At 64.1% G+C, this 54,733-nt stretch carries 57 protein-coding genes, 2 tRNA genes and 1 riboswitch (1 of these 60 cut by a window edge); of the genes, 34 read left to right on the plus strand and 25 right to left on the minus strand.

Going from position 1 to position 54,733, the window contains the following annotated elements; translation table 11 throughout:
• Both AC2FME_RS15140 and yaaA read left to right on the plus strand, forming a co-directional pair.
• The coding region (locus AC2FME_RS15140) for an HRDC domain-containing protein (protein WP_496800879.1) at window positions 1-354 on the plus strand (354 nt) is incomplete at its 5' end.
• Window positions 355-388: 34 nt separating this feature from the next.
• Window positions 389-1,159, plus strand: a complete 771-nt coding sequence (gene yaaA, locus AC2FME_RS15145; RefSeq protein ID WP_496800880.1) for a peroxide stress protein YaaA — start codon at window positions 389-391, stop codon at window positions 1,157-1,159.
• On the opposite strand, the gene AC2FME_RS15150 is transcribed toward yaaA, so the two are convergent.
• Window positions 1,150-1,293, minus strand: a complete 144-nt coding sequence (locus AC2FME_RS15150; protein ID WP_496689511.1) for a hypothetical protein — start codon at window positions 1,291-1,293, stop codon at window positions 1,150-1,152. The genes yaaA and AC2FME_RS15150 overlap by 10 nt on opposite strands.
• Before the next feature lie 117 nt (window positions 1,294-1,410).
• On the opposite strand from AC2FME_RS15150, the gene AC2FME_RS15155 reads away from it, so the two are divergent.
• A complete protein-coding gene (locus AC2FME_RS15155; protein ID WP_496800881.1) occupies window positions 1,411-1,608 on the plus strand; it encodes a hypothetical protein in 198 nt (65 codons plus the stop codon).
• 12 nt (window positions 1,609-1,620) lie between these two features.
• On the opposite strand, the gene AC2FME_RS15160 is transcribed toward AC2FME_RS15155, so the two are convergent.
• The 5 genes from AC2FME_RS15160 to AC2FME_RS15180 all read right to left on the minus strand — a co-directional run bounded on the left by AC2FME_RS15160 (window position 1,621) and on the right by AC2FME_RS15180 (window position 10,574).
• Window positions 1,621-3,831: a response regulator gene (locus AC2FME_RS15160; protein ID WP_496800882.1), complete on the minus strand. Its 2,211-nt coding sequence runs from the start codon at window positions 3,829-3,831 to the stop codon at window positions 1,621-1,623.
• A 65-nt stretch (window positions 3,832-3,896) separates the two neighbouring features.
• Entirely contained in the window at window positions 3,897-5,939 is a 2,043-nt protein-coding gene (locus tag AC2FME_RS15165; RefSeq protein ID WP_496800883.1) for a hypothetical protein, read from the minus strand.
• Entirely contained in the window at window positions 5,936-8,698 is a 2,763-nt protein-coding gene (locus AC2FME_RS15170) for a DUF4159 domain-containing protein (protein ID WP_496712398.1), read from the minus strand. Before AC2FME_RS15170 ends, AC2FME_RS15165 begins: the two co-directional genes overlap by 4 nt.
• Window positions 8,695-9,570, minus strand: coding sequence for a DUF58 domain-containing protein (locus AC2FME_RS15175; RefSeq protein ID WP_496800884.1), 876 nt, complete (start codon window positions 9,568-9,570; stop codon window positions 8,695-8,697). The genes AC2FME_RS15170 and AC2FME_RS15175 overlap by 4 nt, the downstream gene beginning before the upstream one ends.
• Complete coding sequence (locus AC2FME_RS15180; RefSeq protein ID WP_496742499.1) at window positions 9,567-10,574, minus strand: AAA family ATPase; 1,008 nt, start codon at window positions 10,572-10,574, stop codon at window positions 9,567-9,569. The genes AC2FME_RS15175 and AC2FME_RS15180 overlap by 4 nt, the downstream gene beginning before the upstream one ends.
• Before the next feature lie 65 nt (window positions 10,575-10,639).
• Here AC2FME_RS15180 and AC2FME_RS15185 point away from each other — a divergent pair, with 65 nt between their 5' ends.
• Window positions 10,640-11,221: a DUF1285 domain-containing protein gene (locus AC2FME_RS15185; protein ID WP_496800885.1), complete on the plus strand. Its 582-nt coding sequence runs from the start codon at window positions 10,640-10,642 to the stop codon at window positions 11,219-11,221.
• On the opposite strand, the gene AC2FME_RS15190 is transcribed toward AC2FME_RS15185, so the two are convergent.
• Window positions 11,218-12,156 carry a DMT family transporter gene (locus AC2FME_RS15190; RefSeq protein WP_496742497.1) on the minus strand — a complete coding sequence of 313 codons (939 nt, stop codon included), beginning with the start codon at window positions 12,154-12,156 and terminating at the stop codon, window positions 11,218-11,220. The genes AC2FME_RS15185 and AC2FME_RS15190 overlap by 4 nt on opposite strands.
• Before the next feature lie 180 nt (window positions 12,157-12,336).
• On the opposite strand from AC2FME_RS15190, the gene AC2FME_RS15195 reads away from it, so the two are divergent.
• Together AC2FME_RS15195 and AC2FME_RS15200 are read left to right on the plus strand one after the other, a co-directional pair.
• Window positions 12,337-13,089, plus strand: coding sequence for a hydroxypyruvate isomerase family protein (locus tag AC2FME_RS15195; protein WP_496800886.1), 753 nt, complete (start codon window positions 12,337-12,339; stop codon window positions 13,087-13,089).
• A 76-nt stretch (window positions 13,090-13,165) separates the two neighbouring features.
• Window positions 13,166-13,396, plus strand: a complete 231-nt coding sequence (locus AC2FME_RS15200) for a DUF2798 domain-containing protein (RefSeq protein ID WP_490362085.1) — start codon at window positions 13,166-13,168, stop codon at window positions 13,394-13,396.
• A gap of 49 nt (window positions 13,397-13,445) precedes the next feature.
• Here AC2FME_RS15200 and polA read toward each other — a convergent pair whose 3' ends face one another.
• The 3 genes from polA to AC2FME_RS15215 all read right to left on the minus strand — a co-directional run bounded on the left by polA (window position 13,446) and on the right by AC2FME_RS15215 (window position 17,046).
• Window positions 13,446-16,247 (minus strand): DNA polymerase I, encoded by a 2,802-nt coding sequence (gene polA / locus AC2FME_RS15205; protein ID WP_496800887.1) that lies wholly within the window; start codon window positions 16,245-16,247, stop codon window positions 13,446-13,448.
• 70 nt (window positions 16,248-16,317) lie between these two features.
• Window positions 16,318-16,788 (minus strand): hypothetical protein, encoded by a 471-nt coding sequence (locus tag AC2FME_RS15210; RefSeq protein ID WP_496800888.1) that lies wholly within the window; start codon window positions 16,786-16,788, stop codon window positions 16,318-16,320.
• Window positions 16,789-16,869: 81 nt separating this feature from the next.
• On the minus strand, window positions 16,870-17,046 hold the full coding sequence (locus AC2FME_RS15215) for a zinc-finger domain-containing protein (RefSeq protein WP_496800889.1): 177 nt from the start codon (window positions 17,044-17,046) through the stop codon (window positions 16,870-16,872).
• Between the two features lie 89 nt (window positions 17,047-17,135).
• On the opposite strand from AC2FME_RS15215, the gene AC2FME_RS15220 reads away from it, so the two are divergent.
• From AC2FME_RS15220 to AC2FME_RS15245, 6 genes are all read left to right on the plus strand, one after another.
• Entirely contained in the window at window positions 17,136-18,128 is a 993-nt protein-coding gene (locus AC2FME_RS15220) for an ABC transporter ATP-binding protein (RefSeq protein ID WP_496800890.1), read from the plus strand.
• Window positions 18,129-18,432: 304 nt separating this feature from the next.
• Window positions 18,433-18,999: a hypothetical protein gene (locus AC2FME_RS15225; RefSeq protein ID WP_496800891.1), complete on the plus strand. Its 567-nt coding sequence runs from the start codon at window positions 18,433-18,435 to the stop codon at window positions 18,997-18,999.
• Between the two features lie 19 nt (window positions 19,000-19,018).
• Window positions 19,019-19,477 carry a hypothetical protein gene (locus AC2FME_RS15230; RefSeq protein WP_496800892.1) on the plus strand — a complete coding sequence of 153 codons (459 nt, stop codon included), beginning with the start codon at window positions 19,019-19,021 and terminating at the stop codon, window positions 19,475-19,477.
• A gap of 283 nt (window positions 19,478-19,760) precedes the next feature.
• On the plus strand, window positions 19,761-22,715 hold the full coding sequence (locus tag AC2FME_RS15235; RefSeq protein ID WP_496800893.1) for an error-prone DNA polymerase: 2,955 nt from the start codon (window positions 19,761-19,763) through the stop codon (window positions 22,713-22,715).
• A 28-nt stretch (window positions 22,716-22,743) separates the two neighbouring features.
• Window positions 22,744-23,145, plus strand: a complete 402-nt coding sequence (locus tag AC2FME_RS15240; protein WP_496800894.1) for a group III truncated hemoglobin — start codon at window positions 22,744-22,746, stop codon at window positions 23,143-23,145.
• Window positions 23,146-23,260: 115 nt separating this feature from the next.
• Complete coding sequence (locus AC2FME_RS15245) at window positions 23,261-24,199, plus strand: DMT family transporter (RefSeq protein WP_496680082.1); 939 nt, start codon at window positions 23,261-23,263, stop codon at window positions 24,197-24,199.
• A gap of 26 nt (window positions 24,200-24,225) precedes the next feature.
• Here the strand turns inward: AC2FME_RS15245 and AC2FME_RS15250 are convergent, their stop codons facing one another.
• A complete protein-coding gene (locus tag AC2FME_RS15250; protein ID WP_496689477.1) occupies window positions 24,226-24,942 on the minus strand; it encodes an NYN domain-containing protein in 717 nt (238 codons plus the stop codon).
• 89 nt (window positions 24,943-25,031) lie between these two features.
• The gene (locus AC2FME_RS15255; protein WP_496680086.1) at window positions 25,032-26,144 is read right to left on the minus strand and encodes an S-(hydroxymethyl)glutathione dehydrogenase/class III alcohol dehydrogenase; all 1,113 of its coding nucleotides are present in this window, start codon (window positions 26,142-26,144) and stop codon (window positions 25,032-25,034) included.
• Window positions 26,145-26,274: 130 nt separating this feature from the next.
• Here AC2FME_RS15255 and AC2FME_RS15260 point away from each other — a divergent pair, with 130 nt between their 5' ends.
• Together AC2FME_RS15260 and AC2FME_RS15265 are read left to right on the plus strand one after the other, a co-directional pair.
• Entirely contained in the window at window positions 26,275-26,562 is a 288-nt protein-coding gene (locus tag AC2FME_RS15260) for an I78 family peptidase inhibitor (protein WP_496689475.1), read from the plus strand.
• A 67-nt stretch (window positions 26,563-26,629) separates the two neighbouring features.
• Entirely contained in the window at window positions 26,630-28,282 is a 1,653-nt protein-coding gene (locus AC2FME_RS15265) for a DUF6504 family protein (RefSeq protein WP_496800895.1), read from the plus strand.
• 3 nt (window positions 28,283-28,285) lie between these two features.
• Here the strand turns inward: AC2FME_RS15265 and AC2FME_RS15270 are convergent, their stop codons facing one another.
• Window positions 28,286-29,011, minus strand: coding sequence for an SDR family NAD(P)-dependent oxidoreductase (locus AC2FME_RS15270; RefSeq protein ID WP_496800896.1), 726 nt, complete (start codon window positions 29,009-29,011; stop codon window positions 28,286-28,288).
• A gap of 239 nt (window positions 29,012-29,250) precedes the next feature.
• Here AC2FME_RS15270 and AC2FME_RS15275 point away from each other — a divergent pair, with 239 nt between their 5' ends.
• The 5 genes from AC2FME_RS15275 to AC2FME_RS15295 are packed head-to-tail and all read left to right on the plus strand — an operon-like array spanning window position 29,251 to window position 33,439.
• Window positions 29,251-30,585 carry an NAD(P)/FAD-dependent oxidoreductase gene (locus AC2FME_RS15275; RefSeq protein WP_496800897.1) on the plus strand — a complete coding sequence of 445 codons (1,335 nt, stop codon included), beginning with the start codon at window positions 29,251-29,253 and terminating at the stop codon, window positions 30,583-30,585.
• Window positions 30,536-31,072: a hypothetical protein gene (locus tag AC2FME_RS15280; protein WP_490361072.1), complete on the plus strand. Its 537-nt coding sequence runs from the start codon at window positions 30,536-30,538 to the stop codon at window positions 31,070-31,072. Before AC2FME_RS15275 ends, AC2FME_RS15280 begins: the two co-directional genes overlap by 50 nt.
• Window positions 31,072-32,295, plus strand: a complete 1,224-nt coding sequence (locus tag AC2FME_RS15285) for an MFS transporter (protein WP_496800898.1) — start codon at window positions 31,072-31,074, stop codon at window positions 32,293-32,295. Before AC2FME_RS15280 ends, AC2FME_RS15285 begins: the two co-directional genes overlap by 1 nt.
• Entirely contained in the window at window positions 32,292-32,909 is a 618-nt protein-coding gene (locus AC2FME_RS15290) for a DUF3833 domain-containing protein (protein ID WP_496796282.1), read from the plus strand. Before AC2FME_RS15285 ends, AC2FME_RS15290 begins: the two co-directional genes overlap by 4 nt.
• An 8-nt stretch (window positions 32,910-32,917) precedes the next feature.
• Window positions 32,918-33,439 (plus strand): DUF3833 family protein, encoded by a 522-nt coding sequence (locus AC2FME_RS15295; RefSeq protein WP_496800919.1) that lies wholly within the window; start codon window positions 32,918-32,920, stop codon window positions 33,437-33,439.
• A gap of 38 nt (window positions 33,440-33,477) precedes the next feature.
• Here the strand turns inward: AC2FME_RS15295 and AC2FME_RS15300 are convergent.
• A tRNA-Lys gene (locus AC2FME_RS15300) sits at window positions 33,478-33,553 on the minus strand.
• A 211-nt stretch (window positions 33,554-33,764) separates the two neighbouring features.
• Here AC2FME_RS15300 and dapF point away from each other — a divergent pair.
• Both dapF and mtaB read left to right on the plus strand, forming a co-directional pair.
• A complete protein-coding gene (dapF, locus tag AC2FME_RS15305) occupies window positions 33,765-34,607 on the plus strand; it encodes a diaminopimelate epimerase (RefSeq protein WP_496800899.1) in 843 nt (280 codons plus the stop codon).
• The gene (mtaB, locus tag AC2FME_RS15310; protein ID WP_496689463.1) at window positions 34,604-35,860 is read left to right on the plus strand and encodes a tRNA (N(6)-L-threonylcarbamoyladenosine(37)-C(2))-methylthiotransferase MtaB; all 1,257 of its coding nucleotides are present in this window, start codon (window positions 34,604-34,606) and stop codon (window positions 35,858-35,860) included. The genes dapF and mtaB overlap by 4 nt, the downstream gene beginning before the upstream one ends.
• On the opposite strand, the gene AC2FME_RS15315 is transcribed toward mtaB, so the two are convergent.
• From AC2FME_RS15315 to petA, 6 genes are all read right to left on the minus strand, one after another.
• On the minus strand, window positions 35,842-36,390 hold the full coding sequence (locus tag AC2FME_RS15315; protein ID WP_496800900.1) for a helix-turn-helix transcriptional regulator: 549 nt from the start codon (window positions 36,388-36,390) through the stop codon (window positions 35,842-35,844). The two genes, mtaB and AC2FME_RS15315, sit on opposite strands and share 19 nt — an antisense overlap.
• Window positions 36,387-36,962, minus strand: a complete 576-nt coding sequence (locus AC2FME_RS15320; protein WP_496680108.1) for a cytochrome b/b6 domain-containing protein — start codon at window positions 36,960-36,962, stop codon at window positions 36,387-36,389. The genes AC2FME_RS15315 and AC2FME_RS15320 overlap by 4 nt, the downstream gene beginning before the upstream one ends.
• Window positions 36,963-36,970: 8 nt before the next feature.
• Complete coding sequence (locus AC2FME_RS15325) at window positions 36,971-37,219, minus strand: PepSY domain-containing protein (protein ID WP_496689457.1); 249 nt, start codon at window positions 37,217-37,219, stop codon at window positions 36,971-36,973.
• Between the two features lie 210 nt (window positions 37,220-37,429).
• Complete coding sequence (locus tag AC2FME_RS15330) at window positions 37,430-38,215, minus strand: cytochrome c1 (RefSeq protein WP_496680110.1); 786 nt, start codon at window positions 38,213-38,215, stop codon at window positions 37,430-37,432.
• A gap of 18 nt (window positions 38,216-38,233) precedes the next feature.
• Window positions 38,234-39,565, minus strand: a complete 1,332-nt coding sequence (gene petB, locus AC2FME_RS15335; RefSeq protein WP_496689455.1) for a cytochrome b — start codon at window positions 39,563-39,565, stop codon at window positions 38,234-38,236.
• Window positions 39,566-39,577: 12 nt separating this feature from the next.
• Window positions 39,578-40,138 (minus strand): ubiquinol-cytochrome c reductase iron-sulfur subunit, encoded by a 561-nt coding sequence (gene petA / locus AC2FME_RS15340; protein ID WP_496680112.1) that lies wholly within the window; start codon window positions 40,136-40,138, stop codon window positions 39,578-39,580.
• Window positions 40,139-40,611: 473 nt separating this feature from the next.
• Here petA and AC2FME_RS15345 point away from each other — a divergent pair, with 473 nt between their 5' ends.
• Complete coding sequence (locus AC2FME_RS15345) at window positions 40,612-41,055, plus strand: c-type cytochrome (protein WP_496800901.1); 444 nt, start codon at window positions 40,612-40,614, stop codon at window positions 41,053-41,055.
• Window positions 41,056-41,067: 12 nt separating this feature from the next.
• Here AC2FME_RS15345 and AC2FME_RS15350 read toward each other — a convergent pair whose 3' ends face one another.
• Entirely contained in the window at window positions 41,068-41,682 is a 615-nt protein-coding gene (locus AC2FME_RS15350) for an FMN-binding negative transcriptional regulator (RefSeq protein WP_496800902.1), read from the minus strand.
• Window positions 41,683-41,736: 54 nt separating this feature from the next.
• A riboswitch (FMN riboswitch) is annotated at window positions 41,737-41,891 on the plus strand.
• 117 nt (window positions 41,892-42,008) lie between these two features.
• On the opposite strand from AC2FME_RS15350, the gene AC2FME_RS15355 reads away from it, so the two are divergent.
• The 5 genes from AC2FME_RS15355 to cobO all read left to right on the plus strand — a co-directional run bounded on the left by AC2FME_RS15355 (window position 42,009) and on the right by cobO (window position 45,926).
• Window positions 42,009-42,449, plus strand: a complete 441-nt coding sequence (locus tag AC2FME_RS15355) for a 6,7-dimethyl-8-ribityllumazine synthase (RefSeq protein WP_496800903.1) — start codon at window positions 42,009-42,011, stop codon at window positions 42,447-42,449.
• A 94-nt stretch (window positions 42,450-42,543) separates the two neighbouring features.
• On the plus strand, window positions 42,544-43,644 hold the full coding sequence (gene aroC / locus AC2FME_RS15360; RefSeq protein ID WP_496800904.1) for a chorismate synthase: 1,101 nt from the start codon (window positions 42,544-42,546) through the stop codon (window positions 43,642-43,644).
• Complete coding sequence (locus tag AC2FME_RS15365) at window positions 43,628-44,302, plus strand: HD domain-containing protein (RefSeq protein ID WP_496800905.1); 675 nt, start codon at window positions 43,628-43,630, stop codon at window positions 44,300-44,302. Before aroC ends, AC2FME_RS15365 begins: the two co-directional genes overlap by 17 nt.
• A gap of 32 nt (window positions 44,303-44,334) precedes the next feature.
• Window positions 44,335-45,270: a DMT family transporter gene (locus tag AC2FME_RS15370; RefSeq protein WP_496800906.1), complete on the plus strand. Its 936-nt coding sequence runs from the start codon at window positions 44,335-44,337 to the stop codon at window positions 45,268-45,270.
• Window positions 45,271-45,326: 56 nt separating this feature from the next.
• A complete protein-coding gene (gene cobO / locus AC2FME_RS15375; protein ID WP_496800907.1) occupies window positions 45,327-45,926 on the plus strand; it encodes a cob(I)yrinic acid a,c-diamide adenosyltransferase in 600 nt (199 codons plus the stop codon).
• 59 nt (window positions 45,927-45,985) lie between these two features.
• Here the strand turns inward: cobO and AC2FME_RS15380 are convergent, their stop codons facing one another.
• Window positions 45,986-46,852 (minus strand): branched-chain amino acid aminotransferase, encoded by an 867-nt coding sequence (locus tag AC2FME_RS15380; protein ID WP_170340845.1) that lies wholly within the window; start codon window positions 46,850-46,852, stop codon window positions 45,986-45,988.
• A gap of 158 nt (window positions 46,853-47,010) precedes the next feature.
• Between AC2FME_RS15380 and AC2FME_RS15385 the strand changes: the two genes are divergently transcribed.
• The 7 genes from AC2FME_RS15385 to AC2FME_RS15415 all read left to right on the plus strand — a co-directional run bounded on the left by AC2FME_RS15385 (window position 47,011) and on the right by AC2FME_RS15415 (window position 52,552).
• Window positions 47,011-47,523 (plus strand): MarR family winged helix-turn-helix transcriptional regulator, encoded by a 513-nt coding sequence (locus AC2FME_RS15385; RefSeq protein ID WP_496800908.1) that lies wholly within the window; start codon window positions 47,011-47,013, stop codon window positions 47,521-47,523.
• Complete coding sequence (locus AC2FME_RS15390) at window positions 47,520-48,221, plus strand: response regulator (protein ID WP_496689442.1); 702 nt, start codon at window positions 47,520-47,522, stop codon at window positions 48,219-48,221. The genes AC2FME_RS15385 and AC2FME_RS15390 overlap by 4 nt, the downstream gene beginning before the upstream one ends.
• Before the next feature lie 70 nt (window positions 48,222-48,291).
• Window positions 48,292-49,218, plus strand: coding sequence for a histone deacetylase family protein (locus AC2FME_RS15395; protein ID WP_496800909.1), 927 nt, complete (start codon window positions 48,292-48,294; stop codon window positions 49,216-49,218).
• Window positions 49,215-49,457, plus strand: coding sequence for an exodeoxyribonuclease VII small subunit (locus AC2FME_RS15400; protein ID WP_496680127.1), 243 nt, complete (start codon window positions 49,215-49,217; stop codon window positions 49,455-49,457). Before AC2FME_RS15395 ends, AC2FME_RS15400 begins: the two co-directional genes overlap by 4 nt.
• Window positions 49,457-50,323: a polyprenyl synthetase family protein gene (locus AC2FME_RS15405; protein ID WP_496800910.1), complete on the plus strand. Its 867-nt coding sequence runs from the start codon at window positions 49,457-49,459 to the stop codon at window positions 50,321-50,323. The genes AC2FME_RS15400 and AC2FME_RS15405 overlap by 1 nt, the downstream gene beginning before the upstream one ends.
• 15 nt (window positions 50,324-50,338) lie before the next feature.
• Window positions 50,339-52,267, plus strand: a complete 1,929-nt coding sequence (gene dxs / locus AC2FME_RS15410) for a 1-deoxy-D-xylulose-5-phosphate synthase (protein WP_496800911.1) — start codon at window positions 50,339-50,341, stop codon at window positions 52,265-52,267.
• A gap of 209 nt (window positions 52,268-52,476) precedes the next feature.
• Window positions 52,477-52,552, plus strand: a tRNA-Thr gene (locus tag AC2FME_RS15415).
• Between the two features lie 91 nt (window positions 52,553-52,643).
• Here AC2FME_RS15415 and AC2FME_RS15420 read toward each other — a convergent pair.
• The 3 genes from AC2FME_RS15420 to AC2FME_RS15430 form a co-directional block, all read right to left on the minus strand.
• Window positions 52,644-52,808: a hypothetical protein gene (locus AC2FME_RS15420; RefSeq protein ID WP_496800912.1), complete on the minus strand. Its 165-nt coding sequence runs from the start codon at window positions 52,806-52,808 to the stop codon at window positions 52,644-52,646.
• Window positions 52,809-53,102, minus strand: coding sequence for an ABC transporter permease (locus AC2FME_RS15425; RefSeq protein WP_496800913.1), 294 nt, complete (start codon window positions 53,100-53,102; stop codon window positions 52,809-52,811).
• 359 nt (window positions 53,103-53,461) lie between these two features.
• A protein-coding gene (locus AC2FME_RS15430; RefSeq protein WP_496680135.1) for a tripartite tricarboxylate transporter permease crosses the window boundary here: on the minus strand, window positions 53,462-54,733 show its 3' portion. 267 nt of this gene lie beyond the right edge of the window; 1,272 of the gene's 1,539 nt are visible here — the last part of the coding sequence; the start codon falls outside the window, past its right edge; the stop codon is at window positions 53,462-53,464.

The following is a 54,733-nucleotide window of genomic DNA, read 5'->3' on the forward strand; positions in this document are numbered from 1 at the left end:
ATGACGCTGGACGAGATGGCCCGGATCGGCGGTGTTGGCGCGAAAAAGCTTGATCGCTATGGCGATACCTTCCTTGAGGTGATCGCGGGCGAGGCGCAGGCGCTGCATCCGGCGCGCCGCAAGCTGGCAGGGCGCGAACAGGGCGATATCTACGACCGACTGCTCGAGGTGCAGGCGCAGCTGGCCCGAGGCCCGGACGGGATCGACAAGCCGCTGAGCTGCTCTGCCGCGCAACTGGCCAAGGTGGCACAGATGCGCCCTTGCGACGAACGCGCGCTGGAGCAGATTCTGGGCGACCGCCGCGCCGAACGTTTCGCCGCCGCATTTCTGGACGTGCTGCGCGCGGCGGGCTAGGTATCGATGGGCAGGCACGAACAAGGGGGCAGACATGCTGGTGGTGATCTCTCCGGCCAAACGGCTGGACTGGGCAGAACGGGACGTGACACCGACCCAGCCCGATTTTCAGGACGACGCGGTCCGGCTGGCGAAGACCGCGCGCAACCTGACGCTGGGGGATCTGAAAAAGCTGATGAGCCTCAGCGACGATCTGGCCCGGCTGAACCGCGACCGGTTCCGCGCCTTTTCCGACGCGCCGCCGCCCGAGGCCACCCGGCCGGCCGCACTGGCCTTTGCCGGCGACACCTATCAGGGGCTCGAGGCGGCATCGCTGGACGCCGAGGAGCTGGCCTGGGCGCAGGACCATCTGCGCATCCTGTCGGGGCTTTACGGCCTGCTGCGCCCGCTGGACGCCATTCAGCCCTATCGGCTGGAAATGGGCAGCCGGCTGAAAACCCGACGCGGCAAGAACCTGTATGACTACTGGCGCGACCAGCTAAGCAAGGCGTTGAACGCGCAGGCCGAGGCACTGGGCACCGATACGCTGGTGAACTGCGTCAGCCAGGAATATTTCGGCGCAGTCGATCCCACGGCCCTGAAACTGCGGGTCATCACCCCGGTCTTCATGGAGGACAAGGGCGGCGTGCCCAAGATCGTCAGCTTTTTCGCCAAGAAGGCTCGCGGCTCAATGGCGCGGTACATCATTCAACACCGACTGACCGATCCGGAGAGCCTGCAGGATTTCGACACCGGCGGCTATGTGTATCGGTCTGATTTCTCGGAACCGGACAAACCGGTATTCGTGCGCCCCTATCAGGCCTGATACAGCAACGAGGCGTCATACGCCACCAGCTCGACCGTGTTGCCCTCGGGGTCCGTGGTAAACACGCCGCGCCAACCGATCCAGCCGAACCGTTCGACGCGATAGGGCTGGCCGATTTGATCATACCAGCGCATGACGGCCTCCTGTTCCGCAAACGGAAGAGACAAGGCGATATGGTGCAGCGACGATTGCGCCCCAGTCATGGGTTTGTCGGCAGCAGTGGGGTGTAAACCCGGCCGCGGCGCTGCCCCATGGTGAAAAAGCGCCAGAACCTGTGTGTGCCCGTCGAACCCTTCCGCAATCCGAAAGAATGCGATCGCCCTATCATGACCGCCATGCAGGCGGGTCAGCCCGATGACGTTTTCCTAGAAGTCAACCATCGCCGCCATGTTGGCGCAGCGTATTGCAATTTCGCCCAAGGCGCGGGGGCGAAAACCTCGTTCCTGTGACATGGCGCCCGCCTAAACCGCACCGGCTGGCTCGACAATGACGGGTTGAGCACCCGTCGGGCAATGCGCCTGGATCATTTCGCAGATCAGCTTCTTCTGCAGGGGCTTGGTCAGAAAATGATCCAAACCCGCCGCAAGGATATTTTCTCTGTCGCCCATCATCGCATGGGCCGTCAGGGCCACGATCGGGACGTGCCGGCCCGTTCCGATCTCTTTGCGCCGTATTTCCTCGGTCGTCTGCTTGCCGTCCATCTTCGGCATCGAAATATCCATGAAAATCAGGTCGGGTTCGAATTCGTCATAGGCCGCGATCGCCTCGAGCCCGTTGGCCGCCAGCCGTAGCTCGATGTTCAGGCCCTTGGTCATTTTCGTCAGGATCAGCTGGTTTGTCCGGTTGTCCTCGGCGGCCAGAACCCGCATGAGACGTCGTTTCCCGCTCGCCATGCGCACCGGGGCAGTGGCAGAGTCCGCCGCTCTGGGTCGCGGCAATACCCCACCCCCCAAATCCATCAGGCGCGAGAACAGTTCAGCCCGCGGGATCGGCTTCTTCAGAACGCCCTGGATCAGGTGGTGGTTGGGGTCGGCATGAATGATGCTCGGATTCGCCGAAATCAGCACGATCGGCACCTTGTCCCAGCCCCGGCTGCGCAACGTCGCCGCCAGTTCCAACCCATCCATGTCGGGCAGATCATGGTTGCACAGCACAAGATCCACCGACCCTTGCATCGCCGACAAGGCCTGGGTGCCGGTGGCGCAGTCCGTCACCTCGGCCCCGAGCCGTCGCAGCTGCTTGCCCAGAATCGCCCGGTTGACGGCAAGATCCTCGACCAGGACGACATGTTTCAGCCGGTCCGCAAGATCCGGCGGCGGAACGGGCTGCGCGCCCTCGACGGTGGGCAGCGTCAGGCGGAACCCGAAACAGGACCCTTTGCCCGGATCGCTTTCAACCCAGATGGCGCCGCCCATCATCGTGATCAGCCGCTTGCTGATGGCCAGCCCAAGCCCAGTGCCGTCGAACTCGCGGGATTTGGCGTCCTCGATCTGGTTGAACTCGCCGAAGATGTGGTCGATCTTGTCAGGCGGAATCCCAATGCCCGTATCCTCGATCGCGACGTGGATGTCGCAAGTCTTCCGTTCGGCATTCGGCACCCCGGTGACCCGGATCAGCACATGCCCCTGGGGCGTGAACTTGACCGCGTTTCCGACCAGGTTGGTCAGGACCTGCCGCACGCGGCCCGGATCGCCCACGAACAGCGTGGGTAGAAACAGGTCGTAGTCGACCAGAAGGGTCAGACCCTTGTCGCGCACCGTGGGTTGCAGCAACGTCGCGACCTCGAGGATGCAACGTTCCAGGTCGAATTTCTCGGGATGCAGTTCAAGCTTGTCGGCCTCGATCTTGGAATAGTCCAGAACGTCGTTGATGATGACCAGCAACGCCTCGCCCGAGGCGCGGATCGTATCGACATAGAGCCGCTGTTCGTCGTTCATCGGGGTTTCCGACAACAGGTCGGTCATCCCGACGATGCCGTTCATCGGGGTTCGAATTTCGTGGCTCATGTTGGCCAGAAAGGCCGACTTGGCCCGGTTGGCTGCCTCGGCCTTGTCGCGCGCGGCCTGCAACTGCGTCTCGTGCTGGACCGAGGCGGTGATGTTCAGCGCCAGGCTGACCACGTCGCCCCCTTGCCCACGCTGGTCGATCAGCTTGATGTACTGCCCGTTCCACAGCTGGATCACCTCGGGCGGAGGGGCCATCCGGGCCCAGCGCCGCCGCATCCGGGCTTTCCACGTCTCGGCCTCTTCGTCGGCGATGATGATGATCCCCTCGTCGGTCAGCAGATCGAGTATGCGTTGATACGAGACGCCTGGCGCGACCTCATCCAGCCCTTCAAATACGCTCAGATAGGCGGTATTGGCGCTGATCAGGCGATCATTGCCGTCAAAGAATGCGAACCCGTCCTGAATGGTCTGGATCGAATGCCACAGGCGGCGCTCGGCCACTTCGATCTTGGCATGTGCGATGGTCAGGTCGGATTTGACCCTTTCATTCTCGTCCCGAACGGTTGCAACCTCGGCCTGGGTTTCGCCGATCCGCTTGGTCAGCGCCAGGGCGTATTCACCCAGCTTTTGATTGGCCGACGACAATTCGGCCTGTTTCAATGCCAACATGCGTTCGGCCGCCAACCGCGCGCGCCGTTCCTGTGCCAGTTTTTCAGCAAGGCTCATTGTTGTTTTCCCGGTCCGTTCGGACACAGGATTCCGGCAGAGCGTGAAAATCTGTTTAAAACGCCTCAGCCACGCCCCTCACGCAGCCAGCCGGCCAACAGAAAGCCCCCCGCCAGCAGCAGAACCAGCCAGGGCGGGAGCAGGCCCGCCTGAGTCACGTCGCGGGTTTCATACGCCTCGCGCGGGGTCAGCCCGATCCAGCCGCGTCCGGCCGCCGGGCGTCCCGCGCGCACGTTGCGGATGGCCGGCAGCCCGTCCTCGACACGGATCGCACCGCCGCGCATGGCCGCCATGACCGGCGCAAGAATCTCGGGGGTGGCGATTGTGCGCTCGAATTCCCGCGGCGCGGCCGGGCCCAGGCCGATCACGGCAGTCAGGTCCCCTTCCTGCAAGCGGTAGAGGCCGATCTCTGGGCCGAAATACTGCGCCTCGAACCGGCCGGGCGACATCTCGCGCAGCGGCACCTCGAGCGTTTCGCCATTGGGGCGGGTGACGGTGACGGGGCCGACCTCTTCGTTCAGGGTCTGGCGGATGATGCGCATCGACTGGCCGTTGGCCTCGGCCCACAGCGCCTCTTCCTCGAGCTCGGGTTCCTTCATCATCCAGTGAGCCAGACGGCGCAGCAGTTCCAGTTGCGGGCCACCGCCCTCGTATCCGCGGCTCCACAGCCAGGCGTGATCCGAGGCCAGCAGCGCCACGCGCCCTTCACCCACCCGGTCCAGCACCAGCAGCGGCCGGTCGTCGACCCCGGTCATCAACACCTCGCCCGCGCGTTGTTGGACGTCGATTTGCCGCAGCCATGCGCCCCATTCACCGTCCTCGCCCAGATCGGAGGTCACAGGGTGCCTCTGACCCAGGTCGGTCACCGTGGGCAAATAGCGGTCCTCGATCACGCGGGCCGTTGGCTGTGCGGGCAGGATCGCGGACAGGGGCGAGCGGAAAATGCTGTCGGCGGTCGCGAAATCCGGCCCGGCCGCGATCAGCACCGCCCCGCCGTCATTGATATAGTTGGTCACGTTGTCCAGGTAGATCGCCGGCAGGATGCCGCGCCGCTTGTAGCGGTCAAAGATGATCAGGTCGAAATCGTTGATCTTCTCCAGAAACAGCTCACGCGTGGGGAATGCGATCAGCGACAGTTCGTCCACCGGAACCCCGTCCTGTTTCTCGGGCGGGCGAAGGATAGTGAAATGCACCAGGTCGACCGAGCTGTCGGATTTCAGCAGATTGCGCCAGGTGCGCCCGCCCGGATGCGGCGAGCCCGAGACCAGCAGAACGCGCAGCCGATCGCGCACCCCGTTCATCTGGATCAAGGCAGTGTTGTTGCGGTCGGTCAGTTCGCCATCAGCCTGCGGAACGGTGAACTGGATGACGTTGCGCCCGCCATGGGGCAGGGTCACCGGCAGCTCGACATCCACGCCGATCGGGATGCTGAATTGCTGCGGCTCGCCACCGTCCACGGCAATTTCCAACGGGGCCGAGACTGCACCGGCGGGCGCGGCGCCGCTGTCTTCGACCCGCAGGGTCAGCGTGACCGGCTCGCCGATGATGGCAAAGGCGGGAGCGTTGCGCACGATCAGGCGGCGGTCCCAATCCTGCGCGCGACCGGTCTGCAACAGGTGCATTGGCGCGGGCAGATCCGGGGCCTGATCGACGTCATGCACGATGCCGTCCGACAGGATCAGAATACCGGCGATGCGGGCGCGGGGTTCCTCGGCCAGCGCCGCATTCAGCGCCGCCATGACCTGAGTGCCTTCGTCCCCGTCGCCGTCGCCCACGGTGATGCGGCGCAGTTCGGTGTTGTCGCGGGCCTCGATCTCGGCAGCCAGGGCCTCAGCGGTCTGCGTGGTCTGTTCGGCGCGGTCAGATAGGGTTTGGCTGGCGCTTTCATCCTCAATCATCAGCACGATGTCGGTCAGCGGAGCGCGGTCCTCGATCTGGTAGACCGGGCCGGACAAGGCCGCCAAAAGTACCAGCGCCGCCAGACCGCGCAACGCCCAGCCCGACAGCCCGCGCCACAGCGCCAGGACCGTCGCGGCCAAAGCGATCGAACCAATGGCGACCAGAGCGGGCCACGGGATCAGCGGGTCAAAGATGACGGAACCGGTCATTGGCCCAACCTGTCAAGCAGAGCAGGCACGTGCACCTGATCGGATTTGTAATTCCCGGTCAGCACGTGCATGACCAGATTGACGCCGAACCGGTTGGCCAGCTCGCGCTGGCGTTCTCCGGCATAGCCGCGCCCGACCGGCAGCAACGCCTGCCCGTTCCGGTCGACTGCCCAAGCCCCGGCCCAGTCGTTGCCACCAATCACCACCGGAGTGACGTTATCATTGAGGTTGCGGAAGGGCATGCCTTCGATCTGTTCAGCGTCTGGGGGCGCGGCCTCGACCCAGATCTCGGTTCCGGCATAGCGCCCTGGGAAATCCTGCAACAGATAGAAGGTTCGGGTCAGGACGTGATCGCGCGGAACAGGCTCTAACGCAGGGATATTCAGCGGAGTCGCCAGCTGCTGCAGCTTGCGCCCATTGGGACTGGCGGCGCCGAATCCGGCAATGTCGGCATCGCGCGTGTCGAACAGGATCATCCCGCCCGATCGCAGATAGGCGTTCAGCCTGGCATAAGCCTCAGCCGAGGGCTGGGGCTGATCCGGTGTGATCGGCCAGTAGAGCAGCGGGAAGAAGGCCAGTTCGTCACGTTCGAGGTCCACACCCATGGGCTCGGCCGGTTCGACGGATGTGCGATAGGTCAGGGTCTGCGACAGGCCGCGCAACCCGGCATGGGCGACATCATCGACCTGGGCATTGCCGGTCAGGACATGGGCCAGCACCAATTCCTTGGTCGCCCGCAGGGCGAATTCGGTCTCTTCCGGCGTCTGCGCCTTCGCCTGCGGTACGATCAGAACCGCGCCCAGCGCCACCGCCGCCGCCCGCGCCAGCCCCAGACGCCCCGACAGCGCCAGCGAGGCCACAACGTCAACCGCCAGCAGGATCAGGGCGAGGCTCAGCAGCAGACCCCCGATCGGGGTCTCGGCACTGACCTCCTGCCCCTTGATGGGCACATCCGCAGGCCAGCTTATCGGGCGCAGCGTGCTGTCCTCGGTCAGCACGTTCAGGGCCAGCTTCTGCTTGCCGCTTTCATACAGACCCGGGCGCAGGTCGGGCCCCAATGCGCCGGACACCAGCGCGGGGCCATCGACACCGGCCAGATTGCCCGCGTCGGACAGGGTTCCGAACCCGTCCATCACCTGAATCGGCTCCCACGTGGTGCCTTGCAGCTGTTCGACCTGCCGCGTCTTGGCGGCCGAGGCCACGGCCAGCCGGTCGAGCATTTCGACGAACAGGCCCGACAGCGGCAGGGTCGACCATTCGGCATCGGCGGTGACATGGAACAGCACCACCTGACCCAGGCCCAGCGGCTTGCGCGTCACCAGCGGCGTGCCATCCGACAGCGCGGCGATCACCCGGTCGGCCAGGTTCGGGTCGGGCTGCGCCATCACCTGGGTGCTGACGGTCACATCGTCGGGGATGCGCAACCCGTAAAAGGGCGAGCCTTCCTGGAAAGGCGCCAACCCCTTGGCTTCGCCCCAGCTCATCGCGCCGCCGACCGAGCGGCCACCGCTGCGCAGCCGTACCGGCAGCAAGACGTCTTCGGCATCGCGGCCCAGATCGCTGGCCGCCATGTGCGGACCGGCAAAGCGTAGCAGCAGCCCGCCCTGTTCGACCCATTCGACCAATCCGGCCTGTTCGGCGGGGGTCAGCTTGGCCACATCGGCCAGCACGATCACATCCGGGTTGGCAGGCAGAACCTCGGCCAGCCCGCCCTCGACGAAATCGGCAGTGGGGATCAGAACCTGCGTCAGGTAGTGCAGTGGCGAAAGCAGCTCCAGCCCCTCGCGGTTGACGGTTCCGGCGATCAGGGCGACCTCGCGCCGGCGCAGGCTGTCATCGGTCAACGACACCGCCCCGGCCGACCGCTGGCCCTGCAGCTCGAACCGAGTGATGCGGGCGCGCAGTTCGGACGGCAACGCCAGATCGGCCTGCGCCTGGGTCGTGCCGCTGTCGAAGCTGACCTCAACCGATTGCAGCAGGCGCATCACGCCCGCCGGGTCGCGCCCCTGTGCATTGATGGTGACGGTCTGCGCCGGTCCGGGTGTGGCGCGCACCGCGGTCAGCCGGATCGCCCCATCCTGATAGGTGGCCGGCAGCAGCGCCAGGGTCGGCGCCGCCGCGCGATAGACCGTGACCGCGCCCCGCGCCTGCAGCGCAGACAGTAGGGTTTCGCGGCCCGGATAGTCCAGCTTGTCCGTGAACCAGTGCGCGTCGAACCTGCCCTCGACCCCCGCCAAGTCGGCCAACGCCTGCTCGATCTGCGCCGCGTCCGGCTGCCACGGCTGCGGAACCAGCCCGGGCAGGCGGTTGCGCCAGGCCTCGGCGGTCTGGAAGACGGGCGGTTCCGGCTCGGTCAGGCGCAGGATCGAGACCGGGCGCCCGGCCCGTCCGGCTTCGGTCAGCTGCGCGTCGATCTGATCCAGTGTGGCGGGCCAGCGCGTGGCCCCGGCCCAGCTGGCATCCAGCACCAGCAGCAATGGCCCCGATCCGGTTTCGTCGCGCGACGGGTTCAGCACCGGGCCGGCCAGACCGACAATAATTGCCGCCGCCGCCAGCATGCGCAGCAGCAACAACCACCACGGGGTGCGGTCGGATACGCTCTCGTCGTCCTTCAGGCCCAGCAACAGGGTCACCGCCGGGAACAGCCGTCGGATCGGCGCGGGCGGCACGGCGCGCAGGATCAGCCAAAGGATCGGCAGGGTCAGCAGACCCAGCAACACCCACGGCGCGGTAAAGCCGATGCCCGCCAGAACTGTCATCGCACCCCTCCGTCCAGCGCACGATAAAGCCACAACAGGGCCGCCTGCGCGCTGTCTTGGGTGTGGTGCAGGCCCAGTTGCCAGCCAGTCACCCGGCACAGGCGGGTCAGGTCATCCTTGCGTCGCGCCAGCCGCGCCAGATAGCGATCGCGCAGGTCTCCGGCCTTGAGGGTCTCGTGCCGGACCGTGCCGCCGACGCTTTCGAAGATAGTGCGCCCGCGATAGGGGAAGCTCTCCTCGCCCGGGTCCAGAACCTGCAGCAACACGCCACGCACGCCGCGATCGGCGGCCTTGGTCAGGGCCAGTTCGACCTCGTCCAGCGGACCGAGGAAGTCAGAGATGAACACGGCGCGGGCATGGGGGATCATGGCGCGGTGTTCGGGCGGGGCGTAGTCGGCCTCGGTATCTTCGGACAGGGCCTGCGCCAGCCGGATGATCTGGGCATTGCCGCGCCGGGGCGGCAGGGTGGTTCCGGTCAGACCCACACGCTCGCCCCCGCGCACTAGCAGGATCGCCGTGGCCAGCCCCAGCAGGCGGGCCCGGTCGGCCTTGGTGGGCAGGGATTTGTCGGACGCAAAGCGCATCGAGGCACCCTGATCGACCCACAGCATGATCGACTGCGCGATCTGCCATTCGCGTTCGCGCACATATTGCTGATCGCCGCGGGCCGAGCGGCGATGGTCGATCATCCGCCGGCTGTCGCCGATCTGGGCCGGTCGGTATTGCCAGAAATCATCGCCCAACCCCGAACGCCGCCGGCCGTGATCACCCAGCAGCACGGTTCCGGCCAGGTGTTCGGCCCGCGCCAACAGCGGCGGCAGCCGGGACGCCTCGGCCTCGGATCTTTCGCGAAGGGTGCGGACCGCGTTCACGCGGCCGCCTCGGCCCGGACAAGCCCGGCCGCGGTGGTTTCGATCAGGTCGGCCAGGCTGTCACCGCGCGCCCGCGCGGCGAAGTTCAGCGCCATCCGGTGGCTCAGCACCGGGCGCGCCATGTCCAGCACATCTTCGGCATTGGGGGCCAGCCGGCCCTGCAGCATCGCCCGCGCCCGCACCGTCATCATCAGCGCCTGCGCCGCGCGCGGACCGGGGCCCCAGGCGACGGTCTCGGACACGCGCTCGGACACGCCGGGTTCTTCGGGGCGGAACGCGCGCACCAAATCAAGGATCAGTTCGACCACCGACTCGCCCACCGGCATCCGGCGCAGCAGAACCTGCGCGGCCAGCAATTCTTCCTTGGTGAAGATCTGGTGCGCTTCCTCCTCGGCCACGCCGGTGGTGGCCAGCAGGATGTCACGCTCGGTCTGGCGGTCGGGATAGTTCACGTCGATCTGCACCAGGAAACGGTCCAACTGGGCCTCGGGCAGCGGATAGGTGCCTTCCTGTTCGATGGGGTTCTGGGTGGCAAGCACATGGAACGGCACGCCCAGCGCGCGATCCTCGCCCGCAACGGTCACCCTGCGTTCCTGCATCGCCTGCAGCAGCGCCGACTGGGTGCGCGGGCTGGCGCGGTTGATCTCGTCCGCCATCAAGAGTTCACAGAAGATCGGGCCGGGAATGAATCGGAAATGGCGACTGCCATCCTCGGCGGTGTCCAGAACCTCGGACCCCAGAATGTCGGCCGGCATCAGGTCGGGGGTGAACTGGATGCGATTGCCATGCAGGCCCATGACGGTGGACAGGGTTTCCACCAGCCGCGTCTTACCCAGGCCCGGCAGCCCGATCAGCAGGGCGTGACCGCCACACAGCAGCGCGGTCAGCGTCAGGTCGACGACCCTCTCCTGCCCGATGAAGCGGCGGGTGATCGAGGATTTGGCCTGTTGCAGTTTCGCTTCCAGCGCTTCGATCTCGGACACGAGGTCGGCAGGTTCGGTCATGACTTTCCCTTCCGTGGACTTAGTATAGATGAAGTGTATCGCGCTGCGAGGAAATGGCAAAAACAATGAGCGGACAAAATCCTGTGAAACCGTCCCCTGAGGGTCTGGCGGCCTCGGTCAAGGCGGCCAAACCGCGGGGTCTGCCCCCTGTCGACAGCTGGAATCCTCCGTTCTGCGGCGATCTGGACATGCGCATCGCGCGCGATGGCACTTGGTATTATCTAGGGTCGCCCATCACCCGGTTCGAGCTTGTAAGGCTCTTTTCCTCGATTCTTAAGAAAGAAGGGGACGCCTATTTCCTGGTCACCCCGGTCGAGAAGGTCGGCATAACGGTCGAAGACGCGCCGTTTGTGGCGGTCGATTTCGACCGGACCGGCGCGGGCGAGAATCAGGTTCTGACTTTTACCACCCATGTCGGCGATACGGTGACGGCCGGGCCGGATCATCCGATCCGGGTGGTCATCGACCCCGAAACGAGTGAGCCGAGCCCCTACTTTTTGGTGCGATCGAACCTCGAGGCGCGGATCGACCGCAAAAGCTTCTATCGGCTGGTGGACATCGCCACCCATCACAACGGGCAGTTCGGCGTCTGGTCGGGCGGGCAGTTCTTTGCCATCGCGCCATCGGACATGGTGGGTGAAGGCTAGGCCGTCTGCCGCCCGGGCCGGTCCTGCGCCAGCACCACGGCCAGCGCCACCACCGCCGCGCCCAGCGCTCGGGTCCAGTTCCACTCTTCTCCCAACACCAGCATGATGACCATCACATAGAACGGGGCCACGTTGATGTGGAACGAGGCAAGCGCCACGCCCAGCTTGCCGACCGAGGCGATGAACAGAACCTGGCTGAGCCCCAGCGATATCAGCGCGTAGATGACCAGCATCCCGGCCTGCTGCGTGTCGATGGCACCCTGGGGCCGGAGGTCGAACCCGGCCAGGCTGGCCAGTCCGATCAGCACCGAGGCCACGATCGCGCCACCGGCCAGCGTGATCGTGGTGCGGCCGGTCTGGCTGAGGTCCGGGAAATCGCGTGCCGTGGCCATGCTGCCCCAGCAGAACAATGTCGTGGACCCGACCGCGCAGAGCGCACCCAGCCCAAGCTGCGCGGGCGCGATGGCGCTGGTGGCGATCAGCCCGCCGATGATCGAAACGACCACGCCCAGCGCGAAATTCGCGCGCAGGCGACGGGTTCCCGCGGCCAGTTCCAGCAGGGTGGCCACCAGCGGCGCGCACGAGGCGATGATGGCGACCGTCACCGGGTCGGTCAGCTTCTGCGCCAGGATGATCAGGAACATGCCCAGCCCCAGGCCAAAACCGCCGACCCGCACCGCATGTCTCCATCGGGCGCGCAGCACGGCGCCGGGTCCGTCGATCCAGATCCAGATCGGCACCATCACTGCCACCGCCAGCATCAGCCGCGCTGCCCATAGGGCGACGGGCGGCCAGGACTGCAACAGGATCTCGGCCGCCGGGAAACCGGCCGCCCAGGTCAGCATCGACGCCACCGCCAGCCCGTTTCCGGACAGGGCGGATTGCCGCGCACCGGTCGCAGTGAAACTGGGCCCGCGAACGGGGTCCGGACTCATCGCCATCGGTTTCAACCCTTTTGTTGGTGCAGCGCCACGAAAATGATTCGCTGCGACACCCCGACCCTTCACAATCGGCCCGCGCCGGTCTGGCCGATTTTCGACATATTGTCGTTTTCAAACCCTTCCTCTGCACGCCGCACGCCACTAAGGTCGGCGCGCCATCAGCCCGAGAGGACAATGCCCCGATTTGCCGCCAATATCTCGCTGCTCTTTGCCGAGCTGCCCTATCTCGACCGGTTCAAGGCGGCGGCGGATACAGGGTTCAAAGCGGTCGAGATCCTGTTTCCCTATGACTTGGCGGCCAAGGAAACCCGCCGCGCTTTGCTGGCAAACGGGCTGGACCTGGTACTGATCAACGCGCCGCCGCCCAACTATACCGGCGGCCAGCCCGGCTATGCGGCCGTTCCGGGGGGCGAGGGGCGGTTCCGGTCCGACATCCGCCGCGTCCTGCGCTATGCCGAGGCGTTGAGGCCCGGCCTGATCCATGTGATGGCGGGCTATACCTCGGGGGCGGACGCGCAGGACTGTTTCGTGCGCAACCTGCAATGGGCCGCGGATTTTGCCCCGCATCAGCAGTTCACGATCGAACCGCTGAACCCGGTCTCGCAGCCCGAGTATTTTCTGAACGACTATGATCTGGCCGCCGCGTGCCTAGACCGGATCGACCGCCAGAATGTGGGCCTGCAATTCGACAGCTTTCATGCCCGGATGATCCATGGCAATGCGCAGGCCGTCTGGGACAGATTCCGCGACAGGATCGTGCATATTCAGATCGGATCGGCCCCCGACAGGTCGGAACCCGGCCGGGACGAGACCGATTTCACCGCCCTGTTCGCAGCAATCGACGACAGCGGTTATGACGGCTGGGTCAGCGCCGAATACACGCCCTCGACCCGGCGCACCGACGCCTCTCTGCATTGGATGCGATAGGCCTGTGCGCCTGCGCACTGGAAATCACATTTCGAATGTTGCATATGAAAAGGTAAATCAGCAGAGGAACAGCCGCATGATCCCAGCCCGTTTTGCCCCCGTCCTGTTCGGATTGATCCTGTCGGGGCTGATGTCCTGCATCGTGACCTGCATCGCAACGGTCAAAGAGATCGGGCTGGGTCCCGAGACCCTTGGCAGCTGGATGGGCGCCTGGAGCGTCAGCTGGCCGGTGGCCTTCGCAGTGGTCCTGTTCGTGGCTCCGCTGACCCGTCGGCTGGTGGCGCTGCTGGTCAGGCCCGAGGCCTGACCAGCCGCGAAGATGGTCCGCCGGGCTTGATGAGTGGCACGGCGCTTGCCTAATGCGCCTCGGCCCAGTTGGCGCCCTTGCCCGCATCCACCGTCAGTTTCACATCCAGCTTCACCGCCGGATCGGGCGCGTTCTCCATCACGTCGCGCGCAATCTCGATGGTCTTGTCCACCGCATCCTCGGCCACTTCGAACAGCAGTTCGTCATGCACCTGCAGCAGCATCTTGGCCGGCAGCCCGTCGATCGCCTGAGGCATCCGCACCATCGCCCGCCGGATCACGTCCGCCGCGGTGCCCTGGATCGGCGCGTTGATGGCCGCGCGGCGCGCGAACCCCGCCTGCGGCCCCTTGGCGTTGATCTCGGGCGTGTGGATCTTGCGCCCGAACAGGGTCTGCACATAGCCATGCTCTTTGGCGAAGGCGATGGTGTCATCCATGTAGCGCCGGATGCCCGGGAAGCGTTCGAAATAGCGGTCGATGAAGCCCTGCGCCTCGGCCCGCGGAATGCGCAGGTTGCGCGCAAGACCAAAGCCCGAAATGCCGTAGATCACGCCGAAATTGATCGCCTTGGCCTTGCGGCGGATTTCGGGCGTCATCTCGTCCAGCGGCACGTCGAACATTTCCGACGCGGTCATGGCGTGAATGTCCAGCCCATCGGCAAAGGCCTGTTTCAAGGCCGGAATATCGGCGATATGCGCGAGGATGCGCAGCTCGATCTGTGAATAGTCGAGCGACACCAGCACGTTGCCCGGCTCGGCGATGAAAGCCTCGCGGATGCGGCGGCCTTCTTCGGTGCGCACCGGGATGTTCTGCAGGTTCGGATCGGTCGAGGCCAGACGCCCCGTGTTCGCCCCGGTGATGGCATAAGACGTATGCACCCGCCCCGTATCGGGATTGATATGGGTCTGCAGCGCGTCGGTATAAGTCGATTTCAGCTTGCTGAGTTGCCGCCAGTCCAGCACCCGGCGCGGCAGCTCATGCTCGGTCGCCAGATCTTCCAGCACGTCGGCGCCGGTCGAATACTTGCCGGTCTTGCCCTTCTTGCCGCCCTCTAGGCCCATCTTGTCGAACAGGATCTCGCCCAGCTGCGCAGGCGAGCCGACATTGAAATTCTCGCCCGCCAACTCGTGGATTTCAGCCTCTAACGCAGCCATTTTCTGGGCAAACGCGTTCGACATGCGGCTCAGCACGTCACGGTCGACCTTGATGCCATGCATCTCCATCTCGGCCAGAACCGGCACCAGGGGGCGCTCGAGCGTTTCATAGACGGTGGTCACCTGAACCCGGTGCAGCTGCGGCTTGAACAGCTTCCACAGGCGCAGGGTGATGTCAGCGTCCTCGGCGGCATAGGCGGTGGCCTCGTCGATTGGCACCTTGTCGAAGGTGATCGCCGACTTGCCCGTACCCAACAGCGGCTTGATCGGGATCGGCGTGTGGCCCAGATAGCGTTCGGACAGCGTGTCCATGCCGTGTCCATGCTCACCCGCATGCATGGCATAGGACATCAGCATCGTGTCGTCGATCGGGACGACATCCACGCCGTAGCGTGCAAAGATCTTGGCGTCATATTTCATGTTCTGCCCGATCTTCAGGATCGACGGATCCTCCAGCACCGGCTTGAGCATCTCCAGCGCCTCATCCAGCGGCATCTGCCCTTCGGCCAGCGCGTCCGAGCCGAACAGGTCGTCACTGGTACCGTCGCGGTGGGTCAGCGGGATATAGCAGGCCTCGCCCGGCTCGATGCACAGCGAAATGCCGACCAGATCGGCCACCATCTCGTTCAGGCCGGTTGTCTCGGTGTCCACCGCCACCCAGCCACGTTCATGCGCCTGATCGATCCATTTCTGCAAGGCCGCGGCATCACGCACACATTCGTATTTGCTGGCATCGAACGGCAGTTCGTCAGCCGGCGGATCATCCGACGCGACCGGCGCGGGCGCATCCGCGATCACCGGCGGCTCGACCCCCAGCTTCTCGGCGATCCGCTTGGAAAGCGTGCGGAACTCCATCTCGGCCAGGAACGACAACAGCTTGTCCGGGTCGGGGTCGCGAAGCTCCAGATCGTCCAGCGTGAAATCCAGCGGCATATCGCAATCCAGCTGCACCAGCTTCTTCGACAGCTCGATCTGGTCGCGCTTCTCGATCAGGGTCTGGCGGCGCTTGGGCTGCTTGATCTCCTCGGCCCGGTCCAGCAGCGTCTCCAGGTCACCGAACTCGTTGATCAGCAGTGCCGCCGTCTTGATCCCGATCCCCGGCGCGCCCGGCACGTTGTCGACGCTGTCACCGGCCAGCGCCTGCACATCCACGACGCGCTCGGGATAGACGCCGAATTTCTCGAACACCCCCTCGCGGTCGATGCGCTTGTTCTTCATGGCGTCCAGCATTTCGACACCGTCGCCCACCAGCTGCATCAGGTCCTTGTCGGAACTGACGATGGTCACCCGCCCCCCGGCCTGGCGCGCCTGACAGGCCAGCGTGGCGATGATGTCGTCGGCCTCGTAACCCTCCAGTTCTTTGCAGGGGATGTTGAAGGCCTCGGTCGCCTGCCGGGTCAGGGGGATCTGCGGGCGCAGATCCTCGGGCATCGCCTCGCGGTTGGCCTTGTAGAGGTCGTACATGTCATTGCGGAAGGTGTGCGAGCCCTTGTCGAAGATCACCGCCAGATGGGTCGGCGCATCGGGGCCGTGGTCGCCATCCACGTAACGCTGCAACATGTTGCAAAAGCCCGAAACGGCGCCAATCGGCAGCCCGTCCGATTTCCGCGTCAGCGGCGGAAGGGCGTGATAGGCGCGAAAGATGAAGGCTGATCCGTCGATCAGATGCAGATGGCAGCCTTTTCCGAATGTGCTCATGCGCGCTCTCCCCGTCAGTCAGGGACGGTTCTGCCACAGGGGCAGCCGGGTGACCAGTCAGGAACGCGCCCTAGCCGCCAAAAGGACCGGTGAAAACATCCGAGAAACTGTTCAGCAGCGCCATGATGACCAGCGCGACGAGGAACGCGAAAAACGCCATTGCGAAGAACTGGAACAGAATCGCGCCGGTTCCGATGACCACACCGGCAATGGCCGGGCGGCGTTTTTCGTGCCGCAGGATGCCGATGACCGAGACGACGATCGCCAACCCGCCCAGCATGGCGACACCGATCTGCAGAAAGTCATCCAGATCGCGGGTGGGCGCGACCGGCGCGGGCTGCTCCATCCCCGCGGCGGCCCGCAGGGTCGATTTACCCAACTCGGCGGCCAGTTCGCCCAGCGTCACGCCGGTGGATTGCTGCGGCGCAAACGGCCCTGCCCAGAACACGAACAAGGCTGCGAACAGGGCCAGTGCCGCAAGGCAAAACCCGGCCCAACCAAAAACCGGATTGCCGGTATCAGCAGCAGTCATATCGGTCATCATTCGCACCTACGTTGGTTACACCAACGCACTAGGTGAAAATCGCGGCGAGATTTGGGCGGACCGCGGTTGGGCAGGCAATCAGTGTTGCTGTGCGTCCTTCAGAACATACTTGCAATCGCAATAGGGGCACTCGACCCAGCCCTGATCCACGGGGATCTGCAACCAGACGCGCGGATGGCCCAGCGCGCCCTCACCGCCATCACAGGCGACACGGCTTGTCTCGACGATCTTGGTTTCCGGAGCTTCGATTGTCACGGCGTGCGATCCTTCACTGGTTGTCGGCCTCGCGGGCATGCATTAGGTGCGTTTATGAGCGATCAAGAAACCGGGGGCAAGAGCCAGCAATGACCGATGCAGCGATCAGCCTTCGCGGCCTGCGCAAAACCTATCGTGGCGGCAAGGGCCAGCCCGAGAAACACGCGCTGAAGGGCATTGACCTGGATATCCCGCGCGGGTCGGTCTTTGGCCTGCTGGGGCCGAACGGCGCAGGCAAATCGACCCTGATCAACATTCTCGCAGGGCTGGTGATCAAGACCGCCGGCCAGGTTACGATCTGGGGCTATGACCAGGACCGCAACCCGCGCCAGGCCCGCGCGGCCATCGGGGTGATGCCGCAGGAGCTGAACCTCGACCCGTTCTTCACCCCCCGCGGCGCGCTCGAGGTGCAGGCGGGACTTTACGGCGTTCCCAAATCGCAACGCCGCAGCGACGAGATCCTCGAACTGGTGGGCCTCAGCGACAAGGCCGAGGCCTATGCCCGCACGCTGTCGGGCGGGATGCGGCGGCGGCTGCTGCTGGCCAAGGCGCTGGTGCACCACCCGAAAATCCTGGTGCTGGACGAACCCACCGCCGGCGTGGACATCGAACTGCGCCAGATGCTGTGGGCCAATGTGCGCAAGCTGAACCAGCAGGGCATGACCATCATCCTGACCACCCACTACCTGGAAGAAGCGCAGGAGATGTGCGACGAGATCGCCATCATCAACCACGGGGAAAAGGTCGCGCAGGACAGCACCGCCAACCTGCTGGGCCGCATGGACGGCCGCACCATGGTCATCACCCCCGAGGCCCCCGTGACCGCCCTGCCCGCCGCCCCCGGCGTTCAGACCAGCCTGCGCGACGACGGCAGCCTGGCGCTGCACTACCGCAGCCCGGAAACCAGCGCCGAGCAGGTGCTCGAGGCGGTCCGGCAGGCCGGCATCCGCATCCGCGACGTGCGCACCGAAGAGGCCGATCTCGAGGATGTGTTCCTCGCCCTGACCTCCTCACGCGCCGACGACGCTCCGGCCGACGATCAGGACCAGCCGCGCCGGGGCCTGCACCGGGTCAAGTTGTGACTACGCCCTGTGCCACTTTGGCATGGGCAGATGAGGTCTTTTGCAGAACAACCAAGACCACTCGCCACGCCGCCCTTGCATAAGCGCATTGTGGACGAAGTTGTCTTTCGCTTCGTTCACCAGGCACAACTGTTTTGCGGAAACATGGGCGAAGCACGGTGTTGGCCAGGTAACGCAAACCAGGGGCAGGTCATTTTGCCAGCCAGCGCGAGTTTGACATACCTCAATGACGGAAGCCGGAGGAACCCTATCCTGAGAAAGCTACTCGAATTGAATTTTCTGAAAGGTAGGAGTTTGCCCATTGATGACCCTAGCAAGAGTATCTCGAACTGCATTTTTCCTGCTTTCGCTCATTTGTTTTTCGACTGTCGCGTGGGCCGATCCGGCTACCCGCAAGAGCGAAAAAGTTGAACGATTTGGGTATTGGTATGTGGTGAAGAAGCCTGCGACATTTGTCATAGCCCAAACTGGACAGAAAGGGCGCTATACGCTCTGTAGCGCGGTGCTCTTTTCCAAAGATGGATCCTTAGAATTCGAGGCGAAGAATGATCAGGCTTGGTCGTTCTACGCATCCAAAAAGGGATGGGATTATTCCTTCGGCAGGAAAAAGTTAACGTTGAAGTCCGGTTCGCGGGAAATTCGGATTCCTGAGGCACTTTATGGAGGCTCGATGATTTCCGGGATGAGCCACAACTTTCTTGCTGGCCGCCCGATCTCCATGGCCACGTTCCGCTCCTTCATCTCGCAGGGTAAGCCGATTTCTATTCATGATAACCGCGGCAGACTGCTTGTGACTTTTCCGAACGATGGAGATGATCTCTCAAAGGCGTTTAAACGGGCAATCGAATGCTCACTGTCGAACAAACCGTAGTCAGACCGGGAGCGAGGCCATGCGTTTTACTCTTTCGAAAATCGCAATCGTACTGACCCTCCTCGCCTGTTCCGTTTCAGCCACGCATGCAGAGGGGCAGTTTCTGGAAGGATGCCTCGCGCTAAAAGGCAATGAACAGCAGTTCAGAAAAACGACCGTAACGTGGCTTGCGCAGCAGAAAGGGGAAACAATAATCGCGTATGCATCAATAAATGTTGGGGGCAAGGCAGCAGTCTGTGGCTTATACGTGAACGAAGGGGTCGTGCCTCAGACAGACCTGAAGTTTATGCTCTCCAAGAGCGAGATAAAGGTCGGTCGACAGACATTGTTAAGAAATCTCTCCTTTTTTAAGAATGCGTGTAATGGTGGCGGATGCAAACTTTGCGCGCCTTGCTTTATGACAACATTGAATTGGAAACCGGCTTACGCGCGGGCGAAACTGAGTTTACACGCAACTGAAAGCTTCGAAATCAAATAGTTACATTTCGACCACGGGGCGCAAGAACAGCCATATCTCTGTGACGAGCTGAGCCCAGATTTCGCGCTGATCGGAAGGTAGATTTCCAAGCTGCAATCCAATCGGTTCACGAATGCAGAGATAGCTTTGAAGCCAGCCAAGATGATGTTTGCTGCGAATGCACGACACGTCCGCTCAGGGCTCGAACCAGAACTTCACCGCACCTGAATTGGCGACCCGTTTCCTGCGCAATGCAGACAAGGACTCGAAAAAGAACAAAACAAGAATATAATGACGACTCGCCATGTATGCCGAGCTGTCGATCACGTCGAACTTCACCTTCCTCACCGGGGCCTCGCACCCCGAGGAGTACATGGAGCGCGCCGTCACCCTGGGCCTGCCCGCCATCGCCATCGCCGATGACAACTCGGTGGCCGGCATCGTCCGCGCCCACACCCAGGCGCGCGAGATCGCCCGCAAGGTGCGTGAGCGCCGCGCGTGGGAGGAGCAGAACACGCCCATCGGCCCGCCCTGCCCCGATCACATCCCGAAACCGCCTTCGTTCCCGGTGCATGCGGTGCCGCGCCTGATCCCGGCGGCGCGGCTGATCTTTACCGATGCCCCGCCCGTCACCGCCCTGCCCATCAACCGGCAGGGCTGGGCCAACCTGTGCCGCCTCCTGTCCACCGGACGGCTGCGCGCGGCCAAGGGCGACTGCATCCTGCACCTGTCCGACCTGCTGGAGTTTTCCGACGGTCTGCACCTGCTGCTCTGGCCACAGGCGGGCCGTCCGACCGGCGGCGCGAGCGGATGGCGGACACAGGCACAACAGCTGACGCGCCGCTTTGCCGGGCGCATGCATCTGCTGATGCATCCCCGCTATGACGGGGCGGATGCGGCATTTTTCCAAGTGTTAGAAACTGAATCGTGTCATCTTGACCTGCCCACCATCGCCAGTGCCGCGCCGATGATGCATCACGGCTCGCGCCGCCGGCTGGCCGATGTGCTGACCGCGATCCGGCTGCGCCGCAAGGTGGACGATCTGGGCCGCCACGCGCTGGCCAATGGCGAACAGCGCCTGCGGTCCGAGGCCGAGATGCTGCGCATCTTCAAGGGGCACGAAGGCGCCGTGGCCCGCGCGTATGCGCTCAGCCAGGAACTCACCTTCTCGCTGGACGAGCTGCGCTATGAATATCCCAGCGAGGTCAGCGGCACCGAAACCCCCGCCCAGCGCCTGCATCGGCTGGCGCATGAAGGGTTGAAATGGCGCTATCCCGCTGGCGCGCCCGAAAAGGTCAAGGCGATGCTGGCGCATGAACTGACCCTGATCGGCAAGCTGAAATACGAGCCCTACTTCCTGACCGTCCGCGACATCGTGCATTTTGCCCGCGGCCGCGGGATCCTGTGCCAGGGGCGCGGGTCGGCGGCCAATTCGGTGGTCTGCTATTGCCTGGGCGTCACCTCGGTCAGCCCCGAGATGGGCACCATGGTCTTTGAACGCTTCGTCTCCGAGGCGCGGGACGAGCCGCCCGACATCGACGTGGATTTCGAACATGAACGCCGCGAAGAGGTGATCCAGCACATCTATGAACGCTATGGCCGCCACCGCGCGGGGCTGTGCGCCACGGTGATCCACTATCGCGGCAAGCGCGCCATCCGCGAGGTGGGCCGCGCCATGGGCCTGACCGAGGACACGATTTCCGCCCTGTCCTCGCAGCTGTGGGGGTTCTTCTCGACCGCGGGTCTCGAGGCCGAGCGGATGCGCGAGATCGGCCTCGACCCAGAGGATCGCCGACTAAAACAGACTCTAACACTGGTACATCAGATCAACGGCTTCCCCCGCCACCTGTCCCAGCATGTAGGCGGGTTCATCATCACCGAGGGCCGTCTGGACGAGCTGGTGCCCATCGAAAACGCCACGATGGAGGACCGCACGGTCATCTGCTGGGACAAGGACGACATCGATTCCCTAGGCATCCTCAAGGTCGATGTCCTGAGCCTTGGCATGCTGACCTGTATCCGCAAGGCCTTTGACCTGATCGCCCAGCACCACCAGACCAGCTATACGCTCGCCACCCTGCCGCCCGAAGACCCGGCGGTCTATGACATGCTGTGCCGCGCGGATTCGGTGGGCGTGTTCCAGGTGGAATCACGAGCGCAGATGAACTTCCTGCCCCGGATGCGGCCGCGCAATTTCTATGACCTGGTGATCGAGGTCGCCATCATCCGCCCCGGCCCCATCCAGGGCGACATGGTGCATCCCTATATCCGGCGGCGGAATGGCGAGGAGGAGGTCAGCTTCCCCTCGGACGCACTGGGCGAGGTGCTGGGTAAGACGCTGGGCGTGCCGCTGTTTCAGGAACAGGCGATGCAGATCGCCATCGTCGGCGCGGGCTTCACCCCGGAACAGGCCGACCGGCTGCGGCGGTCGCTGGCGACCTTCAAGAAGCATGGCAATGTCAGCGAATTCCGCACCCTGTTCCTGCGCGGGATGCAGCGCAACGGCTATGACGCCGAATTTGCCGAGCGGTGCTTCTCGCAGATCGAGGGGTTCGGCTCCTACGGCTTCCCCGAAAGCCACGCGGCCAGCTTTGCGCTGCTGGTCTATGCCAGCGCCTGGATCAAGTGCCACCATCCGGGGATTTTCGCCTGCGCGCTGCTGAATTCGCAGCCGATGGGGTTCTATGCTCCCGCCCAGATCGTGCGCGATGCGCGCGAACATGGCGTGCAGGTGCGTCCGGTCTGCATCAATGCCAGCTTCTGGGACAACGTGATGGAGCCCGACGGCCATGGCGGGCTGGCCCTGCGGCTGGGCTTTCGCCAGATCAAGGGCCTAAGCGAGGAGGACGCCAGTTGGCTGACTGCCGCGCGCGGCAACGGCTACCACCAGGTTGACGACGTCTGGCGCCGCGCGGGGCTTGGCCCCTCGGTGATCGAACGTCTGGCCGAGGCCGATGCCTTTGCCGCCTGCGGCCTGACCCGGCGCGAGGCGCTGTGGCAGGCCAAGGCGATCGCCACCGCCCGGCCTCTGCCCCTGTTCGCGCAGGATCTGGAAGGTGAGGCGCTGGACGAGCCCGCCGCCCATCTGCCGCAGATGTCGCTGGGCGAACAGGTGGTCGAGGATTACGTCGCCACCCGCCTGAGCCTGCGGGCACACCCGGTGGCCCTGCTGCGGCACCTGCTGACGCCGGGGCAGCGCGACAATTCCGCCCCTGCATCCGGGCCGGAAAACGCGGTATCGGCTCGGAACAGAGCCTGAATTGAAAGCCCCGACCATGTCCCGGCCCGTGCTACCCCCACGTTTTCTCGCCACGCCCGACCAGATCCGGGCGCAGGTCACCGCATTCTACGCCCGCGTCCGGCAGGACGCCCTGCTGGGCCCGATCTTCAACCGTTACGTCACCGACTGGCCCGCACATGAGGACCGGATCGCCGCTTTCTGGCGCAACGCCATCCTGTTTGAGCGCGGCTACAGCGGCAATCCGCAGCGCGTGCATATCGAGCGTCCGGACGTGAAACCCGAGATGTTCGCCCATTGGCTGGACCTGTTCGAAAAGGTCGCCCACGGCACCCTGCCCCCGGAAACGGCCACTCCTTGGGTGGCGCTGGCCCGCCGTATCGGGGCGGGAATGCAGGCCGGTGTCGCGGCCGCCCGCCAACCGGCCGGGGCACCGCCGATCTTGCGCTGAAAGGCCGGTCCCGCAGGAATGTTAGCGGTAAAGTTTGGGCTATCCGACTCTGCCGATTGGGTTTAATCAGGCCTCAGACACCTACCACTGCATCCAACCGCCCGGGGCCAGCCATATGAGCAAACAGAACTCCACCGTTCAGGGACTTGGCTTTGCCTTTCTCGGTTTTGCCGTCTTTGCCACCCATGACGCGCTGATCAAGACGCTGGGCGGCACTTATTCGGTGCTGCAGATCATCTTTTTCGCCACGCTGTTTTCGTTTGTGCCGATGGCGGTCACGATTCTGGCGGACAAGGCCACTGGAAACTTCCTGCCTCGCCATCCATGGTTGGTCATGCTGCGCTCGGGGCTGATGGTCACGGGTATGTCCTGTGCCTTCTACGCCTTCTCAGTCCTGCCACTGGCCGAAGTCTACTCGCTGCTGTTTTCCTTTCCGCTGATCGTCACCGTCCTGTCGATCCCGATACTGGGCGAGGTCGTGCGCGCCCAACGCTGGGCCGCGGTGGGCGTGGGCCTGATCGGGGTGCTGATCGTCCTGCGCCCCGGCGCGACCGAAATCACCCTGGGCCACATTGCCGCCCTGACGGCTGCGTTCTGCAGCGCGTTCGCATCCGTGCTGGTGCGTAAGATCGGAAACGAGGAACGCTCGGCGGTGCTGATCCTGTATCCGATGCTGCTGGCGATCGTGGTCATGAGCCTGGCCCAACCAGCCGTCTATCAGCCGCCGTCCCTGCTTCATCTGGCCATGATGGCGCTGGTCGGCGTGTTTTCGGTGATCGCCCAGCACCTGATCATCCTGGCCTATCGCGCGGCGCCCGCCGGCGTAGTCGCCCCCAGCCAATACAGCCAGATCATCTGGGCCACGATCTTTGGTATGGTTTTCTTTGGCGAACGCCCAGATGTCTGGGTCGCAGTCGGGGCCAGTATCATCATCGCGTCCGGTGTATTCGTTGTCTGGCGTGAGAGCCGGGCCAATGTATCGCCGAACAAGCCGGTTCTGCGCGTGCGTTCGCCGCGCTCTGACACCGGCGCCTCGGCGCGGCCAGGGTCCTAGAGCCGCCACGCGGCTGGGCGGTCGCGTTACCTCTCTTTGCAGCGGATCTTGATATTTCCGTTCTCGCCAGATTCTTCGAACTTTCCGATTCCACGGACCAGATCGCTCAGTCGGTTGAATCCGTAGGTCCGCGTGTCGAAATCCGGGTAATTCATGCTCAGCTGGCGGCCGACCCAGCCCAGGGTGACCCAGCCATCCGGCTCGTCGGATTTGAGCACGACATTGCGGATCAGCTGGTAGGCATGGTTCAGGTCTTTTTTCGACGGAGCCTTCTTGGTCTTTTCACCGCCGGCGCTTTCTTTCTTGATGTTTTCGATCAGAATGAACCGGTTGCAGGCCGCCACGAAAGCCTTCGGGGTCTTGCGCTCACCAATGCCGTAGACCCTCAGCCCCTGCTCGCGGATGCGGCTGGCAAGCCGGGTGAAATCGCTGTCCGAGGACACCAGCACGAACCCGTCGAAACGGCCCGAATGCAGAATGTCCATCGCGTCTATCACCAAGGCGATGTCTCCGGCGTTCTTACCGGTTGTGTTGGCGAATTGCTGGTGCGGTACGATGGCGTATTCCGCCAGTTTCTCGGCGCTCCAGCCCTGCGGGATACCGCCGGAAAAATCGCCGTAGATCCGGCGCAGGCTCGCCTCTCCCAATGTGGCGACTTCTTCGAAAATTTCGGCGACGTGTTTTGCCGGGACGTTTTCGGCGTCGATCAGAACGGCCAGGCGTTCCGTTGCTTCAGTGGTCAATTTAGTCTCTCTATTCAGGTATTTATCAATGCTCTGAAGATAAGAGGCAAAAAGGGCGGTTTAAACCCCGCCCTTGCAATTTCCGATTGTCAGTAGATCACCACAGACCGGATGCTTTCGCCTTTGTGCATCAGGTCGAAGCCGGTGTTGATGTCGTCCAGACCCATGGTGTGGGTGATCATCGGGTCGATCTCGATTTTCCCTTCCATGTACCAGTCAACGATCTTGGGCACGTCCGTTCGGCCACGCGCACCACCAAAAGCGGTGCCGCGCCACGACCGGCCGGTGACCAGCTGGAACGGACGGGTCGAGATCTCGGCCCCCGCAGGCGCCACGCCGATGATGATGGATTCGCCCCAGCCCTTGTGCGCCGACTCCAGCGCCGCGCGCATCACCTGCACGTTGCCGGTGGCGTCAAAGGTGTAGTCCGCACCGCCCTTGGTCAGGTTCACCAGATAGGGGACAAGATCGCCCTCGACCTCGGCGGGGTTCACGAAATCGGTCATGCCGAATTTCTCGGCCATCTCGCGCTTGGCGGGGTTCAGGTCGACGCCCACGATCTGGTCGGCCCCGGCGAGACGCAGACCCTGGATCACGTTCAAGCCGATGCCGCCCAGGCCGAACACGATGGCGCGGCTGCCGATTTCCACCTTGGCGGTGTTGATCACCGCGCCGATGCCGGTGGTCACGCCACAGCCGATATAGCAGATCTTGTCGAACGGCGCGTCCTCGCGCACCTTGGCCAATGCGATTTCCGGCAGAACCGTGTGGTTCGAGAAGGTCGAGCAGCCCATGTAGTGCAGGATCGGATCCCCATCCAGCGTCGAGAAACGCGAGGTGCCGTCGGGCATCAGGCCCTTGCCCTGCGTCTCGCGGATGGCCTGGCACAGGTTGGTCTTGGGGTGCAGGCAGTATTCACACTCGCGACATTCGGGAGTGTAGAGCGGGATCACGTGATCGCCCGGCTTCAGGCTGGTCACGCCCTCGCCCACCTCAACCACCACGCCGGCGCCTTCATGGCCCAGAATGGCCGGGAACAGCCCCTCGGGGTCGGCCCCCGACAGGGTGAATTCATCGGTGTGGCAGATGCCGGTGGCCTTGATCTCGACCAGAACCTCACCGGCCTTGGGGCCTTCGAGGTTCACCTCCATCACTTCCAAGGGCTTGCCCGCCTGAAGGGCAACGGCGGCACGAGTACGCATGTTGCTATGTCTCCCTGTCAATTTCGCACGACCCTGCGTCAATTGCAGGGTGTTTTCAACTGCGCTTTCATGGCAGGCTCTGCAAGCCATTGATATTTCAGAAACGACATTGCCGAAAAGAGGAGCGCCAATGTACCGCATGATCCCGATCCTGATCCTGCTGACCGCCTGCGCGGAAACCGACCTACCCGAGCCCGCCCCGCTGGAACCCGAAGCCGCGCCGGTGGATCTGGCCTTCTGCAAAGGCGAACCCTTTGCCCAGTCCGTGGGGCAGCCGGTCTCAACCATTCAGGCCAGCCTGCCGGAACGGAGCCGCGTTCTGGGCCCCGATGACATCGCCACGCAGGATTACCGTATCGACCGGCTGAACGTCTATGTGAACGGAGCCGGAGTCATTCAGCGGCTGACCTGCGGATAAGGGCGGACTCGACTCGGCGCATGATTCTCAGATAAGAACAAAATAAGAACAATCTGATGTCTGCCCGATGCCCAAACGCCGAATACTCTCGTTGTGGTTTCCACGTCTGGGGGCCGAACGGCTGATCCGCGCCGCCCGCGGCCTGCAGTCCGGCCCGCTGGCGGTGGTGGCCGAACAGTCGAACATGCAGGTCATCACCTCGCTGAATACCGAGGCACAGGCCGCCGGTCTGCGCGTGGGCCAGCCGGTGCGCGATGCGCATGCCATGTGCGCGGCCCTTGTCACCCGCCCCCGCAACGCCCCGGCCGAGGCTGCTTTTCTGACCGCGCTGCGCCGCTGGGCGGGCAAGTTCAGCCCCTGGGTCGCCGAAGAGGCCCCCGATGGCCTGATCGTCGATCTGTCGGGCTGCGCCCATCTGTTCGGCGGCGAAGAGGCGCTGCTGGACGTGATCGAGACCGACTGCGCCGACATGGGGCTGAGCGTGCAGATGGGTATCGCCGACACGCTGGGCGCAGCCTGGGCGCTGGCGCGCTATGCCGGGCAAGAGGCCACCTCGGACCGCAATGGCGACGCCATTTCCCAAGAGGCCCGCGCCACCCGCGCCCGGGCTGGCAAGCGGCGGCACTGGACCAAGGGCGGCGCCGCGCCGCAGGTGGTGGCCGTGGGCGGCGGGGCCCGGATCGCGCCACCGGGGCAGGCCTATGGCGCGCTCGCCCCCCTGCCCATCGCGGCGCTGCGGCTGGACGACCAGACCGTGGCGCAGCTGAACCGGCTGGGCCTGCGGCGGATCGGCGACCTGTTGGGCCAGCCGCGTGCCAGTTTGGCCCGCCGGTTCGGGCGCGGTCTGGTTCTGCGGCTGGATCAGGCGATGGGCAGCGCGCCCGAGCCGGTCTCGCCCGCCCGCCCCCCGCATCACTTTGCGGTGCGGATGACCCTGCCCAACCCGATCGGCCTGACCGAGGACGTGATGGCCGCCATCGACCGGATGCTGCCGACCCTGTGCGCGCGGCTGGAGGAAAAGGCGCGCGGGGCGCGGACCCTGCGGCTCGAGGCGCACCGCACCGATCAGGCGGCCGAGATCGTCGAGATCGGGCTGGCCCGCCCGAGCCATGACAAACACCGCATTCGCCCTTTGTTAGAGATGAAAATCGATCAGATCGACGCAGGCTATGGCATCGACATGCTGCGCCTTGCGGCGGTGCAGACCGAGCCGGTTCATGCCCGCACCCTGACCGGCCATGCCGAGGCCAGCCGCGCCGTCCGCAACCGGCTGGAGGGGAACACCGCGCTGGACGATCTGATCGGAAAGCTGGGCGCGCGGGTGGGGCTCGAGGCGATCACGCGGCAGCACCCGGCGGCCTCGCATATCCCCGAGAAAACCGCGCAGACGCTGGCGGCGGCCTGGTCGGAACCGGCCCGCGACTGGCCCGCCCCGCCGCGCCCGCGCCCCCTGCTGATGTGGCGGCCCGAGCCGGTGATGGCCCCCGACCACCCGGATGTGCCCACCAGCTTCCGCTGGCGCGGGCGCGACTGGCACCTGGCACAGGCCACCGGCCCGGAACGGATCGCCCCGGAATGGTGGCTGGACGACCCCAACTGGCGCAGCGGCGTGCGCGATTACTGGGTGGTGGTGACCGAACAGGGCGAGCGGCTATGGCTGTTCTACGGCCATGGCGGCACCATGTCGGCGGGCTGGTTCTGTCAGGGACGCTTTGGTTAGAGTCTATTTTCCGCGATAGACCAGAAGATCCGGAAGGTAGTCGATCAGCCGGATGACCCACGAGAACGGCGCCGGAAAGTCGGTCCGGAAACGCCGGCGCGCCATTGCGCGCAGCACGCGCTGCGCGGCGTCTTCGGGCTCCATCAGCATCGGCATCTTGAAGCTGTTCTTGTCGGTCAGCCGGGTCTTGATGAACCCCGGATTGACGATGCGCACCGTCACCCCGGTTCCGGCCAGGTCATGCCGCATCGTTTCGGCCAGCGAGATCAGCGCCGCCTTGCTGGACCCGTACCCGATCGCCGCAGGCAGTCCGTGATAGCCCGCCAGCGACCCGATCAGGGTAATGTCGCCACGCCCCGCCCGCACCATGGCCGGCACGGTTTCCCCCAGAACCCGCAGCGCACCTGAATAGTTCACGTCGCTGATGGCCAGCGCGGCTTCGGTCTGCCAGTCCTGCGCGCGCATCGGCTCATAGGCCCCGGCGTTGTAGACCAGACCATCGACTGGGCCGATCTCGGCCACGGCGCGGCGCACCTGCGCCAGATCGGTCACGTCCAGCGGGACCGCACGAGCATGAGGCAGCGCGGCGCAGATCTGCTCCAGCCGCTCGGCATTGCGCGCAGACAGCACAACGTGCGCGCCCTGACCGCTCAAGGCCTCGGCCAGCGCCCGGCCCAGACCTTCGCTGGCACCGATGATCCAATAGGTATTTCCGTCAAAACCGCTCATGCCGGGCGGTTCGCATGTGCCGAAGCGTGAACAGCCGCGGTCTTGGATTGGGTTGTCTCGATCATAACATTTTTCATTACGCGGACGGGCAGGCCCCGGATCACCAGCCGCCGCGATTGGTGCAATCCTGACGCACTGCCCGCCGATCGGCCGCAAACAGGGAAAAACATACCCCGGATTTGATCCGGTCCGGCCTACCCTGCGTATCCTATTGTAAAATGTCGCATAAAGAGGATGGCATGTTCGACGAAACCCGGGGCGTACGGAAAAAAATCGCAATTGTAGGCGCAGGCATCTCAGGATTATCAGCGGCTTATTACCTGTCGGAAAGTCACGACGTCACCCTGTACGAGGCCGAACCCCGTCTGGGCGGACACGCGCGCACTGTGATGGCAGGCCGCAACGGCGACCAACCGGTCGATACCGGGTTCATCGTATTCAACTATGCCACCTATCCCTATCTGACCAAGCTGTTCGGTGAACTGGACGTGCCGGTCATGAAAAGCGAGATGAGCTTTGGCGCCACCATTGACAATGGACGCATCGAATATGGCCTGAACAATCTGCGCACCATCACCGCGCAGAAGCGCAACCTCGTGCGGCCGTCCTATTACAAGATGATCGCCGACATCCTGCGCTTTGGCAAAGAAGCGCCCGAGGCCGCTCGGGATGATGACACTACGATTGGTGAACTGGTTGACCAGATGCGATTGGGCCACTGGTTCCGCAACAACTATCTGATGCCGATGTGCGGCGCGATCTGGTCCACTCCGGTCGAGTTCGTCGATCAGTTCCCGGCGCGGTCGCTGGTGCAGTTCTTCCGCAACCACGCCTTGCTGTCCAGCAAACGCGGCGCCCAGCACCAGTGGTGGACCGTCAAGGGTGGCAGCATCGAATATGTCCGCCGGCTCGAAGCCGCGTTGCGCGGCCGGGGTTGCGACATCCGCCTGGGCGCGCCGGTCTCGAGCGTCGAGCGCGATGCGTTGGGCGTGACCGTTCAGGCGCAGGGCCGCTCGGATCAATATGACGAAATCATCCTGGCCACCCACTCCGACCAGTCGCTGGCCATTCTGGGCCAGAACGCCACCGCCGACGAGGCCGCGGCGCTGGGCGCGATCCGGTATCAGCCCAACCGCGCGGTGCTGCATTGCGATCCCAGCCAGATGCCGCGCCGCCGCGCCTGCTGGTCCAGTTGGACCTACCGCTCGCAGGCGGGGAAGGTGGGCGTGACCTACTGGATGAACCGGTTGCAGAACATCCCCGAAAGCGACCCCCTGTTCGTCACCCTGAACCCGTCTTCCGACATCGCGCCCGACAAGATCTATGACGAGGTGGAATTCGCCCATCCGGTGTTCGACAAGGCCGCGCTGAAAGCGCAGGCCCAGATCCGCGAGATGCAGGGCCGCAACCGGACCTGGTTCGCCGGCGCCTACAACCGGCATGGGTTCCACGAAGACGGAATCGCCAGCGCGATGCATGTGGTCGGGCTGTTGACCGGCGATCCGCAAACCATCGGAGCTGAAAATGCGATACCTGATCCAAGCGTCGCTGTCCCGGTTACGGCCAGCCCGTAACGCAGCGATCCTGAGCCTGGTTCTGCTGGCCCCTGCCGGGCTGGCGGCCACGCCCGTCACCGACGTGCTGCCCGATGCCGAGCTGCGTGGCACCGCCACCTTCCGGTTTCTTGGCCTGCCGATCTATGACGCGCAGCTGTTCACCAAAGGCGGCGGCCCGCTCAGCTGGTCGCAGGATTTCGGGCTGAAGCTGACCTATCGGAGATCGCTGAAGCAGAAGGCGCTGATCGACTCCACGCTGGACGAGATGGCGCGGCAAGGCAACAGCGCCCCGATCGAGGCGCAGCTGAAAACCTGCTATCAGGCGGTCAGTGCCGGCGACAGCTATGTGGCCGTCACCAAAGGCCCCGACGCGATCGAGTTCTGGCGCAACGGGCGCAAGACCTGCACCCTCTCCCATCCGGGGATCAAGCGCAGCTTCATGTCGATCTTTCTGGGCAACAACACTCGGTCCGCCGCCTTTACGCGTCAGCTGCGGGGTCAGTGATGTTGTATCCGCGTGTCAGCCTCTATGCGCTGATGCTTGCTGCGGCGGGTATCCCGCTCTACATCCACCTGCCGCGCTTTGCGGCGGTGAACCTCGGGATCGGCCTGGGGGTGATCGGCACGGTTCTGCTGCTGATCCGGCTGGTGGATCTGGTGCAAGACCCGCTGATCGGCTGGGCCATCGACCGCTGGCCGGGCGCGCAGATGGGTTTTGCCGTCTCGGCCGCCGGGGGGCTGGCGGTGGGTTTTCCGCTGTTGTTCTCACTGCCGCAGGGGGCGAGCGTCGGCGTTCTTGTGGCGATCCTGATCCTGCTGTTTTCCGCCTACAGCCTGGGCACCATCCTGCTTTATGGTCGCAGCGCGACGCTGGCCAAACAGGCCACGCCGCGCGAGTTGATGACCCTCGCCGCCTTTCGTGAAGGCGGGCAACTGGCCGGCGTGGTCCTGGCCGCCAGTGCTCCGGCGCTGTTCGTGGCCCTGGGCGCGGGCGCGCAGGGCTACCCGGCCTTCGGGCTGTTTCTAGGCGGGCTGGCACTGGCCACGATGGTGCTGACATTGCCGATCTGGCGGCGCGCGCCCATTACCGGGCAGGGGCTTTCGTTCGACGGGCTGGGTCAGGCCGGAGCCCTGCGTCTGCTGGCGCTGGCGCTGGTCAACAGCCTGCCGGTTGCGATCACCTCGACCTTGTTCCTGTTCTTCGTCGAGGACCGGCTACAATTGCCGGGCAAGGCCGGGCCACTGCTGATCCTGTTCTTCCTCAGCGCCGGGGCCACAGTGCCGCTCTGGGCGCGACTCAGCAACCGGATTGGCCCGAAACAGACACTGATCATTGCGATGCCGCTGGCCATTCTGGGCTTTGTCGGCGCGGCCATGCTGGCGCCCGGCAACCTGGTCGGGTTCGCGGTGATCTGCCTGGCGTCGGGGGCGGCGCTGGGGGCGGACATGGTGGTGCTGCCGGCCATGTTCTCGGTGGTGCTGACACGCGCGGGGCTGAATGCCTCGGCCGCATTCGGCATCTGGTCTTTCGCCGGCAAACTGGGGCTGGCTCTGGCCGCATTCTTCACCCTTCCGCTGCTGGAACGCAGCGGCTTTGTGCCCGGTCAGGCGAATTCGGCGCAGGCGTTGGAAACGCTCAACCTCGCCTATGCCGTGCTGCCCTGCATCCTGAAACTCGGCGCGTTCGGAATGGTCCTGACGCTGCCTACAGAGGTACCCGCAAAATGACATTCCTCCTGATTGCCTCACTGGCCGTATTGGCCCTGATCACGGTCAAAGCCCGCCTTCTCAGCTTTCGCTCGCAATCGCCGTCGGACTATGCCGGAACCGGCCCCGATTTCTCGTTGAAGGACAATCTGAACGGGGAAATCCTGTCCGAAGGGCTGATCTATGGCCCGACTGGCAAGATGTCGAACAGCTTCGTGGCGCGGATGATCGGGGAATGGAACGGCAGTTCCGGCACTCTGACCGAGTATTTCACCTATTCAAACGGTAAGCAGATGAACCGAAAATGGTACCTGACCATGGGCGCAGGCAACAGCTTTACCGCAACCGCCGACGACATCGTCGGCGAAGGCCGCGGCGTGATCTCGGGCGCGACGGTCAGGCTGACCTATCGCATCGTTCTGCCCGAAGATGCCGGGGGCCATACCCTTGACGTCACCGACTGGATGTACCTGACCGAAAGCGGCGCGATCATGAACCGCTCGGAGATGCGCAAGTTCGGCCTGAAGGTGGCCGAGCTGGTCGCCACGATGCGCCCCGCCCCGCCAGAAAAGACGGCGCATGTGCCCGGCGCAAACGGTCATGCCCGCACCGCCGACCCGAGGGCCCTGCAATGACCCGTCTCATGAAACGACTGGCGTTCGCTTGCCTGCTGCTGACGGCGGCCTGCGCCTTCAAACCAAAAGTTCCGAGCACTTTTCTGTCGGACCGCCAGCTGAACCTCGAAGAGTTCTTTGAGGGCCACACCGTGGCCTATGGGCAGTTCCAGGACGTACTAGGCAACATCCCCCGTCGGTTCACGGTCGACATCAACGGGACATGGGACGGCCAGACGCTGACCCTGGTCGAAGATTTCGTCTATGACGACGGCGCCACTGAACAGCGCATCTGGACCCTGACCAAAACCGGCGAGGATACTTGGACCGGCACCGCGCCCGGCGTTCTGGGCACCGCGTCGGGAACCGAGCGCGGCGATACGTTCAACTGGAAATACCGCATCGACCTGCCGGTGAAAGACGGAACGATGCGCGTCGATTTCGATGACTGGATGTGGCTGCTGGACGATGACCGCCTGCTGAACCGCGCCTACGTGTCGCGCTTTGGCATCCGGCTGGGCGAAGTCGTGCTGTTCTTCGAAAAGAAGTAACCACGCCACAAGGCGTCCTGGTCAGTCTTAGGAAAAAGTGGTGAGCCGTGCAGGATTCGAACCTGCGACCCACTGATTAAAAGTCAGTTGCTCTACCAACTGAGCTAACGGCCCACTCTTTTCATTGGATCGTTGTGATCCGTGGCGCTGTCTAAGGCATTTTCCCCACCGGGTACAAGCCCTTTTTTGCACCGCGTTCCGCCTGAAATCAGTGTGTTCCCGGCGTCCCGATAGGCGGCCTAATTAGGGTTGAGGCGGCGGGGGGTCAACCCCTTTTTTCAGGAATCTTCGCGCCGGGCTGGATTCATGTCTGCGGCAAGGCTATATGCCCGCCATGCAACAGCGACCCGACACTGGTTTGCCCTTCATGAAGATGCACGGGCTTGGCAATGACTTCGTCATTGTTGACGCGCGCGCGCATCCGGTGCAGATCACGCCGGCGCTGGCGCGCGGGATCGGACACCGGCAATTCGGGGTCGGATTCGACCAGCTGGCCGTCATCGAAAACGGCGAATCGGATGCGCATCTGGTGTTCTACAATGCCGACGGGTCGATCTCGGCCACCTGCGGCAACGCCACCCGCTGCATCGCCCGGTTCCTGATGCAGGAAAGCGGCAAATCCGAACTGACGCTGACCACCAGCCACGGTACGCTGCTGGCGCGGGACGCAGGCGACGGGCTGACCTCGGTCAACATGGGGCACCCGCAGCTGGACTGGGCCGATATTCCATTGGCGGAAGAAGTGGATACGTTGGAACTGCCGATCGAAGGCGGACCGGTGGCCACCGGCATGGGCAACCCGCATTGCACCTTCTTCGTCGAGGATGCCGATGCGATTCCGCTGGAGGAATTCGGCGCGCGCTATGAGCATCACCCGCTCTATCCGCAGCGCACCAATGTGCAAATCGCCCAGATCATCGGCCCGGATCACATCCGCATGCGGGTGTGGGAGCGCGGCGTGGGCATCACGCTGGCCTCGGGCTCGTCGTCGTGTGCCACGGCCGTGGCGGCGGCGCGGCGTGGCCTGACCGGGCGCACGGTGCAGATCGAGCTGGACGGCGGTACCATCTGGATCGACTGGCGCGAGGACGGCGTCTGGATGACCGGCCCCACCTGCCATGTCTTCTCGGGCACGCTGACGCCCGAATTTCTGGAGTCGCTGGGATGAACCCGCCGAAATTCACCACGCTGGGCTGCCGGCTCAACGCCTATGAGACCGAGGCGATGAAGGAGCTGTCGCAACAGGCCGGGCTGACGAATGCGGTGATCGTGAACACCTGCGCCGTCACCGCCGAAGCCGTGCGCAAGGCCCGGCAGGAAATCCGCAAGCTGCGCCGCGAGAACCCGAATGCGCGCCTGATCGTGACCGGCTGCGCGGCCCAGACCGAACCGCAGACCTTTGCCGCGATGGATGAGGTCGATGCGGTGATCGGCAATACCGAAAAGATGCGCCCCGAGACCTGGAAGGGCATGGCCGCCGATTTCATCGGCGAGACCGAGGCCGTGCAGGTCGACGACATCATGTCGGTCACCGAAACCGCGGGCCATCTGATCGACGGGTTCGGCACCCGCTCGCGCGCCTATGTGCAGGTCCAGAACGGCTGTGACCATCGTTGCACCTTCTGCATCATCCCCTATGGCCGCGGCAACTCGCGCAGCGTCCCGGCGGGCGTGGTGGTGGACCAGATCAAGCGGCTGGTGGACCGGGGCTATAACGAGGTCGTGCTGACTGGCGTCGACCTGACATCCTGGGGGGCCGACCTGCCCGCAAGCCCCAAGCTGGGCGATCTGGTCATGCGCATTCTGAAACTGGTGCCCGATCTGCCGCGCCTGCGCATCAGCTCGATCGATTCGATCGAGGTGGACGAGAACCTGATGCAGGCCATCGCGACCGAGCCGCGCCTGATGCCGCATCTGCACCTGTCCCTGCAGCATGGCGACGACCTGATCCTGAAACGGATGAAGCGCCGCCACCTGCGCGACGATGCCATCCGATTCACCGAAGAGGTCCGCAAACTGCGCCCCGAGATCACCTTTGGCGCCGACATCATCGCGGGCTTTCCGACGGAAACCGAGGCGCATTTCCAGAACTCGCTGAAACTGGTGACCGACTGCGACCTGACCTGGCTGCACGTCTTTCCCTATTCCAAACGCGAAGGCACCCCCGCCGCGCGCATTCCGCAGCAGGTCAACGGCGCCGTCATCAAGGATCGTGCCGCGCGGCTGCGGGCGGCCGGCGACGCGCAGGTTGCCAAGCACTTGGCGGCACAGCTGGGCAAGACCCATCACATCCTGATGGAGAATCCCCACATGGGCCGGACCGAGCAGTTCACCGAGGTTTCATTCACGACTCCGCAACCCGAAGGACAGATCGTGACGGCCCGGATCATCGGACTGGATGGTCAACGGCTGACCGCCTGACCGGCGTCCCCGGTTGGGGTATCATTGGCCAGAAGCTCTTCGAAGAACACGCTGATCAACTGGGCCCGGCCATCCACACCTGCCTTGGCATAAATTGACGCGGATTGCGCGCGCACGGTTCCGACCGCCCGGCCCCGGATACGCGCGATGTTTTCGTTGTCGAATCCTTTGAGGATCAGCAGGCCAACGTCACGTTCCGCGCCGGTCAGGCCCCAGCGATCAAAGAAGCCATCGATCACTTGGGCCAATTCCCCCCGTGCCACGCGCAAGCCCTGCCTTGCCTGCTCCATCCGAACCAGCAGCGCCCGCAGTTCGACCATCAGAACCCAGATTCCAGCGCCCAGAACAACCGCAACGAAGGTTTCCAGCGCCAGATGCGTCGGGTGCCCGCCCGCATCGAAATCGAGAATGACATCGATCAGAAAGAACGTGGCACACAAGACCTGGACAATGATCATCGCGGTCAGAATCTTGGCCCGGCGCACATCCGTATCCCCGGGCCAAAGAGTTTCGAGAATGCGTTTCTTCATTTTGTCGAAATTCCATCAGGAATGTTCTTGCTTCCTGTTATCATGGCTTTGACCAAAGCAACACCGGTCCTGCGCTGGTCCAGCACAACCCCGCAGACGTGCAGTACGACCGAGACCATCAGCCAGTTGAACGCAAGCTCGTGCAGTTCTTCGACCCATTCGAACCCAAAGAACCGAACGGTGCCCATCATGATCCCCGTGATGCAGATCACAATCAGCGTGGCCCAGATGTTGTAGGCCATCCACGCCCCCAGCGGGTTGTGCGACAGGTGAACGGTCCGGTCTCCACGCAGGATCTCGCCCGTATGGGCCAGCGCGGCCCGGGGGTTGGGCGGAAACGCCGTGAACCGCGCCGTCTGGACCCCCAGAAAACCCCAGACAAGCCGCAGCAAGACAAGACCCAGGGTGGCATATCCAATGATTTCATGCAGGTCCCCTTCGGGGTCCGTGACGACCGCATTCAACAACACACCGGCCAGCACAGACCAGTGAATCACGCGCACCAACGGGTCCCAAACGTGCACCAGGCGGACGCTGTCGCGCCCACCTTCGGCCAGGTTGAAACCGGGCATGTCCGACTTCACCCCTTGACCTTCGAGACCTTGCCGGTTGCCGGATCCACATAGACCTCGGCCATTTCGCCGTCCTTGACGACATAGGCTTCGATCTCGCCGTCTTCCTCCTCGATCTTGCGCACGTCATAGCCAAGCTCGGTCAGTGCGCTGCGCACGGCGTCTTCGGTTTTGCCAAGTTCCATGTCGGGCGCCAGATCGGCGGCCAGCGCGGGGGCGGCAACAAGCAAAGCGGCTGCGATGAAAGGGAATTTCATGTGGTGGTCTCCTCGGTTCAGGTGAACGCGCCATGCAGTCCGGCGCTAAACGGAAACTGCCGGCAGGTGGCACGCGGCACCATATTCTTTGGGCTTAGATGGCCGGGATAAGCCGACGCTGACGGCAGGAACCCGCCAACGGACCGGCAAGAAAAAGGGCCCCGCACGATGCGCGGGGCCCTTGGTGTCTTTGGTATGGTCCCTGACGGATCAGGCGGATTTCTTACCCTTGACCGGCGCCCACAGGCGCTTGTTCACCAGGTACAACAGCACCGACAGGATGGTCAGGAACAGCACGCCGACAAAGCCGGCTTGCTTGCGCTCCATCATCTTCGGCTCGGCCGTCCACATCAGGAACGCAGCAACGTCCTGTGACATGGATTCGACGGTGGCTTCGTGACCATCGGCGAATTCGACCTGATCGTCCGACAGGGGCGGGGCCATCGAGATCCAGCCGCCGGGGAAGGCAGTGTTTTCATAAAGAACCGTGCCGGCCTCTTCCTTTTCCTTGCCGGTATAACCGTCCAGCAACGAGGCGATGTACTCCGCACCACCCATGCCCTTGACCAGCTGGTTGATTCCCAGACCGTAAGGCCCGTGGAAGCCCGCACGCGCCTTGGCCATCAGGCTCAGGTCTGGTGCGCCCACACCGTCATTTTCGGGGAAATGGTCTGTCGGTTTGGCCGGACGGAAATCGTCCAGCTCGGGGTCGAACACCTCAAAGGTTCCAGCCGCATAGGCGATGACTTCTTCTTCCGAGTAACCCAACGCCGTGAGATCGCGCAGCGGCACGTATTTCAGGCCGTGGCAAGCCGCGCAGACCTCGGTATAGATCTGCAGGCCGCGCTGCAGCTGGTTCTGATCCCAGGTGCCGAATGGCCCTTCGAACGAGAACGCGAAGTCTTCGATGTGCTGTTCGCCGCCCCCGGCTGCGGAAACCGCAGCAGGAGCAAGAGCGATGGCAAACGCGGCGCCGATTGCAAGTTTCTTGAACATGGTTTCCCGTCCCTCTTCTTACTCGGCCGGCGTGGCTTCGGCGTCAGCCTTGCCGTAATGCGCGTTGAAGTCTTCTTCGATGGTTTCCGGCTGCGGCTCGGGCTTCTCGATCACGCCGAGGATCGGCAGGATCACGAAGAAATAGGCGAACCAGTAGGCGGAGGCGATCAGCGAGAAGGTCGCATAGGGTTCCTCTGCGGGCATGGCTCCCAGCCACATCAGGGCAAAGAAGTCGATGACCAGAAGGTAGAACCACCATTTGAACATGGGGCGGTACTTGCCCGACCGCACACTCGAAGTGTCCAGCCAGGGCGCCAGCGCCATGGCCAGGATTGCACCGAACATCGCCAGAACACCAAAGAACTTGGCGTCGATGATGCCACCGGTGATGAAACTGGCGAACTGGACGACCCATACTTCGCTGGTGAAGGCACGCAGGATCGCGTAGAACGGCAGGAAGTACCATTCGGGCACGATGTGCGCGGGCGTAACCAGCGGGTTGGCTTCGATGTAGTTGTCCGGGTGACCCAGGTAGTTCGGCATGAAGCCGACGATTGCCCAGAACACGACCAGCACGACAGCCAGCGCAAACAGGTCCTTGATCACGAAATAGGGCCAGAACGGCAAGGTGTCTTTCTCGGCCTCTGCTTTCGATCCACGACGAACCTCAACCCCGGTGGGGTTGTTGTTGCCGGTGGTGTGGAAGGCCCAGACATGCACGATGACCAGCCCCGCAATCACGAAGGGCAGCAGGTAATGCAGCGAGAAGAAACGGTTCAGCGTGGCGTTGTCCACGGCGGGTCCGCCCAGCAGCCAGGTCTGGATCGCGTCGCCAACGAAGGGGATCGCGCCAAACAGGCCGGTGATCACGGTTGCGCCCCAGAAGGACATCTGCCCCCAAGGCAGAACATAGCCCATGAAGGCGGTGGCCATCATCAGCAAATAGATCAGCATGCCGATGATCCAGGTCACCTCGCGCGGGGCCTTGTAGGAACCGTAGTACAGACCGCGGAAAATGTGGATATAGACGGCCACAAAGAACAGCGAGGCGCCGTTCATGTGCAGGTACCGCAACATGAAGCCGCCATTTACGTTGCGCATGATGTGTTCAATGCTGGCAAAGGCCAGATCGACATGCGGGGTGTAGTGCATCACCAGGACGATACCCGTGATGATCTGCAGTGCCAGGCAGAAGACCAGCACAATCCCCCAGATCCACATCCAGTTCAAGTTCTTGGGTGTGGGAATCATGAGGGTGTCGTAAAGAAGGCCGACGATGGGCAGGCGGCTGTTCAGCCACTTTTCGCCCTTGGTCTTCGGCTCGTAATGGTCGTGCGGGATACCGGACATCAGCGCGCCTCCTTAACCCAGCTTGATGGTGGTTTCGTCGAGGAACTCGGCAACCGGAACATGCAGGTTCTCGGGGGCCGGGCCCTTGCGGATGCGGCCCGCGGTGTCATAGTGCGACCCGTGGCACGGGCAGAACCAGCCTTGGAAGTCGCCTGCACCGTCACCCAGCGGCACACAGCCCAGATGCGTGCACACCCCCATCATCACCAGCCATTCGCCAGCCTCGTCCAGAGTGCGGTTCTCGTCTGTGGCCGGCAGGCCAGGCTTGTTGGCGTTGCGGTCAATCGGATCCGGCAACTCGTCCAGCGACACTTCGCGCGCCAGCTGGATTTCTTCTTCGGTACGGCGGCGGATGAACACCGGCTTGCCCAGCCATTTGACGGTGATCTGGGTGCCGACCTCGACACCGCTGACATCCACGCGGATCGAGGACAGCGCCTGAACGTCTGCCGAGGGGTTCATTTGGTTGATCAGGGGCCATACGGCGGCACCCGTCGCAACGACACCTGCGCCGCCGGCGGCGTAGTAGAGGAAATCTCTGCGGGTGCCTTCGTGGTCTTCTGCGTGGGACACGAGGTTTTCTCCGATTCCAGCGCCCGGCTTTCGGGCAAACATGCATCAGCACCGCATCAAAGCGGCGTCTCATCGCGGGTATCTAGCCGGGAGAAAACGGTTCGTCCAGCGGTCATAGGCGCGCACTACGCCGCATCTGGGCATTCATGTCACAATGCGGGGGTCATTTTTCAAGAACTTTGCCCCGAAACGGCGGAAATCCCTGGGTGAACGCGCGAATCACGCGGCAGGCGAATCCCGGGGCGTCGTCGCTCCGGCCGGGCGGTGATCCGGGCCCGCGCACAATGAGCGCCGGGCATCACCATACGGACCGGCAGGCCCTCGAGCATCCGGGGCAGTGGCCGACCGAGAATCCGCCAAATTTTTATTTTCAAGTCATTTTTTCAACAACCATGGCGCGCATTTTTGGGTTGCGGACCAGTCAGATTTGACGCAAGTCGGCGCGCGCGCGAACGCAGTGATCGAGGAGTCCCATGACATTATTCAGAACCGCCGTCCTGCTGGTCACGGTCGCCGCCACCCATCAAGCCTGGGCTGAAGGCGACCCCGCGCGCGGCGAGAAACTCTACAACCGCTGCTCGTCCTGCCACGCCATCATCAAGGATGGCGAGGTTCTGGTCAAAGGCGGCATCACGGGCCCGAATCTCTATGGCGTGGTCGGCAGAACCGCAGGAACCGAAAACGATTATCTGAACGGCAGTGAACGGCTGCCCATCGGCATGTTCACCGATGACATGATCCGCGCTGGTGAAAACGGCCTGGTCTGGACGCAAGAGAACATCGCCGCCTACGCCCGCGACCCGATCGGGTTCATCCGGGACTTCCTGAACGACGACACCGCCCGCCCGAACATGAGCATCAAGCTGAAGCAAGGCGCCGAGGACATCGCCGCCTATCTGGCCAAGTTCAGCGACTGAAGCGAAATCGGATCAGACTTCGCGCATGAGGGCGGCCAGTTGACCAAGCTCTGTGCCGATCCCGTATTGCTCGACATGCCCGGCGGCGGCCAGCCGCGCCGCCTCGGGCTTGTTCTGGTTCAGTTTCCAGGTGCCGTCGATCTGAGTGATCTGCAACCGGCAGGGCACGATCATGCGCATCATGCGCTCCAGCGCTGCCGGGTCCATCTTGTCGGCGCACCAGAGCGGCTTGGGCTTCAGCCGCTCTTCGAAAAAGGCCGATTGCCGATCCAGAAGATCGCTCAGCCGGTCTGAGGGCTGCAATTCCAGCCAGCCGGTCAGGTGGACCGCCACATAGTTCCATGTGGGCACCTGATCCGCGACCCCGTACCAATCGGGCGAAACATAGCCGTCGGGCCCCTGAACCGCGATCCGCGCCACCTTCGGGTCGGCCAGCGCCCGCACGATCGGGTTCGACCTCACCAGATGCAGCTCGGCCACCGCGCCATCCTCGGACAGCAGAAAGGGCACATGGCTGATCAATGGCGGGCCGTCAGCGGACAGCGCCAGTACGCCGAACCCCCGGCTGCGGGCAAACTCCACATGGCGCGCGCGGTCCTCGGCGCGAAAGGCTGGGTTGGGGTGCATGGCCGTCCTCCTGTCGACAGGTCTTGCAGATCGCGCGTGCGCTTGGCAAGGTCGCGCCGTTCTCAGGGCGGGGCGGAATTCCCCACCGGCGGTATGCGGGCCCAGGCCCGCCAGCCCGCGAGCGGCTCTGCCATCCAACCGGCAGAGTGTCAGCAGATCTGGTGAGAGGCCAGAGCCGACGGTTACAGTCCGGATGAAAGAGAACGAGCAGCGCGCCCCGCCAAGGGCGCGTCTGTCCGTGATCGCCTTGGGTGACGTGTCATGCCGCGCTGGCCGCGAAACCGTTCGCATCCGCCAGCAGGCCACCAAGCTGAAAGGAGATCATAATGACACACACCCGCTATGCTTTCGTCAAAGCCAACTGGCATTCCGATATCGTCGACCGCGCGCTGGACGGATTTCTGGAGTTGATCCCCGCCGATCAGGTCGATGTGTTCGACGTGCCGGGCGCGTTCGAAATGCCCCTGCTGGCCCGCGACCTGGCCCAGACGGGCCGCTATGCCGCCGTGGCCTGCGCGGCCTTTGTCGTCGATGGCGGCATCTACCGGCACGATTTCGTGGCGCAGGCCGTCATTGACGGGCTGATGCGCGCAGGGCTCGAAAGCGGCGTGCCGGTCCTGTCGGTGTCGCTGACGCCGCACCAGTACCAGGAAACCGACCATCACAACGCTATCTACCGCGCGCATTTCGTGGAAAAGGGGCGCGAGGCAGCCCGGGCGGCGCTGAAAATCGTCGAAACCCGTGCCGCACTGACCCGTGCGGCCTAGGCACACCGGATTGGGGCAGCGATGCCCCAACCGCAAATCCGCTTGAGGCGGCAGGCTCTCGCCGTTAATCACGACCCTCAAAGGAGCATGCCCCATGTCGATGAACAGCTTTGGACACCTTTTCCGCGTCACCACCTGGGGTGAAAGCCACGGCCCCGCGCTGGGCGCCACGGTCGATGGCTGCCCGCCCGGCGTCCCGATCGACGAGGGCATGATCCAGCACTGGCTGGACAAGCGCAAACCGGGCCAGAACAAGTTCACCACCCAGCGGCGCGAGCCCGATCAGGTGAGAATCCTGTCGGGCGTGTTCGAGGGCCAGACCACCGGCACCCCGGTCCAGCTGATGATCGAGAACACCGATCAACGCTCGAAGGATTACGGGGACATCATGGACAAGTTCCGCCCCGGCCATGCCGACATCACCTATTGGCAGAAATACGGCATCCGCGACTATCGCGGCGGCGGGCGCAGCTCGGCCCGCGAAACGGCGGCGCGGGTGGCCGCGGGCGGGCTGGCGCGCGAGGCGATCAAGCAGATCGCGCCCAACGTCCATATCACCGGCTACATGACCCAGATCGGCCCGCACCGGATCGACCGGACCAACTTTGATTGGGCGCAGATCGAACAGAACCCGTTCTGGACCCCAGATGCAAAAGCCGCCGAGGACTGGGCAGCCTATCTGGACGATTTGCGCAAATCCGGCAATTCGGTCGGCGCGGTGGTCGAAGTGGTGGCGCGCGGCGTCCCCGCGGGCCTCGGCGCGCCGATCTATGGCAAGCTCGACACCGATCTGGCCGCGGCGATGATGTCGATCAACGCTGTCAAGGGCGTGGAAATCGGCGAAGGCATGGCCGCCGCCGAGCTGACCGGCGAGGCCAATGCCGACGAGATCTTCATGGGCCAGGACGGCCCGCAATACAGCTCGAACCACGCGGGCGGCATCCTAGGCGGCATCTCGACCGGGCAGGACATCGTGGTACGATTCGCGGTCAAGCCCACCTCATCGATCCTGACCACGCGCAAGACCATCACCAAATCGGGCGAAGAGACCGAGATCATCACCAAGGGCCGCCACGACCCCTGCGTCGGCATCCGCGCCGTGCCGGTGGGCGAAGCGATGATGGCCTGCGTGATCTTGGACCACCTGCTGCTGCATCGCGGCCAGATCGGTGAAAACCGTGGACGGATTGGCTGAGCTGCGCGACCGCCTGCGCGCGGTCGTCGCGCAGCGGATGATCACCGACCCGGCCCATGACTTGGCCCATCTAGACCGTGTCTGGGTCAATGCCCGCACCATCGCCGATGCGCAAACCGACAGGACCGTACTGCTGGCGGCCTGCTATCTGCACGATCTGGTCAACCTGCCCAAGAACGACCCCGACCGGCACCTGGCCTCGCGCCGGTCGGCTGCGGACTCCGAGCCTGTTCTGCGGGAACTAGGCCTGAGCGATGCCCAGATCGCCGCCACCCGCCACGCGATCGAGGCGCACAGTTTTTCCGCCAACATCCCGCCCGAGACGCCCGAGGCGCGCATCCTGCGCGATGCCGACCGGCTGGATGCGCTGGGCGCTATCGGGATCGCGCGGAATTTCTCGGTGTCCGGCGCTTTGGGGCGGACGCTGTATGATCCGGCCGATCCGTTCGCAGCCCACCGGCCGCTGGACGATCTGCACTATTCGATCGACCACTGGAAGGTGAAGCTGCTGGCCCTGCCCGACGACATGCTGACCGAGGCCGGACGGCAGATCGCGCAGCAACGGGTCCGGCGCATGATCCGGTTTCTGACCGAATTCGCCGAAGAGATCGGCAGCCCCCTGCCCGACAGCTGGACACGCCCCAATCCGACCCGTTGATCTTTGCCGCGCAAAGGCGCAGGGTCGCGCCGATGGCCCAATCCCTGACCTCTCACCGCCCCGTGCTTGCCGTGACGCTGAAACTCAGCGCCCTGTTCCTGTTCACGGCGATGTCGGCGCTGGTCAAGGCGCTGTCGGCCGATTTCCCGCCGGGCCAGATGGTTTTTTTTCGTTCCTTGTTCGCGGTGCCGGTGATCGTGGCCTGGCTGATCTCGCGCGGGGAACTCGCGCAGGGCTTTGTCGTCAGGAAGCCCATGGGCCATTTCTGGCGAGGAGTGCTGGGCACCACCGCCATGGGTCTGACCTTTACCGGGCTCAGCCTGCTGCCCCTGCCCGAGGTTACGGCGATCGGCTATGCCACCCCGATCTTCACCCTGATCCTGGCGGCGCTGCTGCTGGGCGAGCGCATCCGCCTGATCCGCATCGGCGCGGTGGCGATCGGGCTTTTGGGCGTGCTGATCATGATCTGGCCGCGGCTGGGCTCGGCCGATCTGGGCACCGGCGCCACGATCGGCGCGCTGTGCGTGCTGGGCGCGACCGTGGCCCGCGGCTTCGTGCAGATCCACATTCGGCAATTGGTGCAGGTCGACCATCCCGCCGCGATCGTCTTCTATTTCTCGATGACCGCCACGCTGCTGTCGGCGCTGACCGTGTTCTGGGGCTGGACCGCGCCCACCCTGAACCAGCTGCTGATACTGATCACGATGGGGTTGATCGGCGGCGTCGCGCAGATTCTGGTGACCTCGTCCTACCGGTTCGGGCAGGCCTCGATGCTGGCGCCCTATGACTATACATCGATGCTGTTTGCCATCTTCTTCGGCTACGTCTGGTTTGACGAACTGCCGACCCTGGCGATCCTGCTGGGGGCGGCGCTGGTGATCGCCGGCAATGCGGTGGTGATCTGGCGCGAACACCAGCTGGGTCTGGAACGCGGCAAGGCGCGGTCGCTGACCGATCACAAACCCTGACTTTACCTTTCGCGCCCATCGCCTAGGTTGGCGCGGACAATCAACGAGGTTTTGCCATGAGCGACGCACAGGACCACAAACAGAAGATGCAACAGGTGCAGGCCCAGCACCGCAAAAAAGTGTCCGAGGCCGTGGATCCCGGTCGGGGGCTGGTGCTGATCAACACTGGCAAGGGCAAAGGCAAATCTTCGGCCGCGTTCGGCGTGGTGATCCGCGCATTGGGCTGGGGCCAGAAGGTCGCCGTGGTGCAGTTCATCAAGGGCAAATGGAAGACCGGCGAACGGCGGTTCTTCGAAGACCGCGATCTGGTCACCTGGCATACGATGGGCGAAGGCTTCACCTGGGACACCCAGGACCGCGACCGCGACATTGCCGCCGCGACCGCCGCCTTCGATAAGGCGCGCGACCTGATGGCCAGCGGCGACTATGACCTTGTGGTGCTGGACGAGATCAACATCGCTCTGCGCTATGAATACCTGTCGGTGGACGCGGTGATCGAGGGGCTGAAGGCGCGCTCGGACCGGACCAGCGTGTTCCTGACCGGGCGCGACGCGCCGCAGGCGCTGCGTGACTATGCCGATCTGGTCACCGAAATGACCGAAGAAAAGCACCCGTTTCAGGCCGGCATCAAGGCCCAGCGCGGCATCGATTTCTGAATATTTCGACGCGAAAGAAAAAACGGACGCCCGTCAACGGCGCCCGTTTTTCGTATGCATCAGCTGCGGACCAGCTGTTCGTAGTCGTTGGCGATCTCGCGGGTCAGGTCGCCGACCTCGAAAGTGTACTCGCCGATCTGGCCCACCGGCGTGACCTCGGCCGCGGTGCCGGTCAACCAGCACTGTTCGAAATCGGCCATCTCCTCGGGCAGGATGTGGCGTTCGTGTACGGTGATGCCTTTGTCTTTCAGCATCTGGATCACCGTCTGGCGGGTGATGCCGTTCAGGAAGCAGTCGGCCAGCGGCGTATGCACTTCGCCATCCTTTACGAAAAACACGTTGGCGCCGGTCGCCTCGGCCACATAGCCGCGGTAATCCATGAACAAGGCATCGGAACAGCCCTTGGCCTCGGCCTTGTGCTTGGAGATGGTGCAGATCATGTACAGCCCCGCCGCCTTGGCATGGACCGGGATGGTTTCCGGGCTGGGCCGCTTCCACTCGGCGATGTCCAGCTTGGCGCCCTGCATCTTGGCATCGCCATAATAGGCGCCCCAGGGCCAGACCGCGATGGCCATGCGCACCGGGTTGCGCGCCGAGGCCACGCCCATATCCTCGCCCGAGCCGCGCCAGACCAGCGCGCGCACGTAAGCGTCCTTGAGGCCGCTTTTCTCGAGCGTTTCGGCCTTGGCCGCCTCGATCTGATCAACCGTGTAAGGCATCGGCATGTCCAGCGCCTCGGCCGATTTGATCAACCGCTCGGAATGTTCGCGGCTTTTGAAGATCTTGCCGTTATAGGCACGCTCGCCCTCGAAGACCGAGCTGGCATAGTGCATCGCATGGGTCAGGACATGCACCTTGGCATCGCGCCAGGGCACAAATTCGCCATCCATCCAGATGACACCGTCACGATCGTCATATCCCGCCATCCGAAACCTCCTGACCCGGGTCACATTTCCGATTGTTGCGCCACTTAGGTCCGACCCGGACACAAAATTGCGCAAAAACTGCGATTCGATACCTGTCCGCCCTTGGAATGTCAATAACGCTGACTTAAAGTCGGGGCGTGTAACGAATGAGGCCCGATATGTCCGAGATCCGCCCCGCCCAGGTCTTTGGCGGAGAAAGCCTGTTGTTTCTGACAGATGAACAGCTTCGGCAGGGGATCGAGGCGATGTTCTTTGCCTATCGCGGCTTTACCGCCGACCCCGACCGCATTCTGAGCGAAATGGCCTATGGCCGGGCGCATCACCGGGCGATCCATTTCATCAACCGTGCGCCGGGCACCACGGTGAACAACCTGCTGGCGATCCTGGGGGTGACCAAGCAGTCGCTGAACCGGGTGCTACGCTCGCTGATCGACGACGGCCTTGTCGAGAGCCGGGTCGGCACCGTCGACAAGCGCGAACGCCACCTGTACCTGACTGAAAAGGGCAAGGCGCTCGAGGCGCAGCTGTCGGACGCCCAGCGCGCCCGGATGCGCGCGGCCTACAAGGAAGCCGGCCCCGAGGCGGTTGCCGGGTTCCGCAAGGTTCTTGAAGCGATGATGGATGCTGATATGCGTCGGGCTTACACGAAACTGCGGGATTCAACTTCATGAGCGACGTGGACGCCCATCTTCTGATCGTCGATGACGACGAACGCATCCGTGATCTGCTCAAGAAATTCTTGATGCGCAGCGGATTTCTTGTGACCGCGGCGCGTGATGCCGCCCATGCGCGGCGGGTCCTGTCGGGGCTGGATTTCGACCTGATCGTGATGGATGTGATGATGCCGGGCGAGGATGGTGTCAGCCTGACCCGTGCCCTGCGCGAGACGCATGACACGCCGATTCTGCTGCTGACGGCACGCGGCGAGACCGAGCACCGGATCGCCGGGTTGGAAGCCGGAGCAGACGATTACCTGGCCAAGCCGTTCGAACCCAAGGAACTGCTGCTGCGGATCAACGCGATCCTGCGGCGGATGCCGGAAACCACAGCGCAGGACACGGCCACCAAGATCCTGCATTTGGGGCCGATCCGCTATGACATCGAACGCGGCGAGATGTGGCAGGGCGAAGAGCCGGTGCGGCTGACCGCCACCGAAAGCCAGTTGATGAAGATCTTCTCGGCCCAGCCGGGCGAGCCGATCAGCCGGTCGAAGCTGGTCGAGGATCTGGGGCGCGACAAGGGGCAGGCGCAGGAGCGTGCGGTGGACGTGCAGATCACGCGCCTGCGCCGCAAGATCGAGCAAGACCCCAAGCAGCCGCGCTATCTGCAGACGGTGCGGGGCGCGGGCTATATGCTGGCGCCGGATTGATTTTGCCGCTGCGCGGCGTTTTGTTGCCTTCGGCGAGGATATTTTTGGCCAGATGAAGTGGGGGATTTTGATGAAGACCGCTGTTTTGACGCATGCCGACTGTCTGGGTCATGTCACCCCTGAGGGGCATCCCGAGCGGGTGGCCCGGCTGGAACATATCCTGCATGAGCTGGAGCCGCTGGATCTGCAACGGGTGACCGCGCCGCTGGCGGCGGATGACGATCTGCTGCGTATCCATCCCGAGAGCTATATCCGCGAAATCCGTGACAGCCGCCCGACCGAGGGGTTCCGCCAGATCGACGGGGATACGTTCATGTCACCCGGCTCGGTCGATGCGGCCTATCGGGCGGCGGGGGCCGTTGTTCGGGCGGTGGACATGGTGCTGGGCGGTGAGGCGCCGAATGCGTTCTGCGCCATTCGGCCGCCGGGCCACCACGCCGAACGGGAAACCGCCATGGGATTCTGCCTGTTCGGCAATGCCGCTTTGGCGGCGAAGCATGCGCTGGATCATCACGAGCTGGGTCGGGTCGCGGTGGTGGATTTCGACGTGCATCACGGCAATGGCACGCAGGATCTGCTGTGGGACGAGGCCCGCGCGCTGGTGATCACCAGCCAGCAGATGCCGCTGTGGCCGGGCTCGGGACGGCCGGATGAAACCGGGGCGCATGACACCATCGTGAACATCCCGCTGGCCCCCGGCACCGGCGGGGCCGAGATGCGCGCGGCCTACGAGGCACAGGCCTTTCCCCGGCTGCGCGCGTTCAAGCCCGAGCTGATCATCATCTCTGCCGGCTTCGACGCCCATCAGGACGATCCGCTGGCCAATCTGAACTGGTCCACCGACGATTTCGCCTGGATCACCGCTCAGCTTTGCCGGATCGCCGACGAGCTGTGTAAGGGCCGTATCGTCTCGACTCTGGAAGGCGGGTATGATCTGAACGCACTGGCCAAAGCCACACGCGCCCATGTTGAAGAACTGATGAAGGCAGCCCGATGACCGAGACCCCCGTTGAACAGATGACATTCGAGCAGGCGATGAAAGAGCTGGAGGCCGTGGTCGGCCAACTGGAGCGCGGCGACGTGGCGCTGGACCAGTCGATCGCCCTGTACGAGCGCGGCGCCAAGCTGAAGAAACGCTGCGAGGAAGAGCTGAAGCGCGCCGAGGAGAAAGTGGCCGCCATCACGCTGGATGCCGATGGTCAGCCCACCGGGACGACCCCTGTCGAAGGTCTGTAATGTTTTCCGAAAGGCTGGCGCAGGATGCGGCGCTGATCCAGGCGCAGTTCGATCTGATTCTGGGTGCGCTGGACGATGTCGATGTCACCCGGGCTATGGCCTATGCCACGCAGGGCGGCAAGCGGCTGCGCGGATTTCTGGTGCTGGAAAGCGCCCGACTGCACGGAATGGATGAGACCTGCGCGATCTGGCCCGCGATCGGGATCGAGGCGCTGCATGCCTACAGCCTCGTGCATGACGACCTGCCCTGCATGGACGACGACGACCTTCGGCGCGGCCGCCCGACGGTGCATGTGAAATGGAACGATGGCATCGCGGTTCTGGCCGGCGACGCTTTGCAGGCGCTGGCATTCGAGCTGTGCGCCCGCCCCGAAGTGGGGCCGGCCGAGATTCGCGCCGACCTGACGCTGACGCTGGCGCAGGCGGCAGGCGCGCAGGGCATGGTGCTGGGGCAGGCGCTGGACATTGCGGCGGAAACGGCGCAGCAACCGCTCTCGCTGGAGGACATCACCCGGTTGCAGGCCGGCAAGACCGGCGCGCTGATCGAATGGTCGGCCTGTGCCGGGGCCCGGTTGGCCGGAGAGGACGTCCAACGCATGCGTCAATATTCCTCCGCGCTGGGCCTTGCCTTTCAAATTACCGACGACATCCTTGATGTGGAGGGTGACAGCGAAAAGGCGGGCAAACGATTGCAGAAGGACGCACAGGCGGGCAAGGCGACGTTCGTATCCCTGCTGGGCCTCGACTCCGCCAAGGCCCGCGCGACCGAGCTGGTCGAGCAGGCCTGCGGCGCGCTGGACGGCTACGGACCGCAGGCCGAAACCTTGAAGGAAGCCGCCCGCTTCGTTATTGCGCGTGAAAGATGAACCGTAAGGGATGCCATGTCAGACCGTCCGAACACTCCGCTTCTGGACCTTGTGAACCGCCCGGCGGATCTCAAGCAGTTTTCGGACGCGCAGTTGCATCAGCTGGCAAACGAGTTGCGGGCCGAGACGATCTCGGCCGTGTCGGTGACCGGCGGGCACCTGGGCGCGGGTCTGGGCGTAGTTGAGCTGACCGTGGCCCTGCACGCGGTGTTCGACACGCCGCGCGACAAGATCATCTGGGATGTCGGGCACCAGTGCTATCCGCACAAGATCCTGACCGAGCGGCGCGACCGTATCCGCACCCTGCGTCAGAAAGGCGGCCTCAGCGGGTTCACCAAACGCAGCGAAAGCCCCTATGACCCGTTCGGCGCGGCGCACAGCTCGACCTCGATCAGCGCGGCGCTGGGCTTTGCCGTGGCCCGCGACCTGGGCGGGGTCACGCCCGAGGGGCTGGGCGACGCGATCGCGGTGATCGGCGACGGGTCGATGTCGGCCGGCATGGCCTTCGAGGCGATGAACAACGCCGGCCACCTGAAAAAACGCCTGATCGTGATCCTGAACGACAACGAGATGAGCATCGCCCCGCCCGTGGGTGCGATGTCAAACTATCTCTCGCGCATCTATGCCGAAGAGCCGTTCCACGATCTGAAAGCAGCGGCCAAGGGGGCGGTGTCTCTGCTGCCCGAACCGTTCCGCGAGGGCGCCAAGCGCGCCAAAGAAATGCTCAAAGGAATGGCGGTGGGCGGCACCCTGTTCGAAGAGCTGGGATTCTCCTATGTTGGCCCGATCGACGGGCATGACCTGGACCAGCTACTGCCGGTTCTGCGCACGGTCAAGGCGCGGGCGACCGGGCCAATACTGATCCACGCGCTGACCAAAAAGGGCAAGGGCTATGCCCCGGCCGAGCAGGCCCGGGACAAGGGCCATGCCACCGCCAAGTTCGACGTGGTCACCGGCAAGCAGCAGAAGGCGCCGTCGAACGCGCCGTCCTACACCTCGGTCTTCGGCAAGACCCTGGTGGACGAGGCCAGCCGCGACGACAAGATCGTGGCGGTGACCGCGGCGATGCCCGACGGTACCGGGCTAAACCTGTTCGCCGAACGCTACCCATCGCGCTGTTTCGACGTGGCGATTGCCGAGCAGCACGGGGTCACCTTCTCGGCCGCGCTGGCGGCGGGCGGGTTGAAACCGTTCTGCGCGATGTATTCCACGTTTTTGCAGCGCGGCTATGACCAGGTGGTGCACGACGTGGCGATCCAGCGCCTGCCAGTGCGCTTTGCCATCGACCGCGCGGGGCTGGTGGGTGCTGATGGCGCGACTCATGCCGGGTCGTTCGACATCGCGTACCTGTCCAACCTGCCGGGCATGGTGGTGATGGCCGCCGCCGACGAGGCCGAACTGGTGCACATGGTCGCCACAGCCGCCGCCCACGACGACGGCCCCATCGCATTCCGCTATCCGCGGGGCGAGGGCGTGGGGGTCGATCTGCCCGAACGTGGGCAGCTTCTGGAAATCGGCAAGGGCCGCCTGATCCAGTCGGGGGCGCGGGTGGCGATCTTGTCCTTCGGGACGCGCCTGACCGAGGTGCAGAAGGCCGCAGAATCGCTGGCCGCCCGCGGTATCACCCCGACCATCGCCGACGCCCGGTTCGCCAAGCCGTTGGACCGCGACCTGATCCTGGACCTGGCCGCCAACCACGAGGCGCTGATCACCATCGAGGAAGGCGCCATCGGCGGGTTCGGCAGCCACGTGGCGCAACTGCTGGCGGATGAGGGCGTGTTCGATCGCGGCCTGAAATACCGCTCGATGGTGCTGCCGGACATTTTCATCGACCAGGCCAACCCCGCCGACATGTACGCAGTCGCAGGCATGAACGCCGAGCATATCGAGGCCAAGGTTCTCTCGGTGCTGGGCGTGGCTTCGATCGGTGAACGGCGCGCCTGAATCCGGGCGTCTTTCATCAAGCGGCCGATTGCGCCGCGCCACCGATCCAAGGTCGCGGGTCAGGCCGCCAATCGCTCTTGCAAGGCGGCAAGCCTTGGTTTAAGGGACGCCCCGAGGTCGCCTCCACCGACGCGTCGGGTCACAATTGCCCCGGTCGGACAAGGTGCAGGGATCCGCAGGGCCATCACGGCCCATGACGCAAGAAGGATGCCGGTGTAGCTCAGCTGGTAGAGCACGTCATTCGTAATGATGGGGTCGGGGGTTCGAGTCCCTTCACCGGCACCATCCTTCTTTGGACCCAAGAATACTCGGCAGATCGCGCGGTGGGACACATTGGTCTCGGCCATTCCGCAGGACGGTTCGGCTCGGGGCCGGGTCAACGGGCCGAGGGCATCGACTGACGAAACCGGCGCAAGGCCAGCGCGAAGAAGGCCGCCCCCAGACCGGCCATGATCGCCATCTGCGGCCAGACAATCGCAGGACCGCCCCCGCGATAGAGGATGGCCCGGGCAAAACCCACGAAATGGGTCGAGGGAGACACCTACATCGCCATGCGCTGCCAGTCCGGCATGCTCTCCATCGGGGTCGTGCTGCCCGACAGCAGGTTTATCACGATCAGCACCGGCAGCGCCAGCAGGCCGAACTGGGGCATCGACGACGTGATAGTGGCCAGCAGGATGCCCAACCCGGTCACCGAGGCCAGATAGATGACGGCCCCCAGCACAAACAGCAGCACCGAGCCCGCAACCGTTCCGTTGATCGTCAGAACCCGGCCCGAAATGACTTGCCCGATCGGAACCGCGTGGTGCAGACCGTGCGCCGACAGGATCCGCATCCACTCGGCTCACCGTTTGTGCAGGCGGGTCGGGCAGCAGAAGGTCCTCGTGGCAGTCGGGGTCCCGCAGGGCCGCAAGTTGGGCCTGTGCGTCCGAATTTGGCCCGACAGGCACCATGCCCGGAGGCGCGAATTCCAGCGCGGTGACGAGTTGGTGGATGGCCTGACGGTCATCCGGGCGGATCGTCAGCCACTGTTCCAATTCGAGAATCTGCGCTGCCTGTGGCACTGGCTTCGCCTGCTGCCTGCGTCTGCGGACCCGTCCTGCCTAACCTGCACGAGAAAATCGTCAACAGCGCAACCCGACCCCCGAGGGCCGCCGCCCGCCCGGATGGGCGGAGGGCGGGATGGCGCGGCGGTCAGTCGCTGATCGCGCCTTCTTCGTCGCGGCGCTGGTGCATCCGGGCCTTGACCCGCGCACCCACGATCAGCGGCAGGATGAAGCCGATCACGGCGATGGTCCACAACCCGATGGACAACGGGCTGTCGATCAGGGTCCACCAGTTGCCATTGTCGATGGTCACGGCGCGGCGCAGGTTGTTCTCCATCGCGTTGCCCAGCAGGGTGCCCAGGATGATCGGGACCAGCGGCACGTCCAGCTTGCGCAGGACCCAGCCCATCACGCCGAACCCGATCATCACCAGCAGATCGAAGGTGGACCCCGAAATGCCGTAGATGCCGACAAAGCTGACCATGGCCACGATCGGCATCAGGATGCGCGACGGGATCATCAGCACGCGGGTGAACAGGCCCACCATCGGGATATTCATGGCCAGCAGCATGAAGTTGGCGATGAACAGCGCGGCCACCAGCCCCCAGACCACATCCGGGTTCTGGGTGAACAGCAGCGGCCCCGGCGTGATGTTCAACGCCAGCAGCACCGCCAGCAGCACCGCCGTGGTGCCCGACCCCGGCACGCCCAGCGCCAGCATCGGCACCAATGCGCCCCCGGCGGCGGCGTTGTTGCCGGCCTCGGGCGCGGCCACGCCGCGCGGATCGCCGGTGCCGAAGGTGTTCTCCTTGTCCACCAGCCGCTTTTCCATCGTGTAGGAAATAAACGACCCCAAAGAGGCGCCCGCGCCCGGCAGAACCCCCGCGATGAAGCCCAGAAACGAGGTGCGCAGCATCGTGGGCGTGCAGCTTTTGATCATCGACATCGGCGGATACAGCTTGCCGATGTTCAGCTTGCGGCCCTCGGCATCGGACCCTCCATGGCGATGTTCCAGAAAGATGAACACCTCGGACAGGGCGAACAGGCCGACGATGGCCACCAGAAAATCCAGCCCGTCATACAGATGCACTTCGCCGAAGGTAAAGCGCGGCACGCCGGTCTGGGTGTCCACCCCGATGGTCGCAAGCCCAAGGCCCAGCGCGGCGGCAAAGGCCGATTTCGCCTGGTTGGTCGAAGACACGCCGCCCAACGTCATGAAGGCCAGCGCGAACAGGGCGAAATATTCAGCCGGGCCGAACAGCAGGGCGATCTTGACCAGCTGCGGCGCCAGCACGATTAGGCCCCAGGTCGCCAGGAACGCACCCACGAACGAGGCGATTCCCGACAACGACAGCGCCTCGCCCGCCAGGCCCTTCTTGGCCATGGGGTGCCCGTCAAGACAGGTCATCATCGCGGGCTC

The organism is Ruegeria sp. BHSC026, assembly GCF_059613065.1.

What these genes read in the sequence shown, in the direction of transcription:
- yaaA (WP_496800880.1), top strand. Translation starts at nt 389, where the DNA reads ATGCTGGTGGTGATCTCTCCGGCCAAACGGCTGGACTGGGCAGAACGG.
- AC2FME_RS15150 (WP_496689511.1), bottom strand. Translation starts at nt 1,293, where the DNA reads ATGCGCTGGTATGATCAAATCGGCCAGCCCTATCGCGTCGAACGGTTC.
- AC2FME_RS15155 (WP_496800881.1), top strand. Translation starts at nt 1,411, where the DNA reads ATGGTGAAAAAGCGCCAGAACCTGTGTGTGCCCGTCGAACCCTTCCGC.
- AC2FME_RS15160 (WP_496800882.1), bottom strand. Translation starts at nt 3,831, where the DNA reads ATGAGCCTTGCTGAAAAACTGGCACAGGAACGGCGCGCGCGGTTGGCG.
- AC2FME_RS15165 (WP_496800883.1), bottom strand. Translation starts at nt 5,939, where the DNA reads ATGACCGGTTCCGTCATCTTTGACCCGCTGATCCCGTGGCCCGCTCTG.
- AC2FME_RS15170 (WP_496712398.1), bottom strand. Translation starts at nt 8,698, where the DNA reads ATGACAGTTCTGGCGGGCATCGGCTTTACCGCGCCGTGGGTGTTGCTG.
- AC2FME_RS15180 (WP_496742499.1), bottom strand. Translation starts at nt 10,574, where the DNA reads ATGACCGAACCTGCCGACCTCGTGTCCGAGATCGAAGCGCTGGAAGCG.
- AC2FME_RS15185 (WP_496800885.1), top strand. Translation starts at nt 10,640, where the DNA reads ATGAGCGGACAAAATCCTGTGAAACCGTCCCCTGAGGGTCTGGCGGCC.
- AC2FME_RS15190 (WP_496742497.1), bottom strand. Translation starts at nt 12,156, where the DNA reads ATGAGTCCGGACCCCGTTCGCGGGCCCAGTTTCACTGCGACCGGTGCG.
- AC2FME_RS15195 (WP_496800886.1), top strand. Translation starts at nt 12,337, where the DNA reads ATGCCCCGATTTGCCGCCAATATCTCGCTGCTCTTTGCCGAGCTGCCC.
- AC2FME_RS15200 (WP_490362085.1), top strand. Translation starts at nt 13,166, where the DNA reads ATGATCCCAGCCCGTTTTGCCCCCGTCCTGTTCGGATTGATCCTGTCG.
- polA (WP_496800887.1), bottom strand. Translation starts at nt 16,247, where the DNA reads ATGAGCACATTCGGAAAAGGCTGCCATCTGCATCTGATCGACGGATCA.
- AC2FME_RS15210 (WP_496800888.1), bottom strand. Translation starts at nt 16,788, where the DNA reads ATGACCGATATGACTGCTGCTGATACCGGCAATCCGGTTTTTGGTTGG.
- AC2FME_RS15220 (WP_496800890.1), top strand. Translation starts at nt 17,136, where the DNA reads ATGACCGATGCAGCGATCAGCCTTCGCGGCCTGCGCAAAACCTATCGT.
- AC2FME_RS15225 (WP_496800891.1), top strand. Translation starts at nt 18,433, where the DNA reads ATGACCCTAGCAAGAGTATCTCGAACTGCATTTTTCCTGCTTTCGCTC.
- AC2FME_RS15230 (WP_496800892.1), top strand. Translation starts at nt 19,019, where the DNA reads ATGCGTTTTACTCTTTCGAAAATCGCAATCGTACTGACCCTCCTCGCC.
- AC2FME_RS15235 (WP_496800893.1), top strand. Translation starts at nt 19,761, where the DNA reads ATGTATGCCGAGCTGTCGATCACGTCGAACTTCACCTTCCTCACCGGG.
- AC2FME_RS15245 (WP_496680082.1), top strand. Translation starts at nt 23,261, where the DNA reads ATGAGCAAACAGAACTCCACCGTTCAGGGACTTGGCTTTGCCTTTCTC.
- AC2FME_RS15255 (WP_496680086.1), bottom strand. Translation starts at nt 26,144, where the DNA reads ATGCGTACTCGTGCCGCCGTTGCCCTTCAGGCGGGCAAGCCCTTGGAA.
- AC2FME_RS15260 (WP_496689475.1), top strand. Translation starts at nt 26,275, where the DNA reads ATGTACCGCATGATCCCGATCCTGATCCTGCTGACCGCCTGCGCGGAA.
- AC2FME_RS15265 (WP_496800895.1), top strand. Translation starts at nt 26,630, where the DNA reads ATGCCCAAACGCCGAATACTCTCGTTGTGGTTTCCACGTCTGGGGGCC.
- AC2FME_RS15270 (WP_496800896.1), bottom strand. Translation starts at nt 29,011, where the DNA reads ATGAGCGGTTTTGACGGAAATACCTATTGGATCATCGGTGCCAGCGAA.
- AC2FME_RS15275 (WP_496800897.1), top strand. Translation starts at nt 29,251, where the DNA reads ATGTTCGACGAAACCCGGGGCGTACGGAAAAAAATCGCAATTGTAGGC.
- AC2FME_RS15280 (WP_490361072.1), top strand. Translation starts at nt 30,536, where the DNA reads ATGCGATACCTGATCCAAGCGTCGCTGTCCCGGTTACGGCCAGCCCGT.
- AC2FME_RS15285 (WP_496800898.1), top strand. Translation starts at nt 31,072, where the DNA reads ATGTTGTATCCGCGTGTCAGCCTCTATGCGCTGATGCTTGCTGCGGCG.
- AC2FME_RS15290 (WP_496796282.1), top strand. Translation starts at nt 32,292, where the DNA reads ATGACATTCCTCCTGATTGCCTCACTGGCCGTATTGGCCCTGATCACG.
- AC2FME_RS15295 (WP_496800919.1), top strand. Translation starts at nt 32,918, where the DNA reads ATGAAACGACTGGCGTTCGCTTGCCTGCTGCTGACGGCGGCCTGCGCC.
- dapF (WP_496800899.1), top strand. Translation starts at nt 33,765, where the DNA reads ATGCCCGCCATGCAACAGCGACCCGACACTGGTTTGCCCTTCATGAAG.
- mtaB (WP_496689463.1), top strand. Translation starts at nt 34,604, where the DNA reads ATGAACCCGCCGAAATTCACCACGCTGGGCTGCCGGCTCAACGCCTAT.
- AC2FME_RS15315 (WP_496800900.1), bottom strand. Translation starts at nt 36,390, where the DNA reads ATGAAGAAACGCATTCTCGAAACTCTTTGGCCCGGGGATACGGATGTG.
- AC2FME_RS15320 (WP_496680108.1), bottom strand. Translation starts at nt 36,962, where the DNA reads ATGCCCGGTTTCAACCTGGCCGAAGGTGGGCGCGACAGCGTCCGCCTG.
- AC2FME_RS15325 (WP_496689457.1), bottom strand. Translation starts at nt 37,219, where the DNA reads ATGAAATTCCCTTTCATCGCAGCCGCTTTGCTTGTTGCCGCCCCCGCG.
- AC2FME_RS15330 (WP_496680110.1), bottom strand. Translation starts at nt 38,215, where the DNA reads ATGTTCAAGAAACTTGCAATCGGCGCCGCGTTTGCCATCGCTCTTGCT.
- petB (WP_496689455.1), bottom strand. Translation starts at nt 39,565, where the DNA reads ATGTCCGGTATCCCGCACGACCATTACGAGCCGAAGACCAAGGGCGAA.
- AC2FME_RS15345 (WP_496800901.1), top strand. Translation starts at nt 40,612, where the DNA reads ATGACATTATTCAGAACCGCCGTCCTGCTGGTCACGGTCGCCGCCACC.
- AC2FME_RS15350 (WP_496800902.1), bottom strand. Translation starts at nt 41,682, where the DNA reads ATGCACCCCAACCCAGCCTTTCGCGCCGAGGACCGCGCGCGCCATGTG.
- AC2FME_RS15355 (WP_496800903.1), top strand. Translation starts at nt 42,009, where the DNA reads ATGACACACACCCGCTATGCTTTCGTCAAAGCCAACTGGCATTCCGAT.
- aroC (WP_496800904.1), top strand. Translation starts at nt 42,544, where the DNA reads ATGTCGATGAACAGCTTTGGACACCTTTTCCGCGTCACCACCTGGGGT.
- AC2FME_RS15370 (WP_496800906.1), top strand. Translation starts at nt 44,335, where the DNA reads ATGGCCCAATCCCTGACCTCTCACCGCCCCGTGCTTGCCGTGACGCTG.
- cobO (WP_496800907.1), top strand. Translation starts at nt 45,327, where the DNA reads ATGAGCGACGCACAGGACCACAAACAGAAGATGCAACAGGTGCAGGCC.
- AC2FME_RS15380 (WP_170340845.1), bottom strand. Translation starts at nt 46,852, where the DNA reads ATGGCGGGATATGACGATCGTGACGGTGTCATCTGGATGGATGGCGAA.
- AC2FME_RS15385 (WP_496800908.1), top strand. Translation starts at nt 47,011, where the DNA reads ATGTCCGAGATCCGCCCCGCCCAGGTCTTTGGCGGAGAAAGCCTGTTG.
- AC2FME_RS15390 (WP_496689442.1), top strand. Translation starts at nt 47,520, where the DNA reads ATGAGCGACGTGGACGCCCATCTTCTGATCGTCGATGACGACGAACGC.
- AC2FME_RS15395 (WP_496800909.1), top strand. Translation starts at nt 48,292, where the DNA reads ATGAAGACCGCTGTTTTGACGCATGCCGACTGTCTGGGTCATGTCACC.
- AC2FME_RS15400 (WP_496680127.1), top strand. Translation starts at nt 49,215, where the DNA reads ATGACCGAGACCCCCGTTGAACAGATGACATTCGAGCAGGCGATGAAA.
- AC2FME_RS15405 (WP_496800910.1), top strand. Translation starts at nt 49,457, where the DNA reads ATGTTTTCCGAAAGGCTGGCGCAGGATGCGGCGCTGATCCAGGCGCAG.
- dxs (WP_496800911.1), top strand. Translation starts at nt 50,339, where the DNA reads ATGTCAGACCGTCCGAACACTCCGCTTCTGGACCTTGTGAACCGCCCG.
- AC2FME_RS15425 (WP_496800913.1), bottom strand. Translation starts at nt 53,102, where the DNA reads ATGCGGATCCTGTCGGCGCACGGTCTGCACCACGCGGTTCCGATCGGG.